Genomic DNA, 44,971 nt, shown 5'->3' with positions numbered 1-44,971 from the left:
GGCGAGTATCTTCACATCCAGAAGAAGGAGCGCTTCGGGGCGACTTTTTCAAAAGGGGATGGGGACAGGTTGTCCTTCAGCCAAATCAGAATGCCCAGACCCATTTTTAACTTTGACTGGAGGTCAGAAATGAACATCAAGAGCCTTCTCCTTGGCTCCGCTGCAGCTCTGGTTGCAGCTTCCGGCGCTCAGGCTGCCGACGCAATCGTCGCGCCAGAGCCAGAAGCCGTTGAATATGTCCGCGTCTGCGATGCTTACGGCGCTGGCTTCTTCTACATCCCGGGCACCGAAACCTGCCTGCGTATCCATGGTTATGTTCGTTACGACGCTGCTGCTGGCCGCGACGCTTACGACGGCTCGGATGCCAAGACCTGGCGTAAGAATACGCGCTTCACGCTGCGTACGTCGACCGCTTCGGAAACCGAACTCGGCACCCTCCGCACCTACACTGAAAACCGTTTCAACTTCACGGACGGTTTCCAGGGCGGTCATACGCTGAACTTCGCTTACATCCAGCTCGGTGGCCTGCGCCTCGGTCTCGATGAGTCGGCCTTCCACACCTTCACCGGTTACCTCGGCGACATCATCAACGACGACGTGGTTGCTGCTGGCGTCTACCGCACCAACCTCATCAGCTACACCTTCACCGGCGGCAATGGCTTCTCGGCTATCCTGTCGCTCGAACAGGGTGGCGACGTATATGCAAACCACGACGACTTCATTAACGAAGAAGATGCATTCATCTCGAACCGCATCGACGATTACATGCCGCACGTTGTTGGTGGTCTGAAGTTCGCTCAGGGCTGGGGCTCGATCGCTGCTGTTGCAGCTTACGACGCCAACCTTGAAGAGTGGGCCGGCAAGGTTCGCCTCGACGTCAACGTCACCGACAAGGTTTCGGTCTGGGTACAGGGCGGCTATTCGTCTTATGAAGACGATATCGGCATGTACGGCAACTGGGGTGGCGATTGGGCTGTCTGGGGTGGCGCGAAGTTCGTCGCTTCCGAAAAGGCAACCATCAACGTTCAGGCTGCTTACGAAGACTGGGGCAAGACCGCAGTTGCTGCAAACGTAGCTTATCAGCTGGTTCCTGGTTTCACGATCACCCCGGAAATCAACTACACCCGTTGGGATAGCGATCATCCGGCTCGTCTGGCCGGTGGCAACAAGGATGCCTTCGGCGGCATCATCCGCTTCCAGCGCTCGTTCTAATCAGATCGACGCTTAAGCGAAATGCGCCAACGGGAAACCGTTGGCGCACATCCATTTGAAACATAGCTCACGAATGCGTGAATTTTGATCCTTCAGAGATGGGGATTTCGAAAAGGATCGAAAACCGAGGGGAGTAACGGGGGACGACAGAAAGCTGGGGGCAAACATGGTCTTTTAGAAAGGTCCAATCATGTCTCCGCATAAAGTTAGCTCACTTATCTTGTGTTCTGAGAATTATTTCATTAGTTGTGCGTCTCATATATCAAAGGGGGGCGCGCAATGATCGTCGTTGGGGAAACGAAGATCGACATGGGCGATAAGTTTACGCCGATAGTCGACTACAACTTAAAGTACACATCCAGCAAAAGTCCAAACCACCGGCTTGTTGAACAATTTTCGGTGGCGGAACTGACGGGGAAATATATCAACATCCTGTGGGATGATGGGTCACACAAGTATAATGTGAAGTCGTTTCTCGGCGAAATTGACGAGATTTTGAAGGGCGAACGCTTTTCAGGTTTCGATCAGGAAATGCTTGACTCCGTCATCGGGTCGCTCCGTGAGCGCGGCAACAGCAATGCAACCATCAATAGAAAGATGGCTGCGCTAAGCAAGCTGCTGCGAAAGGCGCACAAGATGGGAGATATCTTCAATCTACCGGAATTCGTCCGGCAGAAGGAGCGTGTAGGACGCATTCGATTCCTTGAGTACGAGGAAGAAAAGCGTCTGTTCGCCGCGATCAAGTCGCGCTGTGAAGACAGTTACCGGCTTTCCCTGTTTCTTGTCGACACGGGCTGCCGCCTCGGCGAAGCCATCGGCATTACCTGGAACGATATTCAGGATCAGCGGGTTACGTTCTGGCTCACCAAATCAAATCGCAGCCGTACTGTGCCCCTCACCCGTCGTGCCCGCAAAGCGGCACATATTCCGCATGAAAAGCTCAAAGGCCCCTTCTCCATGCTCAATCAGGTCCGGTTCCGCCAGATCTGGAATGAGGCAAAGATGGAAGTTGGTCTTGGTACGGACGATCAGGTCGTTCCGCACATTCTGCGTCATACCTGTGCATCTCGACTGGTTCGCGGTGGCATCGATATTCGTCGTGTTCAGATGTGGCTGGGACACCAGACCCTGCAGATGACCATGCGCTATGCTCATCTTGCGACACATGACCTCGATTCATGCGTGAAAGTGCTTGAAGTCCACTAAAGTGGCTCCAATTAGAATGGAATCGTGAGCTGCTCTATCTCTTTGTTGGCAAGTCTTATCCGATGCGTCGTAGCGGGATAAGAAATCAGTTCAGCGAGCTGATTTCCCTGCGTAGAAGCTGTTTTGTCTTGCAGGAAATACGCTGCAAGGTAGCTCGAAAACTGTAACCAGGTTTTCGGATAAGATCGGGTGCGCGCACATAGTCAGAGCGTCGATCGGTCCAGTCAGATCGAAATGCCCTCTACGCGACTTCGGCACGTTCATATACAGGACTTCATAGCCAGCCTCAGGCGTGGCTGAGGTCATGATCTTTATCGATATTCGGGTTCAGGCCCGAATAGTTTCACCTTGTCTAGCCTTATTGCTCAGCTTTGGCCGGCAGCAAGCGCGATCATTTACTCGCATTATTCAGCCGACGCGGAATCATTGTGATGGCACCGGCGAATACAAGTTGCTATGCCTTTTCCCAGCAGGACAGGCGTTGGTGACTGACGGCATTCTCCAGCCCTTCGATTTGTCCTCATCACATTGTGCAGGACTGAGAATCGACTGGAAATCGCCATGGGATCGCCCCGCCTTACACCGCTCGTCGCAAGCTTACCATCCACCGTTCCTTTTACCGGTCCTGAAACGCTGGAGTTACAGCGGGGAAAACCTTTCAAGGCGCGAATCGGTGCCAATGAGAGCAGTTTTGGTCCAGCACCATCTGTCCTCGAAGCCATTCGGACGGAAGCAAGCGAGATATGGAAGTATGGCGACCCTGAAAACTATGAATTGCGCCACGCCATTGCCGCACATCACAGCGTGAAACCTGAAAACATTATGCCGGGAGCGGGTGTCGATGCCTTGCTCGGATTGGTAGTCAGGCAATATGTTCAGGAAGATGACAGAGTCATCAACTCGCTGGGCGGCTACCCGACCTTCAATTATCACGTTGCCGGTTATGGCGGGAAACTGTCTACTGTTCCTTATATCAACGACAGATCAGACCTCGATGGTCTGCTCGATGCGGCGCGCAAGCAAGATGCCGCAATTCTATATCTCGCCAATCCGGATAATCCGATGGGAACCTGGCATGAAGGTTCGGATATCCAGTCCTTCATCGAGCAGGTTCCTGAAACCACGATGCTCGTTCTGGATGAAGCCTATTGCGAAACGGGACCTGCCTCCGCCTTCCCGCCTTTCGAAACCGACCGGCCGAACATTTTGCGAATGCGTACCTTCTCCAAAGCCTACGGCCTGGCAGGAATTCGGTGCGGTTATGTGGTTGGCAGCGCTGAAGCCATCAAGTCCTTCGACAAGATTCGCGACCATTTCGCAGTGAACCGTCTTGCGCAGGCAGCGGCTATCGCTGCTCTCAAAGATCAGGCTTACCTGCGCGACGTGGTAGCTAAAATAATAGCCGGGCGAGATCGCATCGTCACAATCGCCAAGGCAAACGGCCTTGCAACCGTCCCCTCTGCCACGAATTTTGTCGCCATCGATTGCGGCAAGGACGGAGCATTCGCCACGGCAGTTCTCAACGGCCTGATAGCGCGTGACATCTTCGTGCGCAAACCCGGTGCCCCGATTCTCGACCGCTGTATTCGCGTGAGCGTCGGTATCGATGAACAGCTCGATCTTTTTGAAGCTGCCCTACCTGCAGCTCTAGAGGATGCCCGGAAACATGCAGATACTCGCGAAACTGCCTGAACGGTGGAGCTATAGATGCAGATTCAATCCGATAGTCGGCCCCAGAACGTTCTTTTCAGCACGCTTGCCGGGCTGTGCGGTGCGCTTGCAATCGCTGCTTACGCGGGAGCGGCCCATGGTGGGGCGAACCATCTGGGCAATATTGCTCCGCTTCTTCTCGGCCATGCGCCCGCGTTTCTGGTGTTATCGCTGATCGTGCCTGCCAGCCGCACCGCTTATTTGGGCGGGGTATTACTTGTCGTCGGCCTCACTTTGTTCTGCGGCGATCTCTTCATGCGTGACATGACGGGTGATCGGCTCTTTCCGATGGCTGCACCGACTGGCGGATCATTGATGATTCTCGGTTGGCTCGCCGTCGCAATTACCGGCTGGTTTTCACGAACCAAATAAAAAGGGGCCGAAAGGCCCCTTCTCTCTAAGATTGTCCTGATAGGATCAGGAATTACCCTTCAGGCGCGCGTTGCAGAGGCTGTAATAACCGCCGCCCTTCTGTACCCACTTCAGGCCGCCAAGTGCATTGGCATCCTTCAGGGCATGGTACTGTTCGAGGCAAGTGTGCATACGAGCCTTGCCAGCGGATTCGCTGGAGAATTTTGCTGAAACCGCAATCGGGAACTTCACACCTTTCGGTGCAGCAACCGTTGGTGCTGCCGGTTCGTTGTTGCCATCAGTGCTGAGCGCTACCGGATCTGCACCCGCGCCACACTCGGCCTTGCGGAAATCGTTCCACTTAGCACCATTGTCCGTACCGGCATCCTTGGCAGCCTGATACTTGGCGCTGCACTGCTTCATTGTCAGGCCTTTGGCGCTGCCATCTGCTGCCGGAGCGGCTGCACTCTTGGCTGCCTTTTTGGCTGGAGCGGCAGGTGCAGGAGCTGCGGGAGCCGCGGCGGCATCTGCGCCGTCTCCGCATTGCGCCTTGCGGAAGTCGTTCCACTTCATGTTACCGAGCGTGCCAGCATCCTTGGCCGACTGATACTTCGCGCTACATTCCTTCATCGTCAGCGCGTTGGCAGGCGATGAAAATGCAAACGCAGCGGCACTCATGATAATGGCCGTGCCAGCCATAGCTGTGATGGATCGAATAGACATCTTGTCACTCCCTGTCGAATGCAGCCTTTCGATCGCGTGGCGTGCTTTGTGCCTTGCGATCTTGCTAATATAGAGGAACGGGAGATGTCATCGTTGCTCTGACCCGTTCCGCTTATACGTCGACCTTGCGCTTCGCAAAGTTGACTGTCAATCATTTGGTCAATATTACCCTCAGCTCCAATACAAATTTTCTAACGGGCTTTCTTTGCTCGTTATGGCCATGCAGGTGCCATGAAGTAAAATTATAGTACTTCCTACCTCATGTCCGATTTTTATTCGAACAGAGTTAAAATCCTGGGGCGGTGCAGATGACAAAGCGGATCATGATCATTGGCGGCGCCGGTTCAGGAAAATCAAGCCTCGCGCGTGCGCTAGGCGAGGTTACCGGCTTACCGGTCGTTCATATCGATACCCTCTACTGGCAGCCCGGTTGGACGATGCGATCACGTGACGAGATCGGTCGCCTCACCAAGGAAGCGGCAAATCAGGACAGATGGATATTCGAGGGCAATCATAGCGAAACTATGAATTACCGAGCCTTGCGGGCAGATATGCTTATTTTTCTCGATATATCGACCATGCGTCGCCTGTGGCGTGTACTGAAAAGAACGGTAATCCACTACGGACGCTCGCGCCCGGATATGGCGGAAGGTTGCGTGGAGCGTTTTGACTGGGATTTTCTGAAATGGGTGGCTGGCTATCGCAAGAACGGCCGTATTCGTGCGCTGAGCTTTCTGGAGAAGGCGCCTCAACATCTTTCCAAGCACCATTTGCGCAGTCCGGATGATGTGAAACGCTTTCTCGCGCAGATGGCGCGCGAAATAAAATAAAACAATCGGCCTTCCCGATTGCGATAAATCCACAAAGAGGACCATGAAATAACAATATTTCAAGCCGTGCGCTGCATCGCAAGGGCTGTTATATTTAGTTGTCTCCCAAGACTTTACGCTGCGTGCTATGGCCCAATTATCTGCACAGCGCGAATGCATGACATGCCGGAACTCGTTCCGGCACCGTAATCTTTTTGCCGGATTGCCGGCTTCTCGCTGTTCTGGAGTTTCCACGTGGCCGATATCACTGATAACGCCGCTGCCCTTATTGATGCGCCGAAAGCTGCTGCATTCGACCGTCACCGCCTCTATGAAGATGCGATGGCGATGCTGATCGGCACATCCTTCATTGCACTTGGCATTACGCTTTACAGCCAGGCGATGCTAATGACTGGCAGCACCGCCGGTATCGCCCTTCTCATCCAGTATGCAACAGGCACTGAATTCGGATTGCTCTATTTCCTGATCAATCTGCCATTCTATTATTTTGCCGTGCGTCGAATGGGGTGGGCTTTTACGATCAGAACATTCGTCGCAGTGGCCATGATGTCGGGCTTTGCGCGACTGATGCCCTTGAGTGTCGACTTCTCAAGCGTCAATCCGCTTTTCGCCGCACTCATGGGCGGTACCTTGATGGGTATGGGTGTACTCGCACTCTTCCGGCATCGTTCCGGTGTCGGCGGCGTCAATATATTGGCGCTCTATCTGCAAGATGCCTATGGCATAAGAGCCGGCTGGTTTCAGCTCGGCCTCGATATCCTAATTATGCTGGTCTCGCTGTTCTTTATCCCGTGGGAAAATATGGCACTTTCCCTCATCGGCGCGATTGCCATGAATCTTATCATTGCAATCAATCACAAACCGGGTCGGTATCTCGGTATAAGCTGAGAAAACAAAAAGCCGCCTTCGAAGGCGGCTTTTCTCACAAATGACTGTTGGTCACTCAGTGGGCGGTCATCCACTCGCGTGCGTCGCGCAACGCTGCTGCCAGTTCGCCCTTGCTCATCGTGGCAGCCACCTGATTACGCATACGGGCCGCCTTCTCGCTGCCTCGGATGGCGGCAATGTTCAGCCATTTGTGGGCCTGCACCACGTCGATCTCGCAATCGCGACCGATGGCAAATTTCATGCCCATTTCCAGAAGAATGCGATCCTGCGCGATTGCGTTGTTCTTATTCGTAAAGCTCTGAAACTGTGCCATTTTCTTTTGTCCCTGTTAAATCCCGAGAACCGTCCGGTCTTTATTTCAAAGCCTGATTTCGTTGCTTCGAAACTGCCGTCTCTGTCGTTCCGTTCATGCTCTCAAATCTACGGGAAAGGATTGAAATGCGCGTTAAACCAGATGCTTAACGAGCAACCAACAAAATCCGAACAAGGGGTAAACTTGGGATTTTGTTAAACATGCAAGTGCCGCCGATTGCTGGATTTTCGTAAAAATTCGATTCAAATCCGCATGATTGAACGAAACCAGTTGCTAACTATAGACAACATTCGAACGCGGGCGTGTGTGTACAAAGGGCAGTGTTTCATGTGCCGAGCACGACACAAATATCCCTCTTCCGCTTCGCCAGAAACTGGTTTACGTTTACGTTTGCGTAAGTTTGACGGATGGTCGAGGAGGCTTCCGTCTTAAACTTCAGAACGCATCACAGCGGTTTCATCGTTGCGACCGGCAAAGCCGGGACTGGCGGCGATTTGGGAGGAAAGAATGATCCGCACACTTATTCTTGGAATGACGCTTGCAGCCACCTTTGCCGCACCCGCCCTCGCCGAGGAAGGGATTGTCGGCACGTGGAAGCGTCCGAACGGCACGATCATCAGCTATGCAGCATGCGGCGCCAACAAGTTCTGCGGTACGGTGCAGACCGGCGAATACAAGGGCAAGTCCATCGGCACGATGTCCGGCACCGGGGGCAGCTATAAGGGTGAGGTCAACAAGCTTGACGAAGGCAAAACCTATACCGGCAAGGCCAGTGTCAAGGGCAATACGCTTTCACTCTCCGGCTGCGTGATGGGCGGACTGATCTGCAAGAGCGAAAGCCTAGCGCGCCAGTAATATCCAGCGCGGCGGAATCAAAAAGGGCGGCTCCAGACCGCCCTTTCTTTCATCGCTTATTCAGCGTGCCTTCTGACCGAAGAGAATCTTGTGTTCCTCTTCCTTGTTCATGGACGCATTTGCGCGTTCACGTTCTTCTTTGCCGACCACGAGACCGCGCTGCACCGCAGGGCGCGCATTCATCGTCTGATGCCAGCGCTTCAGGTTCGGGAAGTCATCCAGGTTCTGGTCATAATTCTTGTAGGCATTAATCCAGCCAATGGAGGCCATGTCGGCAATGGAGTATTCGCCTGCGATATATTCCTTGCCTTCAAGTTGCCTGTTCAGGACGCCGTAGAGGCGGTTGACCTCATTGGTATAGCGGTCGATGCCGTATTGGACTTTTTCCTGAGCATAGATACGGAAATGCCCGGCCTGTCCAGACATCGGGCCTAGTCCACCCATCTGCCACATCAGCCATTCATCAACGGCGACACGCTTGCGTTCATCGGTCGGGTAGAACTTACCGAACTTCCGCCCGAGATATTGCAGGATTGCTCCGGACTCGAACACTGAGATCGGTTCGCCGCCCGGCCCTTCCGGATCGATAATCGCGGGCATACGGTTATTTGGAGCGATCTTCAAAAAGTCAGGCTGAAACTGATCGCCCTTGCCGATATTGATATATTTGACCTCGTAGGGAACGCCCAGTTCTTCCAGCATGATGCTGATCTTGAAGCCATTCGGCGTGGGCCAATAATACAATTCGATGGGCTTGGTCTGTTCGGCCATGGGTTCTCTCCCGCTGATCCTGAAATTGCGCGGGGCGTGTTCCCGCATTCCAATGATGGGAAACATAAGACCCTTTCGGGCGGGCACAAGAGCCACTTGTGGCAATAAACGGAACATCAATATTTTTGAACACCGCATGAACGACGCTCTCAGGGACGGTTCAGGCGCTATCGCTAGATTGAATAGGGAGAACAGAAATCAGAACGGCTTTGGGGGTCAACCGGTATGCTTCGTCGTTTAACAATTGTCTGCTTGATGATCGCTGGCTTTGCCGCAGTCGCCAGCATTTTCGTTGACCAGAGATATAACGTCTACCGGGATCAGCCGGTGATTGGACCTGTCGCAGCATTCACCCAGAAGCCTGCTGGAGAACGGCCATGAAAAGAACCCGGATCATAGCCACAATCGCCCTTCGGGTTTTCCTTTTTACAGCCATTTTCACCGGCCCGGCAGCGACCTTTGCCTATACGCAGATTGGCCAGCATTCCCAGATGAGCGGCGTCGGCCTCGTACTTTATGTAAGCCTGCAACGCGTCGCATAAACTGGGTCATATACCAGTCATGGACTCTGCTATACTAGGTCATGACACAGCGAATCGAACATCCATTTCTGACCGAGATCAAAACACCCCCGACCGTTGACCCGGAGGTTTTCAACGACGCCGGTGCGGCGGTTGCCGCCTTGCAAAAGCTATATGATCGCAACACGGCTTTCCTGCGCGATGCGTTCGAGAAGGTTGCCCGTGGCGAAGTTCCGCCGCAGCGCTATCGCGCTTATTATCCCGAAATCTGTCTGTCCACATCGAGCTTCGCGCATGTGGATTCGCGGCTGGCCTATGGCCATGTCTCGACGCCAGGCGATTATTCCGCAAACATCACGCGGCCCGATCTGTTCGACCATTATCTCACCGAGCAGATTCGTCTCCTGATGCGCAATCACGGTGTGACCGTGACGGTGAAAGAGTCCTCAACGCCGATCCCGATCCATTTCGCCTTCAAGGAAGGCACTTATGTAGAGGCATCTGTCGCCAATGCCTTCACGCATCCGCTACGTGATCTATTCGACGTGCCCGATCTGGCGGCAACCGACGACAAGATCGTCAATGCCGATTTCGAGCCCGCCCCCGGCGAACCGATGCCGCTTGCGCCATTCACTGCCCAGCGCGTCGATTATTCACTGCATCGGCTGGCGCACTACACGGCGACAAGCCCGGCGCATTTCCAGAACTTCGTGCTGTTCACCAACTACCAGTTCTATATGGACGAGTTCTGCGCCTATGCCCGCGAATTGATGGCAGAAGGCGGCGGCGGTTATGAACAGTTCGTTGAACCGGGCAATCTGATTACGCGCGCGGGCGAGACCGAACCAAGCAGTGGCAGCCCTCTACCTCGCCTGCCCCAGATGCCAGCCTACCACCTGCAACGGGGCGACCATTCGGGCATCACGATGGTCAATATTGGCGTAGGCCCGTCCAATGCCAAGACCATAACCGACCATATTGCGGTGCTTCGCCCTCACGCATGGCTTATGCTCGGTCACTGCGCTGGCCTTCGCAACAGCCAGCAGCTTGGCGATTATGTCCTGGCACACGCCTATATGCGTGAAGACCATGTTCTCGACGACGATCTGCCTGTCTGGGTGCCGTTGCCAGCACTTGCTGAAATTCAGGTTGCGCTGGAAGAGGCCGTCGAGGAAGTCACCGGTCTGGAAGGCTACGATCTGAAACAGATCATGCGTACCGGCACGGTCGCAACCATCGACAACCGTAACTGGGAACTGCGCGACCAGCGCGGCCCGGTGCAACGCCTCTCACAGGCACGCGCTGTCGCGCTTGATATGGAATCCGCGACAATTGCGGCCAATGGTTTCCGTTTCCGTGTGCCTTACGGCACCCTGCTCTGTGTTTCCGACAAGCCGCTGCACGGCGAACTGAAACTGCCGGGCATGGCGACCGAATTCTACAAGCGGCAAGTGGCGCAGCATCTGCGCATCGGCATCCGCGCGATGGAAAAAATCGCGGCCATGCCAGATGAGCGGCTGCATTCCCGCAAGCTCCGCAGCTTCTACGAAACGGCTTTCCAGTGACGTTAAGGGAGTAGGGGAATAAGGGAGTAAGGCAGTATGTTGGTTAGCAACAGATGATGCTCTTAACATACTCCCTTATTCCCCTACTGCCCTATTGCCTTCGCTTCCATTATCGCGCCGTATTCAATAGCTAGAGGCATTTCATGTCGAAAAGCCGTGAAAACCTTTCATTCCTGTTGTTGCTGGCTGCTGTCGCTCTGTCGGTTCCGCTCGTGCTCGGATTTCTTGGGGCGGTACATCCCGCACTGGATTCCTTTTCGCATTTTCGAGCCCACCTCGCCGTCTTGCTGGCAGTGCTGACCGTTCCCTTGCTTTTCACCAAAATGCGGCGCGAGGCAGCGATGCTTCTGCTTTTTGCCGTTATGGCTCTCAGTACGACCGTCGGCGCTGCACGCGACTTCCTGAGCGGCTCCACAGGTGCACAGGCGCAGGAACAAGGCGGGGCGCGCTACAGCCTCGTCCAGATCAATTTGCGCGAAGACAATCCCGAACCGAAACGCATTCTCCAGATGATTGCGCGAGAAAAGCCTGACGTCATCACCTATGAGGAAGCGAGTGAGCAATGGACAAAATGGCTCACTATCCTCCAGGGTTCCTACCCCTACCACCTCAATTGTGCTGACGATCCCAACACATGGGGCGTGGGCATCCTGTCGAAGCGGCCTTTCAGCGAAGATGCACAGACGGCCTGCGTCGGCGATGGTTTGCTCGCAATTGCGCCAATCAATTTCGGCGGAACGACCGTGCATGTCGCAGCACTGCACTTTTCATGGCCATGGCCACGCTGGCAGCCTTATCAACTCCGCTACATCGAACCGGAACTGCAGAAGCTGAAAGGTCCTCTGGTCGTCGCCGGTGATTTCAATGCGGCACCGTGGAGCAATGCCGTTCGTCGTGTCGAACATGCCACCGGCACCCGTCATATGACCGGTATCGGCGGCACGTGGATGACGCACCTGCTGCCTGTTACGCTGGCGCCCTATATCGGCCTGCCGATTGATCAGATACTCGTAAGCCCCGAAATCGGAGGGGCGAAGGTTTCGGCACGTGAAGATGCTGGCTCCGATCATCTGCCGGTGCGGCTCGATTTTTCCGTTCCGCCGCCCGTTCGGCCAGATGAAGAAGAACCGGAAACCCAATCCGTCATGCTTCAATAAAAAAGGCGGTTCCAGACCGCCTTTTTCTTTTACATGTTTACGTAAACAGGCCCCTCGCCGCCTTGTGGCGGCACCCAGTTGATGTTCTGGTTCGGGTCCTTGATATCGCAAGTCTTGCAGTGCACGCAGTTCTGCGCATTGATGACAAACCGCACGTCCTTTGCCTGCGGATCGGCGGCAGAGTTGCCGTCGGCATCCACCCATTCATAAACACCCGCAGGGCAGTAACGTGTCGACGGACCGGCAAAGATGTCGTGTTCAGACGTCTGCTGCAATTTCATGTCACGGACCTGAAGATGCACAGGCTCATTCTCGTCATGGTTCGTGTTCGACAGGAACACCGACGACAGACGGTCGAACGTCAGAACGCCATCCGGCTTCGGATAGTCGATCTTTGCGTGTTTCGCAGCTGGCTCAAGTGACTGCGCATCAGTCTTGCCGTGCTTCAGCGTTCCGAAGATGGAGAAGCCGAAAAGCTGGTTGGTCCACATGTCGAGACCGCCGAGCGCCACGCCAGCAATCGTGCCGAACTTCGACCACAGCGGCTTGACGTTACGCACGCGCTCGAGATCCTTGCCAATCAGGCTCGAACGCCAATTGTTCTCGATCTCAACCGGCTCGTCATTGGAGCGGCCTGCGGCAATTGCCTCGGCGATCTTGTCGGCAGCGAGAATGCCGGAAAGAACCGCATTGTGGCTGCCCTTGATGCGCGGCACGTTGACCAGGCCAGCCGAGCAACCGATGAGTGCTCCGCCCGGAAACGAAAGCTTCGGCACCGACTGGAAACCGCCTTCGGTAATCGCACGTGCGCCATAGGAAAGACGCTTGCCACCCTCGAAGACATCCTTGATGGCCGGATGCGTCTTGAAACGCTGGAATTCTTCAAACGGCGACAGATACGGGTTCTTGTAGTTGAGGTGCAGCACAAAGCCGACCGCAACCATATTGTCCTCGAGATGATAGAGGAACGACCCGCCGCCGGTCTTCATGTCGAGCGGCCAGCCGAAGGAGTGCTGAACCAGACCCGGCTTGTGCCTGGAAGGATCGACCTGCCACAATTCCTTGAGCCCGATACCGTATTTCGCCGGTTCGCGGCCCTCGTCGAGCTTGAATTTCGAGATCAGCTGCTTAGCAAGCGAACCGCGCGCGCCTTCGCCGACCAGCGTATACTTGCCGAGCAGCGCCATGCCGCGTGTATAGTTCGGACCATGTGTTCCGTCACGCTCGACACCCATATCGCCAGTGGCGACGCCGATGACTGCGCCCTCGTCGTTGTAGAGCACTTCGGTTGCTGCAAAGCCCGGATAGATTTCCACGCCAAGTTCTTCGGCCTTGGTGCCGAGCCAACGGCAGACATTGCCCAGAGACACAATGTAATTGCCATGATTGCTCATCAGAGGCGGCATGGCGAAATTCGGCAGGCGCACGGAACCTGCGGGCCCCAGCACGAGGAAATGATCGGCTGTCACGGGCGTCCTGAAGGGGTGCCCCTCCTCCTCGCGCCAGCCCGGCAGAAGCTGGTCGATACCTACCGGATCAACGACAGCGCCAGAAAGAATATGCGCTCCGACTTCCCCACCCTTTTCGAGGACGACGACGGAAAGTTCGGGATTCGCCTGTTTCAAGCGGATTGCCGCAGCAAGGCCAGCAGGACCCGCGCCGACGATCACAACGTCGAATTCCATGCTCTCGCGTTCGGGAAGCTCCTGGTTTGCATATTCTGGGGCTTCAGACATTCATCCCTCCGTCCGGTGTAACATCGTCTTCTCACTAAGGTAGCCCAGACGACGCATCCAATTGTTTTTGTGCATGATCTAATCGCGAATACCCATGAACCGACTGCCTGTCAGCACTGATGGTATGGAAAGATCTGCCGTTTCCCCGTAATCTGCCTTACCCTGTCGCAGAGTTGGAGACTGTCGCAAATGCGTCCAATTGTCCAAAACAGGCGTCCTACGTCCACATACTCATTTACTTTAACGTAAACGTCAAATATATTCCATTCAAGAAGCTGCGATGAGGATTTGTTCTTGGTGATGGAAGAAGCACAACTTCACGGCATGTCGCAATTATATCCAAATCTCATGCCCGAATGCTGGTTCCGATTGGACACTGAAAAATTCGGAACACACCCGAAAGGTGTGAAACGGTTTCAGGCCAAGACGCGCATTAATATAACAGAAAAGTTCACCAATACCCGTGAGCATCAATATGCCCCCGGTACGCACTTGATCTGATCTTTAGATAAAGATGAAATGCTGCGTATTTATTGCTCTTTTCCAAATTTAATAATTATTGTATACTCAATACGTTTAATAAATATGGATGATATAATGAATAGTTACACTAAAAAAATTATTTTTATTCTTTCTTTAACTATTTCAACTGCCACACCGACTTTGGTAAATGCCAAAAGCTTTAAAGAGAAAGTCTGTGAAGGCTATTCACAGAATTATAATCCCACCAGTTATAAAGATGGGCAAACCGGAGCATGGCTAGGAACCTTGCTCGGAAAAGTCGTTTTCGGCTGCTGGAAAAGCAGATAAATCTAGTCGGGGTCGGATATATACCGACCCCGTCCAACAAATTAATTTATGCGCATCAGAATGGGTTTTGGTCTGAGTGTTTCAGATTGGTTCCCTAATCGTTTTTGACGCATACCTTATCCAAAACCAGTATCAGACAGTTACTGACAAATACTCCAAATCCAAACTGGGCTCTTGCATTCACCCGCAAAATTCGCCACCTCAGAGGTGAGGTAGATAATGGCTGTTAATCGCGAAACGCTGGATATTGAAGGTTTGCTCCGCTTCTATGCGGAAGCAGGCGTTGACATGCCGCTTTCCGAAACGCCGTTAGACCGGTTTGCGGAGCCTCAGCGCCCTGCTCCTTCGCAGCCAACGGCTCAAATGTCGAATACGCCTGAGCGCGCCCGGCAGCAACAACCGCGTCCGGCCCCGACACCCGCCCCCACCAGCAGGCCTGTTCAAGCCGCAGCCGACCTTCCCGACACGGCGCAGATTGCGATCGCACGCGAAGCGGCGGCACAGGCTTCGACGCTGGAGGAATTGCGGGAGAAGCTCGCTGCATTCGACGGCTGCAACTTGAAATTCACGGCGAAGAACCTTTGTTTCGCCGATGGCGATCCGTCATCCGACATCATGTTCATCGGTGAAGCGCCCGGACGGGACGAGGATATGGAAGGATTGCCGTTTGTCGGAAAATCCGGACAGCTTCTCAATCGCATGATCGAATCCATCGGCCTGAAGCGAGAAAGCGTTTATATCGCCAACACGATCCCGTGGCGTCCGCCCGGCAACCGCACGCCGACGCCGCTTGAGACGGAACTATGCCGGCCATTCATCGAACGACAGATCGAGCTTGCTGCGCCGAAAGTTCTGGTCGCATTGGGCGGACCTGCGGGCAAGGCACTCACCGGCGCGACGGAAGGTATCCTTCGGCTACGCGGCAACTGGAAGATTCATCGTACGCCCAACGGCCTCGAAATTCCCGTCATGCCGACCCTGCACCCAGCCTACCTTCTGCGAACGCCGGCGCAAAAGCGGTTTGCATGGCGCGATTTTCTGGCTGTGAAGCTGAAATTGGCCGAATTGATTAGTTGAAATCTCCGTAGTTCAGTGGCATCGGCAGGCGGCGTAGGCGGTATTGTCACCAACATGCCGCAAACTTGTTCTATTTCGCCGCTTGCCAAACCGCCTTTCGGCGACAAGTAGCCCTAAATTCAGATTCCCCATGGGATTTCACTGTGGAGTTTTTCATGGCTGGCCAGCTCCTGCCCATAGCCGCTTTGCTTGCAAGCACCTTTCTGATGCTGCTTGCCGGTGGCCTCGCGGGTATTCTTCTGCCCCTGCGTGGCGGCATGGAAGGCTGGTCGACCACGACCATCGGCTGGATGGGTACGAGCTATTCTCTCGCCTTCACGATCGGCTGCATCGTGGTGCCGCATCTGGTGCGGCGCGTTGGGCATGTGCGCGTCTTCTCCTCGCTGGCGACGCTGCTTTCGATGGCGCTACTGTTCCATGCATTGGTCGTCAATCCCGTCGCATGGATGATCTTCCGTGGCGTTGCAGGTTTTTCGCTCGCAGGCAGCTACATGATTATCGAAAGCTGGCTGAATGAGCGTGTGACCAATGAATCGCGCGGCCGCATCTTCTCGATCTATATGATTATCACCATGCTCGGACTGTTGTGCGGACAGTACATCCTGCCGTTCGGCGATGCGGGGACGCAGACGCTCTTCATCATTTGCGCCATCATCTATGCAAGCGCACTGCTTCCAACCGCCCTCTCAAGTGCACAGTCGCCCAACCCGCTGACGCAGGTTTCGCTCGATCTGAAGGGACTTTACCGGCGGTCGCCTGCTGCGGCTGTCGGCTCGCTGATTGCAGGTATCGTTGCAGGCACCTGGAACTTTCTCGCCGCGATTTACGGCGAGATGAACGGCCTTTCGACCTTCGGCATCGCCACAATGCTTGCCTGCGCCATGGTCGGCGGCGCGATCTTCCAGTACCCGCTCGGACGGGGATCGGACTTCGTTGATCGTCGCTATGTCATGGTGATCGCCGGTGTCACCGGCTTTGCCTTGTCGATGGTGATGGTGCTGTTCCATCCCACTTCGCCCTATGCGCTTTACGCCATGATGTTTCTGTTCGGTTCGGTGATTTATCCGATCTACAGTCTCAACGTCGCTCACGCCAATGACTATGCGGATGCCAGCGAATTCGTAAAAGTCTCTGGCGGCTTGCTGATTATTTACGGCGTGGGCAGCGTCATCGGACCTGCTCTTTCCGGCCCGTTGATGGATCTGATTGGCGCATCAGGCTTCTTCGTAACCATGGCCATTGCCTACGGCTTATACGGCCTGCATGCCTTCTGGCGCATCCGTCGCTTCGAACGCCCGGCCATCAGCGACCAGAAGACCGAATACAAGTTCCATACGCCGGACGGCCAGTCCACGCCGGAAACCATGCAGCTTGATCCTCGTGCAGAGGGCGCACCCGGTCAAAGCTGAATTCATTGTGTCTGCGGTGCGTTCACCTTGTGGGGCGCAATCGAAAGCTTGTGCTCACGGTAAATGATGAAACCGCCCGCCGCCATAACGATGGCGCTGCCGGCCAGCATTTCGAAAGTCGGGATATCGCCGAACAGCAAAAATCCGATGGCAAGTCCCAGCAGCATCGAAGTGTATTCGAAGGGAGCAATCGTCGACATCGGCGCATGGCGATAGCACTCGGTCAGAAGAATCTGGCCGACGCCCCCGGCAAAACCAGCACCGACCAGCATGGCAAGCTGCGACCAGTTCGGCACGATCCAGCCAAAAGGAAAGCTCACCAAGGAGATGACGCTCGCGGATATGGAAAAGTAGATCACGATGGTCGAGGTGCGTTCCGTCTGCACGAGGCGACGTACAAGCATCATCGCCACCGCAGACAAGATAGCCGCGCCAAGAGCGGCGAACGCACCCATGGCCTCGTCATGCCCCATGCTGCCGCCGGAGAACACCGTCAGCCGCGGCCAGATGATGACCATCACACCACCAAGCCCGATGAGAACCGCGCTCCAGCGATAAAATCGCACGACTTCATGCAGGATGACCGCGCCAAGAATGACGGTAATCAGTGGTGAAGCGTAGTTGATCGCGATTGCTTCGGGCAGCGGCAGCTTGGTGAGAGCGAAAAAGCTCATCGACATGGAACAGACGCCCACCAGCCCACGCCAGAAATGGCTGAAACCGTTCTGGGTGCGGAACACGCCGGAAAGCTGCCCGCGCCACCCCAGATAGACCAGTATCGCGAAGATTGCGAAGAATGACCGGAAAAAGATCAACTGACCGACAGGCACGCCTTCAGCCGCCTTCAGCAAGGTAGACATGGCGACAAAAACGGCAACGGAAGCGATTTTGAGACCGATGCCGAGCATCGGGTTGGTTTCAAGATGGGCAGCCTCGACAGGCGCGCTCGTATGAGCGTTCACAACGCAATTCCTTAAAAACACAAAGCGCAGGTTCGCCCAAAATATTCGAGCGCCTGTTTTCTTATTCCTGTTTGTGAGACAGCACCAGTAGCACAAAGGTTCCGCTGAAAATTATTTGGCAAAGTGTCTGTCGTTTGTTTTGTCGCATTATCTGACGCAAAGCCGCTTCGCACTTTTGCTGGAAATGCTCCGGTCACAAAAGGCCGGTTGGTTGTTCTGGAATTGAGTTTCCCTTGGCTGCAATTCCGGGTACGAATCCAGCATTGTGAGTTCAATGTGAGTTCAGGGAGAGAGTTTCGCTATGCGTACTGAAACCGGCCAGACATTCCGTCTCGAAGATTATCGTCCGACCCCATACGCCATACCCGAGACGAAGCTGGACTTCTCACTGGAACCGGAAAAAACTCTCGTCCGTGCTACGCTGACGATTGAACGCCGGGATGACACCCCGGCTGGCACGCCGTTGATTCTCGATGGTGACGAATTGAAGCTTGTCAGCATTGCCATTGACGGCAAGGCGCTTGCCGACAACAGCTATGCCGCAACGCCCGACCAGCTTGAAATCAGCGATCTGCCGGAAGGCAAGCGCTTCACGCTTGAAATCGTGACAGAAATCAATCCGACCACCAACCGCCAGCTATCCGGCCTTTATCGCTCCAGTGGCGTTTATTGCACGCAGTGCGAGGCAGAAGGCTTCCGCCGCATTACCTATTATTATGACCGCCCGGATGTGCTGTCAGTTTATACGGTGCGAGTTGACGCCGACAAGCAAGCTGCCCCCATTCTCCTGTCCAATGGCAACCCCGTTGACAGCGGATCGGTCGAAGGCAACTCGGACCGGCACTTCGCAATCTGGCACGATCCACACCCAAAACCGTCCTATCTCTTTGCACTCGTTGCCGGATCGCTTGGCATCGTAAAGGATCACTTCACCACGCAGTCCGGACGGCCTGTCGATCTGGCAATCTATGTCGAACATGGCAAGGAAAGCCGGGCACTCTATGCGATGGATGCACTGAAGCGATCCATGCGCTGGGACGAGGAGAAGTTCGGGCGCGAATATGATCTCGACGTCTTCAACATCGTTGCCGTTTCCGATTTCAACATGGGCGCGATGGAGAACAAGGGGCTCAACGTCTTCAACGACAAGTATGTGCTGGCCGATCCCGAAACCGCAACCGACGTCGACTATGCGGGCATCGAAGCGGTGATCGCACACGAATATTTCCATAACTGGACCGGCAACCGCATCACCTGCCGCGACTGGTTCCAGCTCTGCCTCAAGGAAGGCCTGACGGTCTATCGCGACCACGAATTTTCCGCCGATGAGCGCTCGCGCCCGGTGAAGCGCATTGCCGAAGTGAAGATTCTCAAAGCGCAGCAATTCCCGGAAGACGCCGGGCCGCTCGCTCATCCTGTGCGCCCGCGCGAATATCGTGAGATCAACAATTTCTACACGGCAACCGTCTATGAAAAAGGTTCGGAAGTCGTGCGCATGATCCGCACGATCATCGGGTCTGAGCTCTTCCGCAAGGGTATGGACCTCTATTTCGAGCGCCATGACGGAGAAGCGGCGACTATCGAGGATTTCGTCAAGGTTTTCGCCGATGTTTCCAGCCAGGACTTTTCACAGTTCGCGCTCTGGTACGATCAGGCTGGAACGCCAAAGGTGGAAGCCGCTTTCGCCTACGATGCTGCGAAGGAAACCTTCACGATTGAACTGGCGCAGTCGCTGGGAGCGACGCCCGGACAAACCGTCAAGAAGCCGATGCATATCCCGATTGCCTTCGGCCTTCTCGGTTCTGACGGCAAGGATATGATGCCAACATCCGTTGAAGGTGGAGACGTGCGCGGCGACGTCATCCATCTGCATCGTTCTTCCGAAAAGATCATCTTCCACGGCATCAAGGAACGCCCTGTGCCGTCGCTGTTGCGCGGGTTCTCGGCTCCCGTAAATCTATCAGCACCTCTATCGGATGATGATCGCGCATTCCTGGCCCTCAACGACAGCGATCCGGTTGCCCGCTGGCAGGCATTAACCGGAATGTTCAATCAGGCCCTGCTTGAAGGCGCCAAGCGTGTTCGCGGTGGTCATGCACCGGCGATTGATGATAAGTTCATCGAACTTGCCGGAAACATCGCTTCGGACGGAACGCTTGATCCGGCTTTCCGTGCGCTTTGCCTCACGCTGCCGAGCGAAAGCGACATCGCACGCGAGATGGGCAACAATGTCGATCCGGATGCGATTCTCGCCAGCCGAAACCATTTCGTGGACGCTATTGCCAACCGATATGCCGACGACTTCGCAAAGCTCTATGATGGCCTGAAACAGGATGGCGCTTTCTCGCCGGATGCAGACGCAGCAGGCAAACGTGCCTTGCGAAACGTGCTGCTCGATTATCTGAGCCGCCACGACAAAAGCCAGAAACGCGCCGCCAGCCAGTTCGCCAATGCGGATAATATGACTGACCGCTTCGCGGCACTGGCCGTGCTGGTGCACCGCTTTGGCGATACGAACGAGGCAAAGGACGCACTGGCAAGTTTCGAGCACCAGTTCGGCAAGGATGGTCTTGTGATGGACAAGTGGTTCAGCGTGCAGGCGAGCCGTCCCGGCGACCACGCCTTGCAGGCTGTGCGCGACCTTACGAACCACGCCCTCTTCTCGCTCGACAATCCGAACCGCGTTCGCTCCGTGATCGGCTCATTCTCCGCATCCAATCCGACCGGCTTCAATCGCAAGGATGGTGCGGCCTACGAGTTCTTTGCAGATACGATCCTGTCCATCGATCCAGAAAATCCACAGCTTGCAGCGCGGCTTCTGACGGCGCTTCGCTCCTGGCGTTCGCTCGAAGATACCCGCCGCGAGCATGCAAGGGCAGCGCTGGCGCGTATTTCGGGCACGGGCAAATTGTCTACCGACCTGCGCGATATCGTGGACCGGACTCTCGCCTGATTCGCGACCTATCCTGATCGTTATGATGATTCGCTCGTTCCGGCTGCTTAACCAGCAATCGGAACGAGCCGTTTCATGCTGATGAACGCAAAGGCGGCGGGCAGTCAGCTTTCATGAGTCTTTTCATGCCTTTAGCCGAATCAAGTGCGATGCTGATTCCACTTAAGAGCTTGAGATTCATGAATAAATTGGCTGATAAAACCCTGATTTTTACGCCTCGTTAACGAATTCGCTGGACAGCGCGAATCACTTTTGATTCATTGATCATATTCGGAGGTGGCGTATTCCGAATCACTTCACTCGCAGGGAATTCACGAGGGACCATTATATGGCGAGCACCGACGCGTATGGCGCGCCGGCGGGGACGCATTGCGAATCCGGTCGGAAAAGAAGGAAAGGCAAGCTTTCGGGCCATGTCAGTCTTCTTGCTGGTCCGGCCTATGGCAAGTTCATCTCAATCGAGCCTATCCTGCGACGCCTCGTTCCTGCGCTCATCATTATTTTCCTGATTATTCTCGGCGTAGCGCGCGTCTTCTCGATGCTGGCGTGGCGCGAGGATATCGAGCAGCAGCATAAGGCATTTCTGTCGGCTGCGACCGCCAATCTCGCACAGATGATCGAGCGTGTTGCCAATGGCACCGACGCCGGAGCGCAAATCGCGGCGAAGGATATTCAGGACACGATAGCCGAGTTTCGTTCGCGCGGGCTGTCGTCGTCCGGCATGACGCTTGCCGTCATTGACCCACAATCCTCCGTGGTGGCAATTTCGGGCCCGATGTCCGATCTATCCGGCAAGCCGGTCGATGCGATCCTTTCGGAAGCACAGCCGCTGTTCCTGTTTGCAGAACGTGCAGGCGTGCTGAAAGTCATGCTGCAGGGCGAGCCGGCTTTCGGTGCCTTGTCGAAGCCTATGACACTGCCCTATTCCGTTATCGCCGTTGAACTGGAAAGCACCATCTTCGCGGAATGGCGCCGCGCCGTGTCGCTCAATGTGACGCTCTTTGCGGGTACGACGGGCGTCATGTTCGCCATCCTTTACGCCTATTTCAGCCAGGCAGCGCGAGCCCGCGAGGCCGACGATCTTTCCAACCAGATCCAGCGCCGTATTGATCTGGCGCTGGGCCGCGGTCGATGCGGCCTGTGGGATTGGGACATGGCACGCGGTCGCATCTACTGGTCGCATTCCATGTACGAGATGCTGGGCTACGAAGCGCAGGATGCGGTGCTGCCATTCGGTGATGTGGCTGCAATCATCAATACGGAAGATGGCGATCTTTATTCGATCGCCGAACAGGCAGCGGCAGGCGATATTTCGCATGTCGACCGCGTCTTCCGCATGCGCCACGCCGATGGTTCGTGGGTCTGGATGCGTGTTCGCGCGGAAATCGCCAGCGAAGGTGATCTTCATCTGGTCGGCATTGCCTTCGACGTCAGCGAACAGCACCGCTTTGCACAGCAGACGGCGGAAGCCGACATGCGCATCCGCGAAGCCATCGAGAATATTTCGGAAGCCTTCATCCTGTGGGATTCCAACAACCGCCTCGTCATGGCGAATTCCAAGTTCAGTGAATATGCTGGCCTTCCTGTCTGGACGCTGAAACCCGGCGTGCCGCGCAACGAAGTTGATGCCCATACACGCCCGTTCACTTTCGAACGCCGCATGGCCAATGAACATAACCGCGCCGGTGGTCAGACCTTTGAACGCCAGCTCAGCGATGGCCGCTGGCTCCAGGTCAACGAACGTCGCACGCAGGACGGCGGCCTTGTTTCCATTGGCACGGACATTACCCAGCTCAAATTGCATCAGGAACGTCTGGTCGACAGCGAACGCCGCCTGATGGCGACCATTCACGACCTGTCGATTGCGCGCAAAGGCGAACGGGACCGCGTGCGCGAGCTGTCCGAACTTGCCCGCAAATACGGTCAGGAAAAGGAACGCGCCGAGGCTGCGAACCGTGCCAAGTCCGAATTCCTCGCCAATATGTCTCACGAGCTGCGCACGCCGCTCAATGCGATCATCGGTTTCTCGGAAATGATCCAGGCAGGCACGTTCGGCCCGCTCGGTTCCGACCGTTACGAGGAATACATCAACGACATCCATACAAGCGGCAACTTCCTGCTTAATGTCATCAATGACATTCTCGACATGTCGAAGATTGAGGCCGGGCATTTCTCGCTCGACCGTGAGCAGATCGATCTCTGCCCGCTTATCAATGAAACGGTACGCATGATTTCGCTGCAGGCGGATGAGAAGAATATTGCGGTCAATACACGCATCGAAGAGGCAATGCAGCTCTATGCCGACCGGCGCGCGATCAAGCAGGTGCTCATCAACCTTCTCTCCAATGCGGTGAAGTTCACATCCTATGGCGGGCAGATCACGGTACGGGCGCGAAAGACCGGCTCAGCCCTCTTCATGACTATTCAGGATACCGGTGTCGGCATTCCAAAATCGGCAATCAAGAAGATCGGCCAGCCCTTCGAACAGGTGGAAAACCAGTTCACCAAGACCCATACCGGTTCCGGCCTCGGGCTTGCCATCACCCGTTCACTGGCCGAGCTTCACGGCGGCTGGCTTCGCATTCGCTCAACCGAAGGCGTTGGCACCGTGGTTTCGGTCTGCATCCCTGATCGCAAGCGCGGTCAGGTTGGACATGGTGCGGAAATCCACGCGGCCTGATTAGATGGTCAAAAGCTTCTCAAAACTTGTCCGCACGTCAACGGCGACTTCGGCCAGATGATGCTCGACGCGCTTTATGTCTGGCATGTCGGCCGCACGGCATAGCAGGTCGATCATGCCGGGTATGAATTCTTCACGTTTGGCATCGCTTCCAAGACACAGACGGATCGTCTGGCTCAGATTGGTATAGAGGCGATGGGCGCCGACAAGGCTATCGGCAAGCGCCGGATCAGCGAAAGACGGGTCGAGGGCCGAAAGGATTTCTTCTGTACCCAAGGGACGCGGTTTCCGGTCGAGCTTATTTGCCAGCACGGCAAACTGGGCGATGAATTCCAGATCGACAATGCCGCCGGGCTTCAGCTTGAAATCCCAATCATCGGCAGGTGGCTTTTCCTGATAGATGAGGTCGCGCATCTCGCGCACATCCTTGGCGATCTTCTTCACGTCACGGGGAGAGACAAGAACCTCGTCGATCTCGCTTCTGATGTGATCCATAAACGCCTCGTCGCCATGGATCGGGCGCGCACGGGTCAAGGCCATGTGTTCCCATGTCCATGCTTCGCTGCGCTGATACTTGCCGAAGGATTCGATGTGGGTGGCAACCGGTCCCTTGTTGCCGGAAGGGCGCAGCCGCATATCGACTTCGTAGAGCACGCCCTCCGCCGTTGGCGCAGAAAGTGCCGCAATGAGCCGCTGGGTCAGGCGAATATAATATTGCGACGGAGCCAGCGGCTTTTCACCGTCTGATTCATCCGTCTCCTTGTCGTGATCGTAAAGCAGGATCAGATCGACATCCGAACCGGCGGTGAGTTCGCGACTGCCAAGCTTGCCCATAGCCAGAAGAGCCACCTTAGCGCCCTTAACCTTGCCGTGGCGTCGTTCCAGTTCGGCTTCGACAACCTCGAATGCCTTGCCGATCATCAGTTCAGCCAGATCGGAAAACGCGCGACCAGCGCGCACGCCATCAATGGCACTTGTGAGCAGGCGAATACCGATCAGAAAACGATGTTCGGCAGCGAAGATGCGCAGCCGGTCCAACACTTCCTCATAATCGGTCGCAGGTCCCAGAAACACGCGAAGCCGTTCTTCCAGATAGGAGCGTGTCGGCATCTCCGAGAAAATCGCCGGATCGAGCAAACCGTCAAAAACATGGGGGTTGCGCGTGATGATTTCGGCAAGCCGGGGGGCAGCGCTCATAATCATCACAAGAAGGTTCAGGAGACGGGGATTGGATTGCAACAGGCTGAAAAGCTGGATGCCCGCAGGCAAGCCCTTTAGAAAACCATCGAAACGCAAGAGCGCTTCATCCGCGCGCTTGGTCTCGGCAAAAGCCTTGAGCAGAGCAGGCGTAAGCTCAGTCAGACGCTCGCGCGCTTCTGCCGATTGTGTGGCGCGATAACGCCCGAAGTGCCACGTGCGGATCACGCGACATATATCGCTCGGGCGCTCATAGCCCATGGCCGCGAGCGTTTCCAGCGTGCCCGGATCATCCACATCGCCAGTGAAGACCAGATTGCCGGATGAGCTTCCAAGTTCGGGAGCCTGTTCGAACAGGGCCGCATAGTGCTTTTCGACGACCTTGAGCGCATCGAGAAAAACATCTGAAAAGGCTGCCGGATCGGCGTACCCCATCATATGGGCAACACGTGCAAAGCCTTCATCGTCTTCGGGCAGAATATGCGTCTGCTCGTCGGCGATCATCTGGATGCGGTGCTCTACGTCGCGGAGGAAATGATATTCCTTCGCCAAGGCATCGCGAGCCTTCTCGGTGATCCAGCCCCGCTCCGCCAGTCTTGCCAGCATCGGCACTGTCTGGTTGCCACGCAATTCGGGAAAGCGTCCTCCAGCGATGAGTTGCTGCGTCTGAACGAAGAATTCGATTTCGCGGATGCCGCCACGGCCCAGTTTCACATTGTGGCCGCGCACAGCGATATCGCCGTGACCCTTATGGGCGTGAATCTGCCGCTTGATCGAGTGCACGTCGGCAATGGCCGCATAGTCGAGATATTTGCGCCAGACATAGGGGGAAAGCTCCGCCAGCACCTGCTTCCCGGATTCGCGGTCCCCTGCAACGGGCCGCGCCTTGATCATCGCCGCGCGTTCCCAGTTCTGGCCGCGCCCTTCGTAATAATGAAGTGCCGCGCCGACAGGAATGGCCAGCGGCGTGGAACCGGGGTCCGGACGCAGGCGAAGATCGACGCGGAAGACATAGCCATCGCCGGTGCGATCCTGCAGGATGCGGACAAGGCGGCGCGTCAGCCGTGAAAAAGTTTCGACGCATTCATACGGATCGCCGATGGCCGGTCTGGTTTCATCGATGAAGACGATGAGATCAATATCGGACGAATAATTGAGTTCACGCGCACCGAACTTGCCCATGCCGAGAACAATCCAGCCGCTGTCCTTGTCAGGCTGGTTTCGGTCAGGAAGTTTGATCTTGCCCGCATTATCTGCATCAAGCAGCAGAAACCGGACGGCAGCGCCGGTGCAGGCCTCCGCCAGATCAGTGAGCCAGCCCGTCGTTGCTTCCGTATTGAAAATGCCAGCGAGATCGCAAAGCGCGATAAGAACATGCGCCTCACGTTTCAGAACACGCAGGCTGGTCATGAGGGAGGCTTCCGTCACGTCTGCACTTGCAGCACTGACCGAGATTTCCGCCAGAATATCTTCTAATGCGGCCTCCGGCGATTTGTCGACGATGCGATCCAGAATACGCGGATGACGGGTCAGTGCTTCGCGAATGAATGGAGAAAGATCGAGAACGGCGGAGATGAAGAGCGCGGCTTCTGCCTTTTTCAGCAAGGCTACGACGTCTGTAAGTTCCTCTTCTCCGGCACGCGCCGCAAGGTCGGCCAGGAAGGTCTCCGCCCTTGCGGGATCAAGCGGCGTCAAAGCACGAATCTCTCTCTTCAAGAATAGTGCCGTTGCGTTTTCTGCCGCCATGATCCCCTCTTATGTCACGCCATTATTCGACCTTGCCCGATGGCAATGGAAACTCCAGCACAGCGCGCAGGCCCGGATCATTGCCTTCAAGACGAAGTGCGCCACCGTGCAATTTCATCACAGCCTTGGCAAGACTTAAACCGAGTCCCGAACCGGGCTGCGTGCGGCTTTCCTCAAGGCGAACAAACCGTTCTGTCGCCTGTTCGCGTTTTTCTTCAGGAATGCCGGGACCATTATCGGCAACGATGATGCGGACCCAGTTCGGATCACGCTCCATCGAAAGACTCACGGTCTCGGTCCGCTCATCACCACCCGCATATTTGATTGCATTGTCCACGAGATTGGAAATCGTCTGCCCGACCAGTTCGCGATTGATATGAAGCGCAACTTCATCGAGATCGCCAAGTGTCAGGTTCACACCCGCATCCTCGGCAACGGGCTCATACATTTCGGCCACGTCGCGAAGGATCGGCGCTACCGGCATGTTTTCGAGATTCTCCGATGAATAGCCTGCTTCAAGACGCGAAATCATCAGGATCGCGTTGAAGGTCCGGATCAATTGATCCGACTCGCCGATAATATCTTCAAGCGCCTCACGATATTCAGGTCCGGCCTTCTTGCCGGAAAGAGCTTCTTCCGCTCGATTGCGCAGGCGCGTCAGCGGCGTTTTGAGATCATGCGCGATATTGTCGGAGACCTGCTTCAGCCCCTCGTTCAATTCCAGAATTTTGCCAAGCATGACATTGAGATTGCCCGACAGGCGGTCGAATTCATCACCGGAACCGTTGACCGGAAGCCTGCCCGTCAAATCCCCATCCATGATGCGCTGTGAAGCCTTGGACACGTCATCGATGCGCTTTAAGGCGCGGCGTCCTACAAATAGCCAGATCAAGAGCGCTCCAACGCCCATGATACCTAACGCCAGCATCAGTGACCGGCGAACAACATCACGGAACCGCTCCGGTTCACCCAGATCGCGACCGACCAGAAGCCGCATGCCGTTCGGCAATGCGATCACGACCGCAATGGCGCGGTGCTCCGTCTCCGTGCCCTGCTCGCCATAACGTCGATATTTGAACCCGCGCTCGATAACGCCATCTGTGTCCAGAACACCAGGCTCCACGCTCTCCACATTACCCGCAAGGATACGGCCTGTCGGATCAGCGACCAAATAGAGATAAGCGCCCGGCTGGCGCGAGCGATAATCGATTGTACGCACAAGCTGCGGAATGCCGCCCCGCGCATAGCTCTTGCCAATGCTGCCGATCTCCTCGCCCAGCGATTGCTGGGTCTGCGCGGCCAGCATGGAAGCAGACAGATTGGTCATGTAGAAGACCAGCGCTACCGCGCCGACGATGAACAGCAGCAGATAGAGCGTCGATAGTCGAACGGCGGTTGTGCGCATGAGCGCTGAAAAGCGGCTCATCAATCCACCTTGGCGGCTGCGGATTGTTTTGCACGTCCGGCCTTCAGCATGTAGCCGGCGCCACGCACCGTATGAAGCAGAGGAACGTCGAAGCCCTTCTCGATCTTGGAACGCAAACGCGAGATATGCACATCGATCACATTGGTCTGCGGATCGAAGTGATAATCCCATACGTTCTCGAGCAGCATCGTGCGCGTGACAACCTGTCCGGCATGACGCATCAGATATTCGAGAAGTCGGAACTCGCGAGGCTGGAGCGTAATATCCACATCCTGACGGCGCGCTGTATGCGCAAGCCGGTCAAGCTCCAGATCGCCGACACGGTAGATCGTATCTGCTTCGCGGGGACTGGAACGACGCTGCAGAACCTCGACGCGAGCCAGCAGTTCGGAGAATGCATAAGGCTTGGTAAGGTAGTCGTCACCACCGGCTCGCAGGCCTGTGACGCGGTCATCCACTTCGCCGAGTGCGGAAAGGATCAGGACCGGGGTTTCCATGCCTTTGGCACGCAAACCAGCCACAACGGACAAGCCATCGCGCTTCGGCAACATGCGATCGACTACGAGGACATCGTAGCTTCCATTCTCGGCCAGCGTATAGCCGGTCTCGCCGTCACCGGCGATATCGGCGGAATGTCCGGCCTCGGTGAAGGCCTTCTCCAGATAGCGGGCCGCTTCGCGGTCATCTTCAATAACGAGAATCTTCATGGCGCTACTTATAATACCGTTTGATGATAAGGCGATGCCAGGCGGAGAGCCGCCTGGCATCGAATTGCTCAGAGCCTCAAGGGCTGCCGGTCATCATCCCTGATCGATCGGCAGGGCCACGAAGCGGCTCTGATCGTTGCTCTGCAATTGCAGCAGCACTGCCTTGCGACCCGACTTGGCGGCTTCGCTGATGGCGTTGTTGATGTCCTTGGCGCTCTTCACCGTCTGGTTGTTGACGCTCAAGATGATATCGCCGGAACGGACACCACGGTCAGAGGCATCGCTATCGGGATCAACGTCGGTTACCACCACGCCGTTGCCATCTTCGGATGGGGTCACGGTCAAGCCATAGGAGTCGAGCGTCTCGTTCTGGCTGCCGCCGCCATTGTCGCCCGAAGTGCTGGCCGACTTGCCGAGGTCGCCAGGCATCGCCTCGATGGTGATGTCAATTGCCTCGGCCTTGTTCTTGCGCCAGACGGTGAGTGCCGCCTTTTCGCCTGGAACAATGCCAGCAACCTTGCGTGCCAGATCGCGCGGGTCCTGAACGGGTTCGCCGTTGACGGCAGTGATCACATCACCGGACTGGATGCCAGCCTTGGCAGCGGGACCATCCTTTTGCGGCGAAGCGACGATTGCGCCCTTCTCTTCGGCAAGGCCGAGCGAAGCAGCAATATCCTTGGTCACCGGCTGAATCTGGACACCGATCCAGCCACGTTCGACCGAACCCTTCTTGATGAGCTGGTCAACGACCTGCTTTGCGGTGGAGGCCGGAATTGCAAAGGCAATACCCACGCTACCGCCCGAAGGCGAGAAGATTGCGGTGTTGATGCCGATGACCTGACCGGACAGGTTGAAGGCCGGACCACCAGAGTTGCCCTTGTTCACAGCCGCGTCGATCTGGATGAAGTCGTCGTAAGGACCGGCGCCGATATCACGGCCGCGAGCCGACACGATACCGGATGTCACCGTACCGCCGAGACCGAACGGATTGCCGACAGCCACAACCCAGTCACCGACACGAATCTTGTTGTCGTCGCCGAATGCAACATAGGTGAACTTCTTCTTCGGATCGTTGACCTTCAACACGGCCAGATCGGTGCGCGGATCGGTGCCAATCAGCTTGGCGTCAAGTTCCGTGCCGTCATCCATGACAACGCTGTAGGCATCGCCGTCGGAAACCACGTGATTGTTGGTCACGACATAGCCGTCTTCGGAAATGAAGAAGCCGGAACCCTGGGCGACCGGACGTTCATGACCGGGACGCGGACCGCGCTTGCCGGGGCCACGACGATCCGGGCGGGCATCGGGACGAGCGTCGCCACGCGGATCCATGCCGAAATCACGGAAGAAGCGCTTCAGCGGATGATCGTCCGGAAGCTGATCAAATCCGGGAGGGCCCGAGAACTGGCCGCCGTCGCCGCGATCAGCAGTTTGCTGCACGTCCTTCTTCACGCGGACGCTGACAACAGCCGGACGAACCTTCTCAACAAGATCGGCAAAACCCGCAGCCTGCGGCGGAGGCGTTACCTGGACTGCATCGGCACGCGCATCATTGAGCGCACCAAGCGGGCCGGTAGCGAGGAAACCACCGGCGAGAGCAGCCGATAGTGCAATCGCGGCAACGCCCTTGCGATAGTTGGAAATCCTGGCTCTGGACATTTATTTCTCCTTACGAGCAGTAATCCGGCCGCCGCCCTGATCTTTCAGGAAACGCAGGCCTGTGAAACCTTTATAGAGCGTAAGATAGTCAGGGCTACCTTACCGCTCCGTTTCCACAACATGAAAGTTTCGTAAGGTTGCGAATAAGATTCGCAAGCAGATGTCAGTTATTTGCCGTCCAGCAGACGCGAGAGTTCGGCTTTTTCGCTGTCGGTAAGCGGTTTGGGTGCTTCGCCCGCCTGCCTGCGCCCGCGAAAGGCAAAAATCAGCGCAACCGCACCGATTAAAAGGACGACGACCGGAAAGCCCCACAGAAGCACGGTACGCGCATTGAGGCGCGGCTTCAAAAGAACGAACTCACCATAACGGTCAACGATGAAGTCTATCACCTGTTGGTCGCTATCGCCTTCCTTCAGGCGGTCACGCACGAGAATGCGAAGATCACGGGCAAGTTCGGCATTGGAATCGTCGATGGATTCGTTCTGGCAGACCATGCAGCGCAATTCGCCGGAAATCGTGCGGGCGCGCTTTTCAAGCGCCGGATCGGACAGGACTTCATCGGGATTGACCGCGAGCGCCGCCGTTCCTTGAATAGCCAGAGCAGCGCCAAGCAGGAGAGCTGCGAATGCCGACCGCTTTCTCATGCTGCGGCCTCCGCTTCTTTCGACGCAGACTTGCGACTGCGTGACGGCGCGCCGACCCGCAGACGACGATCTGCCAGGGAAAACAGCGCACCCACCATCATGACAAGGGCGCCATACCAGATGAGCGTCACGTCAGGCTTCCACCAGATACGAACCACAACTGATCCGTCACCCGGCTCATCGCCAAGCGCAACATAGACCTGGCTGAACCACAGCGTCTTGATACCTGATTCCGTGGTTGGCATCTGGCGTGCCGGGAAGAAGCGCTTGGACGGTTCAATCTGTCCGAGAGTGCGTGCGCTGGAATCGAGCAGGGTGAAAGTGCCGCGATTTTCGGTGAAGTTCGAGCCGGTCAACGGACGGAGGCCCTCAAATCTCAGCGTATAATCCTGCACCTTGGCTGTGTCGCCCGGACGCATGATCAGCACATTCTCAGTGCCAAACGTGGTCACGCTCACAATGCCAAGCAGCGTCACGCCAAGCCCGATATGGGCGAGCGCCGTGCCAAAGACCGAGCGCGGCAAACCCTTGAAGCGCGCAAATGCTTTGCTTGCGGAAACCTTGCCAATGCCAGCCTTGAGAACGAGGTCCGTCAAACTGCCGAAAATCAGCCACACGGCAAGTCCGATCCCGCAGGCGGCGAGAACCGATTTCGCCGATGTACTCCACAAGACAATCCCCGCCGCCAAAAGCGAGAGCGCGAAAGCCGTCATCAACCGTTGCGACACGCCGTAAAGATCACCGCGTTTCCAGGCGAGTAACGGACCGAACGGAACTGCAAAAAGAAGCGGGATCATCAGCGGGCCGAACGTCATGTTGAAGAACGGTGCGCCAACGGAAATCTTGTCGCCGGTCATCACTTCGAGCAGCAGCGGATAAAGCGTACCGATCAGCACGGTCGCGGCAGCGGTCGTCAGGAACAGATTGTTGAAGACGAGCGCACCTTCGCGGGAGATCGGGTGGAAAATGCCCCCCGCCGTCAGGCTCTGTACGCGAAGTGCGAAAAGCGACAGCGATCCGCCAATGAAGATTGCAAGGATCGCCAGAATGAAAAGACCGCGTCCCGGATCGGTGGCGAAGCTGTGAACCGAGGTCAGAACGCCGGAGCGGACAAGGAATGTGCCGAGTAGCGATAGCGAAAAGGTAAGGATCGCCAGCAGCACGGTCCAGATTTTCAGCGCGGAACGCTTTTCCATCACGAGAGCGGAATGGAGCAAGGCTGTACCAACCAGCCACGGCATGAACGATGCGTTCTCGACCGGGTCCCAGAACCACCAGCCACCCCAGCCAAGCTCGTAATAAGCCCAGTAGGAACCCATCGCGATACCGCCGGTCAGGAACATCCAGGCCACGAGTGCCCACGGACGCACCCAGCGCGCCCACGCGGCATCGAGACGCCCCTCGATCAGTGCCGCCACGGCAAAGGAGAAGCATACCGAAAAGCCGACATAGCCGAGATAGAGCAGCGGCGGATGGATCGCGAGGCCAATATCCTGAAGGATGGGATTGAGATCGCCACCCTCCATCGGAGCCGGGAAAATACGGGTGAACGGGTTCGAGGTGAAGATGATGAATGCCAGAAATGCGACGCTGATCCAGCCCTGTACGGCAAGAACGTTGGCGCGGAGCGTTTCAGGCAGATTGCCGGAAAATGCAGCCACCAGCGCACTGAAGAAGGTGAGAATGAACACCCACAGCAGCATCGAACCTTCGTGATTACCCCAGACGCCGGTGATCTTGTAAAGGAGAGGCTTTTGGGAATGCGAGTTCTCGACCACGTTCAGAACCGAGAAATCCGACACGACATAGGCATGGACAAGCACGGCCGATGCAAGGCAGATCAGCGCAAAGACTGCAATTGCTGTCGGCACGGCGACGGCCATGAGTTGCGTATCCCGGCGATGCGCGCCGACCACCGGCACGATCGATTGGACAATCGACAGTGCCAGCGCCAGAACCAGAGCAAAATGGCCGATTTCGACACTCATCTGCAATCTCCATCAAGCACCCTGCCGGACCACGGGTCCGATATGGAATGCCCTAACTATTCGCTTTAAGCTGTTCCAAACGCAAAACCGCTTCACACTTTTGCTGGAAATGCCATAATTTCTATTTGCCTTCCCAGACGCCCTTTTCCTTCAGGCTGTCGGCAAGGTCCTTGGGAATGTAATTCTCGTCGTGCTTCGCCAGCACATTGTCGGCGCGGAAAACACCATCGTCTCCGAAACGCCCTTCGGCGACAACGCCCTGCCCTTCGCGGAAGAGATCAGGTGGAATGCCTTCGAACACGACTTTCACAGTCTTGATCGTATCCGTCACCGTGAAATGCAGTTCGCTGCCCTCGCGGCTGACGGAACCTTCCTCAACGAGACCACCAAGGCGGAACCGCGAGCCCGAGGCCCTATCCTGTTCCGTCAGGTCGGCAGGCGTACGGAAGAAACGAATGTCCTGACTGAAGGCCATCAGCATCAGTCCGACCGCTATGGCCAGAACCGCCAGTGCGCCACCGATCAGGAACAGGCGCTTGCGCTTTCTCTGGCTAACGGTCCGGGCAAAACTACCCGCCGGTTTGGTACCTCGTGCATTGTCGTCTGCGGTCGCGCTCATTTTTGTGCGTTCCCTGTTTCCAGTCCAAGACCGGCTGCGAAACTCTGCAAGTTCGTCCGGCTTTCGCCCTGAAGGGCTGTCATGCCGCGATTGAGAGCGTCCAGCGCTGCATCGCGACGGTTGAGGATCATATAGGAGCGCACGAGACGCTTCCAGCCTTCGACATCCCCACTATTCTGGCGAAGACTTTCATCAAGACGTTGAACCATGCCTTCGATCATCGCCTGCCGGTCCTCCTGGCTGAGCGACGAAGCGGCATCGACATCGTCTGCTGTCGGCCCTTTCGGTTGTTGGTCGCTACCGGAAGCGGGGTTACGAAGCCGGGCGATAGCCTGTTCGATCTGACCGCGCCACGGCGCATCGGCGGGTGCCTTGTCGAGGAATGCCTGGAGGCGATTGGCGGCCATATCCATCCGACCATCCTGCATCTCGCCCTGTGCAAGATAGAACTGCGGACGCACATCATTTGGTTCGAGATCGGCAGCTTTCTTGAAAAAGCCTTCTGCCTCGGCGGTCACGGTGCCACCCGAAGCGGTTGCCAGTGCTTCACCCAATCCCAGAACACGCGGGAAATTCTCACCGGCAATACGAATGGAACTGCGATATGCATTGACGGCATCAGTGGCACGACCAAGCCGCAGATAGATCGGCGCCAGCACATCCCATCCACGCACATCGCCCGGATTTTGCGCCAGATGCGCTTCGGCACGCGCCACAAGCTCATCGACAGAGCCGCGATCCGCACTGGCCGAAAGCCGTTCGGCGAGCGGCATGGACGGCATGTCCGGCTTGCCGAAAAGCGGATAGATGCCCCAGGCGATCAGCGGCACGGCAAGGACCGCAATGAAAGCCAGCAATCGGCCTGGTGCAGCCTTGCTTGCGGCTTCCGCAGCTTCCTTGCCTGACTTTTCAGCATTCAAAATGCGACGCGAAATTTCGATGCGCGCCTGTTCGGCGCTCTGCGGGTCGATCATGCCGCGTGCAGCGTCGGCTTCGACCTCGCGCAACTGATCCCGATAGACCTCAAGGTCATTCTTTTCAGCGGGCAAGAATGCCTGCTTGCGCCGCGCGAGAGGCAACAAAACAGCCAGAGTGGCTGCCAATGTCAGTAGTGCTGCAATAAGCCAGAATCCCATGGCTACGACTTAAGCGCAGCCAAGGGAAAAACCAACTACTACCTGCAGTAAGTTGCTGACTAGGGCAATTCGCCGCAAAGGTAGGACGCTGGAGTTTAGGTCAGCGGCGTCCAACTACCGTCCGGATTGCGACATGCCGTTCCGCGCGCAGTCTGCTGCGACCCGCCAATGGTGAAGCTGTGCGAATACTGGCGGCAATTCTGAGAGCCCACCTGATAGGGCTGCGCCGCCGTCACATCGCCGGAGTTCGATCCGCTGCCGCTCCAGGATACGGCCTTGCCGGCCGGCGAATATTCAAGCGCGCGATATTCAGCCTCAAGCGCCTTCTTGCGGTCGACTGCATTCAACTGATTTGCGGAGTTGCCGAGCAGACCGTTGCCAAGCGGCGTCAACAGGCTTGTTTCCGGCTTCTGCGCCGTAGAACCGCCGCCCAGCGAGCCGAGACCTGTGCCCTTGCTCGTCGTGCCGCAGGCCGACAATGCGAGCGCCACGGCAAGCATCGTCGAAGCAACTGAAACTGGGTGAGAAAACCTGGATACCATCATCATAACAACCGGCCTTCATAAACAATTAGCATGCACACTATATCGGCATGTGGCTTTTTCAATTTAATTGTCTAGAGCGGATCCTGTTAAAATGAAATCACGGATCCACTCTATCTCTTGGTTTTTAAGCATTATCCGACGCAAAACCGCTTCGCACTTTTGCTGGAAATGCTCTAGTTGGCTTTTGGCCAAAAACAACCGTCAATCTTCCGTCAGCGGCAACACGACCCGGACACCCAATCCACCGAACGGACTCTTGCCCAGATGCAGATTGCCGCCATATTCGCGAACGGTATCCTGCACGATTGCCAGCCCGAGCCCGGTTCCCGGTTTCGTTTCATCGACACGGCTGCCGCGCTTCAGCGCCGCTTCGATCTTGTCCGGTGCCAGACCCGGCCCGTCATCTTCTATCAGGACTTCGAATTGTCGTTGCTCCCCAGAAATAGGGGCAAGCCTGATATTGATGCGTGTGCGGCCCCATTTGCCCGCGTTCTCCAGCAGGTTGCCGACAATCTCTTCCAGATCTTCCTGCTCTCCGGCAAAAACGGCGCTTGGCAGATCATTCCTGAAGGTAACGCTGAAAGCCGGATTGAGTTTCGCCGTCACGCGCTGCATGCGTTCGAGAACCGGCGTCACAGGTGTACGGAACACCACACTGTCGCGCTGCGCGGCAATGCGCGCGCGCTGTAGATAGTGCTGTATCTGCACCTGCATCGCCTCGCTCTGTTCCTGCACGATGCGTCCGTGTTCGCCACCCATGTTTCGTGCTTCATTGACCAGCACGGAAAGAGGGGTTTTGAGAGAATGTGCGAGATTGCCGACCTGTGTTCGCGAACGCTCTACAATGCGCCGATTGTTCTCGATGAGCGCGTTCATTTCGGTTGCGAGCGGCGCAATTTCGACGGGCAGCGATGCGTCGAGCTTTGACGAGCGCCCCTCGCGAATATCCGCCAGCGCCTGACGCACCTTGTCGAGCGGACGCAGGCCGAACAGAATCACAGCCGCATTGATGAGAATACTGCCGATGCCGAAGATCGCCAGATAAGTTGTGAGGCTGGTTCTGAAATCGGATATCTCCTTCAGGACCTCGCTGAGATTGCCCATGACACGAAAACGCGCAATGCGGTTGGCATTATCCAGCACCACTTCGGTCTCAACGATAAAAAGCTCCTCGCCATTGAGGCCGGGCAAGGTGTAGCTGCGCATGAAGGAGCTATCGAACGGTGCCTGCGTGATCGGCATTTCCGGCACGATGCGCCCGATCAGCGACGGCGATTGCAGCTTTCCGGTCAGATTCGGCGTGACGGGATCGACAGACCAGTACCAGCCGGAGAGCGGGCTCGAATAGCGCAATTCACCCAGTTCCGGACGCCCCTGCAGCACGCCTTCGCCCGACGTGCTGACGGCACCGACCAGACTGAACAGATGAGCAGTCAACAGGCGTTCAAAATTGCTGCGTGCCGCATCGCCATACAGTGACCCGATGAAAGTGGCCACCACCACAAGCGCCACGATGACCCAGATCGTCGAAAGCGTGACGACGCGGACCGCGAGCGAACGCAAGGGAGGAAAGACGCGAAGAAGCTTCAGCTGTCGTTGCCTTTCGTTTCGCTCTCGACCTCCCCTTCGGAGCGGATGCGATAGCCCATGCCGCGCACCGTTTCGATCAGGTCCACACCCATCTTTTTGCGAAGGCGGCCGACAAAGACTTCAATCGTATTAGAATCGCGGTCGAAATCCTGATCGTAGAGATGCTCAACCAGTTCGGTACGCGAGACCACCTCGTCCATATGGTGCATCAGATAGGACAGAAGCCGGTATTCGTGTGAGGTGAGCTTGAGCGCGACGCCGTTGACACTTGCCTTCGACGTTTTCGTATCGAGATAGAGCGGCCCGCAGACGAGTTCCGACGAAGCATGACCAGCAGCACGGCGGATCAGGGCGCGTAGCCGCGCCAGCACTTCCTCGATATGGAAGGGCTTTGCCACATAGTCGTCAGCACCGGCATCGATACCGGCAACCTTGTCGCTCCAGCGGTCGCGGGCGGTGAGCATGAGAACGGGCATGGCACGCCCGCTGCGCCGCCAGCGCTCCACGACACTGATGCCGTCCATGCGCGGCAGGCCGATGTCGAGCACCACCGCATCATAAGGCTCGGTATCGCCGAGATAATGCCCTTCTTCGCCGTCATAGGCACGGTCGACCACGTAACCGGCAGCAGCCATCGCTTCGGAAAGCTGCCGGTTCAGGTCCTTGTCGTCTTCAACGATCAGGATACGCAAGCGGACATTCTCCCCTCAATTCATGTATAACAGCGCTTAAAGCTGTTGTTATTGAGCGGGAACGGCCACTTCAACGCGGCGCGGACGCTCGCCATCGCGGCCCGGCACAAGCACCACAACCACACACACGGCGCGGCCGTTCTGAGTCGCAGCGGTTGCCTTGGCGAGCTGGCCGCCCTGCTGGGCAGCCACCTGTTCGCCGACCGCCGCGCAATCTCCGGCGGCAGCGACGATGAGATTGGACTTCTGCGGCGCAGTTATCGGCAGGGCACCGGCATCGACCGGCAGCAAGCCAATACTAACCGCGAAAAGCGCGAAAACTTTGAGTGCAGAATTTTGTTTCATCATGCCGCCTTATATAGCGCCCCACAGCTGAACGATGCATGAACAACCATTCCTCTTCCGGGCCCAAAGGAAAATTCAGCCTCTGACTATCACGCTTTGTGAAATTATGAAATGCGTGAAGTTGCCCTGATACGCCCGATTATCGTAACAATTCCGGCAATTGCAGTCGCCAGTTGCAGCAGAACATCCGTTAGGGCACCCTGATCGATCAGATCGGTCGCCACGCCGAAAACGCCCGCAAGCGACAGAAAAAGCGCGACAAGACCAGCCCAGACCGTGCGGGAAAGATACCATGATTTATCGATGTTCATAATTTTTCCTTTCAGTTGATAATGGCCGGGACATCGAGACACGCAAAATCACCCGGTCCGCTCTTCGCGCCGATCATTGCAACGCGAAACTGGAATTGCGCATCGCCGAGGTCAGCCTGTCTTTCGGATGATCCATATGCCCATGACGCCACCGACGTCTGGCTGCTTCGTACCAACATTCCGCCTCGCCAGATTTCGATGCGATAAGCCTCACGCTCCTCGCCAAGCGGAATGTCCTCACCAAGCCAGTTATCGGGCCAGTCATCCGCATCGATCCGCCCGCGCCTGATCCAGCTGAAGGAAAGATCGCCATTCGCCAACAGCACCATCTTCGGATGAACCGGGCTGAGTGGACGCAGGCCGCGCGCACCGCCGCGCGACCGGACCGTATCGAAATACTCATCTGAAAAAACCTTGCCAGCCGTTCCAACGCGCCAGTTGAGTTCGAGCCCCACTTCCGACGCCTGAAGACCGACAGAAACAACGGAGCTATCCAGCAATATGAAGGGCGTCTCGACTTCCTTCAGAACCGATGCGGCCCGCTCGGTCCCCAACTGTCCGCGCAGAAGGCGGCTGAGTTTCCAGCGATTGAGGCCGATTTCCTCTGCGTCCAGAAACTGCAACACTTCCCATTCGCTATTCGGTGAACGCAACAGAGCCGTGTTGGCTCCGTTCAGTATCTGCGCCATGGGCCGCGATTGCAGCTCACCCGAATAAAGAACCACCTCAACCGACTGCCCCTCGATCAAGCGTCCGCTCGGAGCGCCTTCAAGCGGTGCGGTCAGCTCGCCCATGATTGCCCGGTCCTGCACGATGGCGCGTTCCGAGAAACCATCGTCTGAAGGTGACGCGAACACTGCCGCCCCGCGCCATGGCTTTGCATGACAGGCGATGCGGAATTGCCCGACGGGTTCTTCTGCGCCGGGCCAGAGCGGCAAGTCGATGAGGTGGAAGATCGGCTTCATATCGAGAGCCGGACCGCCGCCGGGGCTGGTTGGTGTTTTGCCATGATCCGCAAAGGCGATGTTCGGCGCCAGCGCGATTGCGCGAACGGTGCGGATTTCTCCGTCTTCTACTCCCGTTACAACATAGTTGCGCTCACCGCCCATAATGCCGAGCCGCACGCGGTCTCCGACATGAAGCACAGCCATCGACCAGGGCAGCGCGAAGTCCACCGAGCGCCGCTCCGCATAACGCCGCGCCATCCATGCTTCGGCGAGCGCTGTTGCCTGCCCCTGCTCCATGACGCCGGAAAGGCTCAGCGTTTCCGTGCCCTGCCCCTCCTCGCGACGGACCGAAGCGCCAGCGATCTGGAAATCCCGTAGCGGATCGTTGCAATAAAGCTCGGCCACGGAGGGCAGATCGCCCTGATCCTCGATAGTGATCGTGAGAGCTTCCCGGTCATCCGGCTGTACGAAATCGGACAGTTGAAGCGCTGGCCCCGCATGCGTGATGCTTTTGAACACGAAGCGCCCGGCCTGTTCATAACCATGAACTCCAAAGACATTCAAAAGTGGTTCCAGTACGCCCCGCGCGCTCGATGGTTCACCGATTACAAAACCGGAAAGATAGCCATCTGCTCCGGTGCAATCGGCTTCCGGCAAGCCAAAATCCTTGAGAATGTTTGCAATCAGCTCATCCAGCGACACGCCGCTGATGCGTCCGTTCAGCCAATGGCCGAGGCGCCAGTTTTCCGTGTCGCCCCAGATATCGGCAGCGAGCGGAAATTCCGGAAACGGCCTCGTATCCCAGGACCACAGATAGATGCGATCCATATCCAGCATCGGCCCGCCATAGAGTGGGGAAACGGGATTATTGTTTTGCCAGTGGCGATAATGCGCGCGCAGAAATCGGTCCATGCCGATATCCGCGCGTGACCCGTTTGAAAAATACGGCGTCGCATTTTCCGATGATTTTGGATCGGGAAAGACATTCGGCTGGTTCGGCCCCTTGTCGACGGCGGGACAGCCAAGTTCGGTGAACCAGAACGGCTTTGACTGTGGTATCCACGCCGTCGGCTGCGCGGCTTCGGTCCCTGCCATGCGGTTATAATGCCGGTTGCTCCACCAGCCTTCGAGGTCCTTATAGCGATAAACCCACGGCTTGCCTGCAAGACCATCCGTAATAAGCGAGCGCCTGCGGGCCTCACGATCCCCGGCATTTGCATAATACCAGTCATAGCCCTCGCCCGACGCCACATGGTCTGTGAGCCCATCCAGATCATAGGCCGTCTCGAACCCGTCCGGATTACCGTCGTCGAGGTCACTGTCGCGCCAGTCGGCAAGCGGCATGTAATTATCGATCCCGATGGCATCGATAGCCGGATGCGACCATAGCGGATCGAGATTGAAGAACAGGTCGCCGCTGCCATCCTGCGCCTGATAGCCGAAATATTCCGACCAGTCGGCGCCATAGGTGATCCTGCAACCGCTGCCAAGCTTTGTCCGCATTTCAGCGGCAAGCGCGCAAAGATGCGCGACGAAGGGGAAGCTTTCCTGTCCATCGCGGATGCCGGTGAGGCCACGCAACTCCGATCCGAGCAGGAAAGCATCGACACCACCAGCCTGCTGCGCCAGATCGGCACAATGGTTGAGAAAGCGGCGATAGCCCCATTGTCCATCGACAAAGGCCTGCACCTGTTCGCCAGCAGCAATCGTCTTGTCCGGCGAACCGGCAACGCCGATGGCAGGGTGACAGGTGATGCGCCCGCGCCACGGATAGGCAGGCTGGCCAAAGTCGCCATAGGGTGACGGCAACGAATTGCCCTCCGGCACATCCATCATGATGAAAGGGTATAAAGTTACCTTGAGCCCGCGTGCCTTCGCATCGCGAATGGCAGCAATCACGGTTTGATCGGATGGCGTTCCGCCATAGGCCGCCCCCTCGCCGCTTGTGGAAATGAGATGGGCTGTTGCCCGCGTTACATTTTCCACCGCCCACGCATGGCTCGGCTTGCGCGCTGAAAGCGCAGTGACACCCGGGCGAATACGGCAGGAACCGGCGCGCAGATCGTCGCCAAACCATGGCAGCACAATTGCAACGTGGTGCAGGTCAGGACAGAGCGTCTGCAACTCGTCCATCGAAGCGGTCCAGTCGCTGCGCGCGCGCAGAATATTGCGGTTGATCCAGCGCTTCTGACCAGCGAGCGGTTCGTCACTCACCGGATCGGGCAACAGGCCGAACTCGGTTGAACCGGGGATCAGCGCCACCGCCCGGACTGATTGCGCAACCTTGCCGACGGGACGCATCACTTCGAACTGGAACTGCGGCAGACGATTGCCAAACTTGTCGAGCGGGATGCGCTCGAACACCACATAGGCGGTGCCGCGATAGGCAGGCGCGTTGCCCGCCCCCTGCTTCGCCTCGATCAGCGGATCGGGAGCCTGCGTGTCCGTACCGCTATAGATACGCATTTCAATCTCGGTGAGATCGAGTTCCTGCCCATCGGCCCATATGCGGCGAATACCGGCAATCGAGCCTTCCGCAACAGCATAGGCGGCGTTGCCGAAATAGCTGTAGCTGGTGACCTTCGGTCCGCCCTTGCCGCCCTGACGCTCTGTGGTCTTCTGCTCCTCGAAGCGCGTCGCCCAGATGAGCGTGCCGGAAACCCGGACCGTGCCATAGACGAAAGGCAGAGCCGCACCTTCTTCGGCAGTGGCGACGCGCCCGCCGTTCAGTCGCGCACCTTCGACATGACGTGTGGAATTGATGAGTGCATTGTCGATGGCATAGCCGCCCATCGCGCCAAGACTGGCACCAATAGCGGCACCGACAGGCCCGAAGATGCCGCCGACCGCAGCCCCCACCGCCTGCAAAACGATTGTGGCCATGAATCAGATTTTCCGTTCGGGAAAGATGAAAATTCCAGCGATACGATTTCGCCATTGCGGCACCAGCGCCGATGCCATCACGCTATGCCCCTGATAGGCATGGATGAAACGGTTTTCATGCGCCATGATCCCGAGATGCTTGGCCGCAAGACCAACCCGCCAGCGAAACACGACAAGGTCGCCGGGCATTGGCACGGGAGAAGCCCGCCGGTTCATGTGGCGGGACGCTGCCTCCAGCATGGGATCGCCGCAGGAGACATCAGCCCAGTCGGGCGCATAGACGCCGGGTGCTTCCGGTTCGTCCCCGTAAAGCGCACGCCAGACGCCGCGCACCAGGCCGAGACAATCGCAACTGACCCCGCGCGTAGAAGCACCATGGCGATAGGGCGTGCCGATCCACCGTTCGGCCTCGGACAGAACTTCCTCAGCGATCATCATGGAACCAGCGCACTCCCGTCATATTCGTTGCCGCCATTGACATAGGCATAGGCCGCGTCATTGCCCGGCAGATGCGGGAAACCGCGAAAATTTGTACCGTTGGCGAACCTGGCCTTGCAGGTCGCAAAGCTCTTGTCGCAACCGGCAATGATGCGAAACGCATCGCCTTGCGCGACAGGCAGAACAGGTGGTTCGGCAAGTTTTAGAACCTGCCCGATATGGCCCGTCACGCGGACGGTCCGACCGGCATTCCCACCGCCAGTCCAATTCAGCATTCCGCCTGAAAACCAGCCCGAAGCAAAGCCGTCCAGACCTGCCGCAGTCAGGCTTAGACCGTCCGCCGCCAGCACCGTGCTCTCGGCAAAGTAACGAGGATCGTTGACATCAACGCCGCAACGACTGTCCCCCAGACTGGCATCGCAATGGCGCAGAACCCGGCGTCCGCGTACCGCGTCGAACGCCGCAGCCGCCCCTTTCAGTTCCATCACGAACCGGCTGCCGGACCTGCTGATCTTGCCAGCCGTCCAGCGACGCAAAAGCATATACTGTCCAGGCTCCGACCAGTTCACCAGATAGGCCTCAATGGAGGCGCCGTCATAGCGGCCCTGCTCGATATCCATATCGCTGATCTTCGCTGATGACAGAACACCCTCGACCTCGCCACCTGCCACCGACAGGCCGAGCGTGGTCGAGGCTTCGCTGCTGTTGAGGCCGGTCAAAGGCTCGCAAGCAATCCCGCCCACCTGCACCGTGCGATCATGATCGGTAAAGCCCAGAACAATGCCGTCGCTTCGTCTGATAAGCCATCCGAAGCAATGGCTTGTCACCTCGCCCTGCAAATGTGATTCAAGTTCAGCCGGAACCGGGATCATATCTTCACCTCTATGATCGGGATCGAAGGAATTTCACCCGCCTGAAACGAGGCGATGCTTGCGGTCAGGCGATCTGTGTCAAAACGCACCGGCACGTCGAACAGAAATCCGGCAGTGATGATTGCGCCCGGCGCGGGCAGGTAATCGGGTGAAAAACTCACCGTTCCGGTGGCGTGATCCACGGAGAAAGCTTCGCCGTTCGGCAGGGTTACGCCATTTGCCCCGACCAGCACAGAACCGGCAACGGGGTGTGTGATCCGACGGTCGTAGGTCTCATAATGTTTGACGAGCGGAAAGCTGGTCTTCTCCCCATCGCCGACGCCGATCCGCTGATCGCTCACTTCGGGCGGAGCGCTGCCGAAGGCTGACGAAAAATCGAACGGGTCGCGAAACCGGAATGCATGAAGCGATCCGCGCCGCGCTTCGAAGAAGGCCAGCACCTGTCTCAGATCGTCTAGCGAACGCAAACCGATTCCGGCATCGAAATGACGACGCGAATGCGCCCAGCGGGCATTGCGCTTTTCCATGCCGGAGGTGAGCGTTACGATTTCATTGCGCCATTCCGGCCCGCCCGTCGAACCGAAGGAAACGCCGAGCGGAAAGCGCACATCATGAAAGGCTTCGATCATGCTCAAAGCCTCCTTGCGCCGCGGCGCACCGCGCCTGCCAGCATCGTCGAAAGCTGCGCTTCCGATTTGCGGAAGGACGAAGCATCCGGCGACGTCATGTTGAAGACAACCTGCACCGGCTTGCCGCCGCCACCCGTTGCAACGCCAAGGCGACCATCCGCGCCACGTGCGAGTGGCAGGATCGCCTCGGCACCTGCTTCGCCCGTCAGGCCGAGCGAGCCGTTGCCCATGCCGAAATAGGTGGGGCTCGACACCACCCCGCCCTTGGCAAACGGCATAATGCCGCGAATGCCGCTGAAAAGCCCGCCCATCATTGATGAGGTGAGGCTTTGCAAGGGCTGCATGCCTGCCGAAAGCGCAGTCCCGGCCAGATTGCTGGCAAGGCCGCGCAGCACGTCCTCCAGCCCCTTGCCGGATGTGATCGCGCCTTTCAAGGCAGAGCTCAGGCTGTTGCCGAAGCTCGACGAGCGCTTTTCAAGATCTGTCAAAGCGCGGTCAAAGGCGCTCGTATCCGCGTTGACGGCTACGGTAACGGTTTCATCTGTCATTGTTCACCTGTCGGGAAAGGCGCGCATCAGCGTTTCGAGCGACTGGCGCGAAGGCGCGTCGAAAACCGGCGCGGCTGGGCCAAGCGCGGCGTTCAGTTCACGCGGCGTCATCGACCAGAATGCCTGTGGGGAAAGCCGCAGCAGACCGACCCCCGCTCGCATCACCTCATCCCAGGGAAATGGCCCTGGAAACGGCTTTTGCGGTGGAGATTTCGATTCAACTGCGGCATTCAAGGGTTTGGCGCGGAATCCTTTTCAGGCGATCCGAAAGTAACTGTCAGCAGCGATGCGACAATGCGGGCAAAGCCTGCCACCCCGCC

At 56.9% G+C, this 44,971-nt stretch carries 42 protein-coding genes (1 of these 42 running past the window's edge); 17 read left to right on the top strand and 25 right to left on the bottom strand.

Going from position 1 to position 44,971, the window contains the following annotated elements; translation table 11 throughout:
• Window positions 1-129: 129 nt before the first annotated feature.
• The 4 genes from F9K94_RS22470 (at window position 130) to F9K94_RS22455 (ending at window position 4,500) form a co-directional block, all read left to right on the top strand.
• Entirely contained in the window at window positions 130-1,212 is a 1,083-nt protein-coding gene (locus F9K94_RS22470) for a porin (RefSeq protein WP_151648729.1), read from the top strand.
• A 279-nt stretch (window positions 1,213-1,491) separates the two neighbouring features.
• Window positions 1,492-2,418 (top strand): tyrosine-type recombinase/integrase, encoded by a 927-nt coding sequence (locus F9K94_RS22465; RefSeq protein ID WP_151648727.1) that lies wholly within the window; start codon window positions 1,492-1,494, stop codon window positions 2,416-2,418.
• Window positions 2,419-2,979: 561 nt separating this feature from the next.
• A complete protein-coding gene (locus F9K94_RS22460; protein WP_151648725.1) occupies window positions 2,980-4,110 on the top strand; it encodes a pyridoxal phosphate-dependent aminotransferase in 1,131 nt (376 codons plus the stop codon).
• A gap of 15 nt (window positions 4,111-4,125) precedes the next feature.
• Complete coding sequence (locus F9K94_RS22455; RefSeq protein WP_061347268.1) at window positions 4,126-4,500, top strand: DUF423 domain-containing protein; 375 nt, start codon at window positions 4,126-4,128, stop codon at window positions 4,498-4,500.
• A 45-nt stretch (window positions 4,501-4,545) separates the two neighbouring features.
• Here F9K94_RS22455 and F9K94_RS22450 read toward each other — a convergent pair whose 3' ends face one another.
• Complete coding sequence (locus tag F9K94_RS22450; protein ID WP_151648723.1) at window positions 4,546-5,202, bottom strand: antifreeze protein; 657 nt, start codon at window positions 5,200-5,202, stop codon at window positions 4,546-4,548.
• A 308-nt stretch (window positions 5,203-5,510) separates the two neighbouring features.
• Here F9K94_RS22450 and F9K94_RS22445 point away from each other — a divergent pair, with 308 nt between their 5' ends.
• Both F9K94_RS22445 and F9K94_RS22440 read left to right on the top strand, forming a co-directional pair.
• Window positions 5,511-6,032 (top strand): P-loop NTPase family protein, encoded by a 522-nt coding sequence (locus F9K94_RS22445; RefSeq protein ID WP_061347266.1) that lies wholly within the window; start codon window positions 5,511-5,513, stop codon window positions 6,030-6,032.
• 234 nt (window positions 6,033-6,266) lie between these two features.
• Window positions 6,267-6,920: a YitT family protein gene (locus tag F9K94_RS22440; protein ID WP_109987947.1), complete on the top strand. Its 654-nt coding sequence runs from the start codon at window positions 6,267-6,269 to the stop codon at window positions 6,918-6,920.
• A gap of 55 nt (window positions 6,921-6,975) precedes the next feature.
• Here the strand turns inward: F9K94_RS22440 and F9K94_RS22435 are convergent, their stop codons facing one another.
• Window positions 6,976-7,233 carry a sel1 repeat family protein gene (locus F9K94_RS22435; RefSeq protein ID WP_061347264.1) on the bottom strand — a complete coding sequence of 86 codons (258 nt, stop codon included), beginning with the start codon at window positions 7,231-7,233 and terminating at the stop codon, window positions 6,976-6,978.
• Window positions 7,234-7,740: 507 nt separating this feature from the next.
• Between F9K94_RS22435 and F9K94_RS22430 the strand changes: the two genes are divergently transcribed.
• The gene (locus F9K94_RS22430; protein WP_061347263.1) at window positions 7,741-8,088 is read left to right on the top strand and encodes a DUF2147 domain-containing protein; all 348 of its coding nucleotides are present in this window, start codon (window positions 7,741-7,743) and stop codon (window positions 8,086-8,088) included.
• Window positions 8,089-8,148: 60 nt separating this feature from the next.
• Here F9K94_RS22430 and F9K94_RS22425 read toward each other — a convergent pair whose 3' ends face one another.
• Window positions 8,149-8,859 carry a glutathione binding-like protein gene (locus F9K94_RS22425; protein ID WP_151648722.1) on the bottom strand — a complete coding sequence of 237 codons (711 nt, stop codon included), beginning with the start codon at window positions 8,857-8,859 and terminating at the stop codon, window positions 8,149-8,151.
• 225 nt (window positions 8,860-9,084) lie between these two features.
• Here F9K94_RS22425 and F9K94_RS24530 point away from each other — a divergent pair, with 225 nt between their 5' ends.
• The 4 genes from F9K94_RS24530 (at window position 9,085) to F9K94_RS22415 (ending at window position 12,102) form a co-directional block, all read left to right on the top strand.
• Window positions 9,085-9,240 carry a hypothetical protein gene (locus tag F9K94_RS24530; RefSeq protein WP_167522242.1) on the top strand — a complete coding sequence of 52 codons (156 nt, stop codon included), beginning with the start codon at window positions 9,085-9,087 and terminating at the stop codon, window positions 9,238-9,240.
• Complete coding sequence (locus tag F9K94_RS24525) at window positions 9,237-9,401, top strand: hypothetical protein (protein ID WP_192799563.1); 165 nt, start codon at window positions 9,237-9,239, stop codon at window positions 9,399-9,401. Before F9K94_RS24530 ends, F9K94_RS24525 begins: the two co-directional genes overlap by 4 nt.
• Window positions 9,402-9,442: 41 nt before the next feature.
• Window positions 9,443-10,945 carry an AMP nucleosidase gene (locus F9K94_RS22420; RefSeq protein WP_151648720.1) on the top strand — a complete coding sequence of 501 codons (1,503 nt, stop codon included), beginning with the start codon at window positions 9,443-9,445 and terminating at the stop codon, window positions 10,943-10,945.
• Between the two features lie 143 nt (window positions 10,946-11,088).
• The gene (locus F9K94_RS22415; RefSeq protein WP_151648718.1) at window positions 11,089-12,102 is read left to right on the top strand and encodes an endonuclease/exonuclease/phosphatase family protein; all 1,014 of its coding nucleotides are present in this window, start codon (window positions 11,089-11,091) and stop codon (window positions 12,100-12,102) included.
• Window positions 12,103-12,131: 29 nt separating this feature from the next.
• Here the strand turns inward: F9K94_RS22415 and F9K94_RS22410 are convergent, their stop codons facing one another.
• Window positions 12,132-13,838 (bottom strand): electron transfer flavoprotein-ubiquinone oxidoreductase, encoded by a 1,707-nt coding sequence (locus tag F9K94_RS22410; RefSeq protein ID WP_151648715.1) that lies wholly within the window; start codon window positions 13,836-13,838, stop codon window positions 12,132-12,134.
• Between the two features lie 294 nt (window positions 13,839-14,132).
• On the opposite strand from F9K94_RS22410, the gene F9K94_RS22405 reads away from it, so the two are divergent.
• From F9K94_RS22405 to F9K94_RS22390, 4 genes are all read left to right on the top strand, one after another.
• Window positions 14,133-14,339: a hypothetical protein gene (locus F9K94_RS22405; RefSeq protein WP_151648713.1), complete on the top strand. Its 207-nt coding sequence runs from the start codon at window positions 14,133-14,135 to the stop codon at window positions 14,337-14,339.
• Between the two features lie 96 nt (window positions 14,340-14,435).
• The gene (locus tag F9K94_RS22400; RefSeq protein WP_151648711.1) at window positions 14,436-14,648 is read left to right on the top strand and encodes a hypothetical protein; all 213 of its coding nucleotides are present in this window, start codon (window positions 14,436-14,438) and stop codon (window positions 14,646-14,648) included.
• A 219-nt stretch (window positions 14,649-14,867) separates the two neighbouring features.
• Complete coding sequence (locus tag F9K94_RS22395; protein ID WP_151648710.1) at window positions 14,868-15,725, top strand: uracil-DNA glycosylase; 858 nt, start codon at window positions 14,868-14,870, stop codon at window positions 15,723-15,725.
• A 155-nt stretch (window positions 15,726-15,880) separates the two neighbouring features.
• The gene (locus tag F9K94_RS22390; RefSeq protein WP_151648708.1) at window positions 15,881-17,134 is read left to right on the top strand and encodes an MFS transporter; all 1,254 of its coding nucleotides are present in this window, start codon (window positions 15,881-15,883) and stop codon (window positions 17,132-17,134) included.
• Window positions 17,135-17,136: 2 nt separating this feature from the next.
• Here the strand turns inward: F9K94_RS22390 and F9K94_RS22385 are convergent, their stop codons facing one another.
• Window positions 17,137-18,096 carry a DMT family transporter gene (locus F9K94_RS22385; RefSeq protein WP_151648706.1) on the bottom strand — a complete coding sequence of 320 codons (960 nt, stop codon included), beginning with the start codon at window positions 18,094-18,096 and terminating at the stop codon, window positions 17,137-17,139.
• 301 nt (window positions 18,097-18,397) lie between these two features.
• Here F9K94_RS22385 and pepN point away from each other — a divergent pair, with 301 nt between their 5' ends.
• The gene (pepN, locus tag F9K94_RS22380; protein ID WP_151648703.1) at window positions 18,398-21,049 is read left to right on the top strand and encodes an aminopeptidase N; all 2,652 of its coding nucleotides are present in this window, start codon (window positions 18,398-18,400) and stop codon (window positions 21,047-21,049) included.
• 328 nt (window positions 21,050-21,377) lie between these two features.
• Window positions 21,378-23,729, top strand: coding sequence for a PAS domain-containing sensor histidine kinase (locus F9K94_RS22375; protein WP_151648701.1), 2,352 nt, complete (start codon window positions 21,378-21,380; stop codon window positions 23,727-23,729).
• Here F9K94_RS22375 and F9K94_RS22370 read toward each other — a convergent pair whose 3' ends face one another.
• The 20 genes from F9K94_RS22370 to F9K94_RS22275 form a co-directional block, all read right to left on the bottom strand.
• On the bottom strand, window positions 23,730-26,672 hold the full coding sequence (locus F9K94_RS22370) for a bifunctional [glutamine synthetase] adenylyltransferase/[glutamine synthetase]-adenylyl-L-tyrosine phosphorylase (protein WP_151648699.1): 2,943 nt from the start codon (window positions 26,670-26,672) through the stop codon (window positions 23,730-23,732). It lies immediately after the preceding gene.
• Between the two features lie 22 nt (window positions 26,673-26,694).
• The gene (locus tag F9K94_RS22365; RefSeq protein WP_192799562.1) at window positions 26,695-28,101 is read right to left on the bottom strand and encodes a sensor histidine kinase; all 1,407 of its coding nucleotides are present in this window, start codon (window positions 28,099-28,101) and stop codon (window positions 26,695-26,697) included.
• Entirely contained in the window at window positions 28,098-28,805 is a 708-nt protein-coding gene (locus tag F9K94_RS22360; RefSeq protein ID WP_061347250.1) for a response regulator transcription factor, read from the bottom strand. The genes F9K94_RS22365 and F9K94_RS22360 overlap by 4 nt, the downstream gene beginning before the upstream one ends.
• Window positions 28,806-28,898: 93 nt before the next feature.
• Window positions 28,899-30,464 carry a Do family serine endopeptidase gene (locus tag F9K94_RS22355; RefSeq protein ID WP_061347249.1) on the bottom strand — a complete coding sequence of 522 codons (1,566 nt, stop codon included), beginning with the start codon at window positions 30,462-30,464 and terminating at the stop codon, window positions 28,899-28,901.
• Window positions 30,465-30,631: 167 nt separating this feature from the next.
• Window positions 30,632-31,108 (bottom strand): cytochrome c-type biogenesis protein, encoded by a 477-nt coding sequence (locus F9K94_RS22350; RefSeq protein ID WP_151648695.1) that lies wholly within the window; start codon window positions 31,106-31,108, stop codon window positions 30,632-30,634.
• On the bottom strand, window positions 31,105-33,096 hold the full coding sequence (locus F9K94_RS22345) for a heme lyase CcmF/NrfE family subunit (RefSeq protein WP_151648693.1): 1,992 nt from the start codon (window positions 33,094-33,096) through the stop codon (window positions 31,105-31,107). The genes F9K94_RS22350 and F9K94_RS22345 overlap by 4 nt, the downstream gene beginning before the upstream one ends.
• Before the next feature lie 121 nt (window positions 33,097-33,217).
• Window positions 33,218-33,715, bottom strand: a complete 498-nt coding sequence (gene ccmE, locus F9K94_RS22340; RefSeq protein WP_151648691.1) for a cytochrome c maturation protein CcmE — start codon at window positions 33,713-33,715, stop codon at window positions 33,218-33,220.
• The gene (gene ccmI / locus F9K94_RS22335) at window positions 33,712-34,851 is read right to left on the bottom strand and encodes a c-type cytochrome biogenesis protein CcmI (protein ID WP_151648689.1); all 1,140 of its coding nucleotides are present in this window, start codon (window positions 34,849-34,851) and stop codon (window positions 33,712-33,714) included. Before ccmI ends, ccmE begins: the two co-directional genes overlap by 4 nt.
• A 95-nt stretch (window positions 34,852-34,946) precedes the next feature.
• Window positions 34,947-35,399 carry a hypothetical protein gene (locus tag F9K94_RS22330; protein WP_151648687.1) on the bottom strand — a complete coding sequence of 151 codons (453 nt, stop codon included), beginning with the start codon at window positions 35,397-35,399 and terminating at the stop codon, window positions 34,947-34,949.
• 198 nt (window positions 35,400-35,597) lie between these two features.
• A complete protein-coding gene (locus F9K94_RS22325) occupies window positions 35,598-36,908 on the bottom strand; it encodes an ATP-binding protein (RefSeq protein ID WP_151648745.1) in 1,311 nt (436 codons plus the stop codon).
• 74 nt (window positions 36,909-36,982) lie between these two features.
• Entirely contained in the window at window positions 36,983-37,678 is a 696-nt protein-coding gene (locus F9K94_RS22320; protein ID WP_151648684.1) for a response regulator transcription factor, read from the bottom strand.
• A gap of 48 nt (window positions 37,679-37,726) precedes the next feature.
• Window positions 37,727-38,023 (bottom strand): hypothetical protein, encoded by a 297-nt coding sequence (locus tag F9K94_RS22315; RefSeq protein ID WP_151648743.1) that lies wholly within the window; start codon window positions 38,021-38,023, stop codon window positions 37,727-37,729.
• Between the two features lie 104 nt (window positions 38,024-38,127).
• Entirely contained in the window at window positions 38,128-38,334 is a 207-nt protein-coding gene (locus F9K94_RS22310; RefSeq protein ID WP_151648682.1) for a hypothetical protein, read from the bottom strand.
• Window positions 38,335-38,345: 11 nt separating this feature from the next.
• Window positions 38,346-42,164, bottom strand: coding sequence for a baseplate multidomain protein megatron (locus tag F9K94_RS22305; RefSeq protein ID WP_151648680.1), 3,819 nt, complete (start codon window positions 42,162-42,164; stop codon window positions 38,346-38,348).
• Between the two features lie 3 nt (window positions 42,165-42,167).
• Window positions 42,168-42,602 (bottom strand): C40 family peptidase, encoded by a 435-nt coding sequence (locus F9K94_RS22300; RefSeq protein ID WP_151648678.1) that lies wholly within the window; start codon window positions 42,600-42,602, stop codon window positions 42,168-42,170.
• Window positions 42,599-43,474 (bottom strand): DUF2163 domain-containing protein, encoded by an 876-nt coding sequence (locus F9K94_RS22295; protein ID WP_151648676.1) that lies wholly within the window; start codon window positions 43,472-43,474, stop codon window positions 42,599-42,601. The genes F9K94_RS22300 and F9K94_RS22295 overlap by 4 nt, the downstream gene beginning before the upstream one ends.
• Window positions 43,471-44,103: a TIGR02217 family protein gene (locus tag F9K94_RS22290; protein WP_151648674.1), complete on the bottom strand. Its 633-nt coding sequence runs from the start codon at window positions 44,101-44,103 to the stop codon at window positions 43,471-43,473. The genes F9K94_RS22295 and F9K94_RS22290 overlap by 4 nt, the downstream gene beginning before the upstream one ends.
• A 2-nt stretch (window positions 44,104-44,105) precedes the next feature.
• Window positions 44,106-44,651, bottom strand: coding sequence for a phage tail tape measure protein (locus F9K94_RS22285; protein WP_151648671.1), 546 nt, complete (start codon window positions 44,649-44,651; stop codon window positions 44,106-44,108).
• Window positions 44,652-44,654: 3 nt separating this feature from the next.
• Window positions 44,655-44,813: a rcc01693 family protein gene (locus tag F9K94_RS22280; RefSeq protein ID WP_407922063.1), complete on the bottom strand. Its 159-nt coding sequence runs from the start codon at window positions 44,811-44,813 to the stop codon at window positions 44,655-44,657.
• Between the two features lie 68 nt (window positions 44,814-44,881).
• Window positions 44,882-44,971, bottom strand: partial view of a gene transfer agent family protein gene (locus F9K94_RS22275; protein ID WP_151648669.1) — the 3' portion only. 249 nt of this gene lie beyond the right edge of the window; 90 of the gene's 339 nt are visible here — the last part of the coding sequence; its start codon lies off the right edge, out of view; it ends in the stop codon at window positions 44,882-44,884.

The sequence above is a fragment of the Brucella tritici genome, from assembly GCF_008932285.1.
Classification (GTDB): domain Bacteria; phylum Pseudomonadota; class Alphaproteobacteria; order Rhizobiales; family Rhizobiaceae; genus Brucella; species Brucella tritici.
This window is presented reverse-complemented; position numbering and strand designations above follow the sequence as displayed.

Excerpts from the sequence above, each read along its gene's own strand:
- F9K94_RS22470 (WP_151648729.1), top strand. The coding sequence starts at position 130 with ATGAACATCAAGAGCCTTCTCCTTGGCTCCGCTGCAGCTCTGGTTGCA.
- F9K94_RS22465 (WP_151648727.1), top strand. The coding sequence starts at position 1,492 with ATGATCGTCGTTGGGGAAACGAAGATCGACATGGGCGATAAGTTTACG.
- F9K94_RS22460 (WP_151648725.1), top strand. The coding sequence starts at position 2,980 with ATGGGATCGCCCCGCCTTACACCGCTCGTCGCAAGCTTACCATCCACC.
- F9K94_RS22455 (WP_061347268.1), top strand. The coding sequence starts at position 4,126 with ATGCAGATTCAATCCGATAGTCGGCCCCAGAACGTTCTTTTCAGCACG.
- F9K94_RS22450 (WP_151648723.1), bottom strand. The coding sequence starts at position 5,202 with ATGTCTATTCGATCCATCACAGCTATGGCTGGCACGGCCATTATCATG.
- F9K94_RS22445 (WP_061347266.1), top strand. The coding sequence starts at position 5,511 with ATGACAAAGCGGATCATGATCATTGGCGGCGCCGGTTCAGGAAAATCA.
- F9K94_RS22435 (WP_061347264.1), bottom strand. The coding sequence starts at position 7,233 with ATGGCACAGTTTCAGAGCTTTACGAATAAGAACAACGCAATCGCGCAG.
- F9K94_RS22430 (WP_061347263.1), top strand. The coding sequence starts at position 7,741 with ATGATCCGCACACTTATTCTTGGAATGACGCTTGCAGCCACCTTTGCC.
- F9K94_RS22425 (WP_151648722.1), bottom strand. The coding sequence starts at position 8,859 with ATGGCCGAACAGACCAAGCCCATCGAATTGTATTATTGGCCCACGCCG.
- F9K94_RS24530 (WP_167522242.1), top strand. The coding sequence starts at position 9,085 with ATGCTTCGTCGTTTAACAATTGTCTGCTTGATGATCGCTGGCTTTGCC.
- F9K94_RS24525 (WP_192799563.1), top strand. The coding sequence starts at position 9,237 with ATGAAAAGAACCCGGATCATAGCCACAATCGCCCTTCGGGTTTTCCTT.
- F9K94_RS22420 (WP_151648720.1), top strand. The coding sequence starts at position 9,443 with ATGACACAGCGAATCGAACATCCATTTCTGACCGAGATCAAAACACCC.
- F9K94_RS22415 (WP_151648718.1), top strand. The coding sequence starts at position 11,089 with ATGTCGAAAAGCCGTGAAAACCTTTCATTCCTGTTGTTGCTGGCTGCT.
- F9K94_RS22410 (WP_151648715.1), bottom strand. The coding sequence starts at position 13,838 with ATGTCTGAAGCCCCAGAATATGCAAACCAGGAGCTTCCCGAACGCGAG.
- F9K94_RS22400 (WP_151648711.1), top strand. The coding sequence starts at position 14,436 with ATGAATAGTTACACTAAAAAAATTATTTTTATTCTTTCTTTAACTATT.
- F9K94_RS22395 (WP_151648710.1), top strand. The coding sequence starts at position 14,868 with ATGGCTGTTAATCGCGAAACGCTGGATATTGAAGGTTTGCTCCGCTTC.
- F9K94_RS22390 (WP_151648708.1), top strand. The coding sequence starts at position 15,881 with ATGGCTGGCCAGCTCCTGCCCATAGCCGCTTTGCTTGCAAGCACCTTT.
- pepN (WP_151648703.1), top strand. The coding sequence starts at position 18,398 with ATGCGTACTGAAACCGGCCAGACATTCCGTCTCGAAGATTATCGTCCG.
- F9K94_RS22375 (WP_151648701.1), top strand. The coding sequence starts at position 21,378 with ATGGCGAGCACCGACGCGTATGGCGCGCCGGCGGGGACGCATTGCGAA.
- F9K94_RS22370 (WP_151648699.1), bottom strand. The coding sequence starts at position 26,672 with ATGGCGGCAGAAAACGCAACGGCACTATTCTTGAAGAGAGAGATTCGT.
- F9K94_RS22360 (WP_061347250.1), bottom strand. The coding sequence starts at position 28,805 with ATGAAGATTCTCGTTATTGAAGATGACCGCGAAGCGGCCCGCTATCTG.
- F9K94_RS22355 (WP_061347249.1), bottom strand. The coding sequence starts at position 30,464 with ATGTCCAGAGCCAGGATTTCCAACTATCGCAAGGGCGTTGCCGCGATT.
- F9K94_RS22350 (WP_151648695.1), bottom strand. The coding sequence starts at position 31,108 with ATGAGAAAGCGGTCGGCATTCGCAGCTCTCCTGCTTGGCGCTGCTCTG.
- F9K94_RS22345 (WP_151648693.1), bottom strand. The coding sequence starts at position 33,096 with ATGAGTGTCGAAATCGGCCATTTTGCTCTGGTTCTGGCGCTGGCACTG.
- ccmE (WP_151648691.1), bottom strand. The coding sequence starts at position 33,715 with ATGAGCGCGACCGCAGACGACAATGCACGAGGTACCAAACCGGCGGGT.
- ccmI (WP_151648689.1), bottom strand. The coding sequence starts at position 34,851 with ATGGGATTCTGGCTTATTGCAGCACTACTGACATTGGCAGCCACTCTG.
- F9K94_RS22330 (WP_151648687.1), bottom strand. The coding sequence starts at position 35,399 with ATGATGATGGTATCCAGGTTTTCTCACCCAGTTTCAGTTGCTTCGACG.
- F9K94_RS22315 (WP_151648743.1), bottom strand. The coding sequence starts at position 38,023 with ATGAAACAAAATTCTGCACTCAAAGTTTTCGCGCTTTTCGCGGTTAGT.
- F9K94_RS22310 (WP_151648682.1), bottom strand. The coding sequence starts at position 38,334 with ATGAACATCGATAAATCATGGTATCTTTCCCGCACGGTCTGGGCTGGT.
- F9K94_RS22305 (WP_151648680.1), bottom strand. The coding sequence starts at position 42,164 with ATGGCCACAATCGTTTTGCAGGCGGTGGGGGCTGCGGTCGGCGGCATC.
- F9K94_RS22300 (WP_151648678.1), bottom strand. The coding sequence starts at position 42,602 with ATGATGATCGCTGAGGAAGTTCTGTCCGAGGCCGAACGGTGGATCGGC.
- F9K94_RS22295 (WP_151648676.1), bottom strand. The coding sequence starts at position 43,474 with ATGATCCCGGTTCCGGCTGAACTTGAATCACATTTGCAGGGCGAGGTG.
- F9K94_RS22290 (WP_151648674.1), bottom strand. The coding sequence starts at position 44,103 with ATGATCGAAGCCTTTCATGATGTGCGCTTTCCGCTCGGCGTTTCCTTC.
- F9K94_RS22285 (WP_151648671.1), bottom strand. The coding sequence starts at position 44,651 with ATGACAGATGAAACCGTTACCGTAGCCGTCAACGCGGATACGAGCGCC.
- F9K94_RS22280 (WP_407922063.1), bottom strand. The coding sequence starts at position 44,813 with ATGCGAGCGGGGGTCGGTCTGCTGCGGCTTTCCCCACAGGCATTCTGG.